Here is a 57,076-nt window from a genome sequence, read left to right on the forward strand (position 1 = left end):
CGCCGACCATGTGGACGCCGACCACGGCACCGTCCTTGACCTGGACGAGCTTGATCTCACCCGCGGTCTTCAGGATCTTGCTCTTGCCGTTGCCCGCCAGGTTGTACTTGAGAGCGACGACCTTGTCCGCGCCGTAGATCTCCTTGGCCTTGGCCTCGGTGAGACCGACGGAGGCGACCTCCGGGTGGCAGTACGTCACCCGCGGGACACCGTCGTAGTCGATCGGAACGGTCCGCAGACCGGCCAGACGCTCCGCCACCAGGATGCCCTCGGCGAAGCCGACGTGCGCGAGCTGGAGCGTCGGGACCAGGTCACCGACGGCGGAGATGGTGGGAACGTTGGTACGCATGTACTCGTCGACGAGGACGTAGCCGCGGTCCATGGCGACCCCGGCCTCCTCGTAGCCCAGGCCCTGGGAGACCGGGCCGCGGCCGACGGCGACGAGCAGGACCTCGGCCTCGAACACCTTGCCGTCCGCGAGGGTGACCTTCACGCCGTCCTGGGTGTACTCGGCCTTCTCGAAGAAGGTGCCCAGGTTGAACTTGATGCCGCGCTTGCGGAACGCGCGCTCCAGCAGCTTGGAGGAGTTCTCGTCCTCCACCGGGACCAGGTGCTTCAGGCCCTCGATGACCGTGACGTCGGCGCCGAAGGACTTCCAGGCGGAGGCGAACTCGACACCGATGACGCCGCCGCCCAGGATGATCGCGGACTTCGGCACGCGGTCCAGGACCAGGGCGTGGTCGGAGGAGATGATGCGGTCGCCGTCGATCTGGAGACCCGGCAGGGACTTCGGCACGGAACCGGTCGCCAGGAGGACGTGGCGACCCTGGATCCGCTGACCGTTGACGTCGACGGAGGTCGGGGAGGACAGCCGGCCCTCACCCTCGATGTAGGTCACCTTGCGGGAGGCGATGAGTCCCTGCAGGCCCTTGTAGAGGCCGGAGATCACGTCGTCCTTGTACTTGTGGACGGCCGGGACGTCGATGCCCTCGAAGGTGGCCTTGACGCCGAACTGCTCGCTCTCGCGGGCCTGGTCGGCGATCTCGCCCGCGTGGAGCAGGGCCTTGGTGGGGATGCAACCCCGGTGCAGGCAGGTACCGCCGACCTTGTCCTTCTCGATCAGGGCGACGTCCAGGCCCAGCTGCGCCCCGCGCAGGGCCGCGGCGTAACCACCGCTACCACCGCCGAGGATCACTAGGTCGAAAACGGTGCTGGCGTCGTTCGCCACGTCACGTCCTCCATGCATGTGCGCCGTACGCCGGTCGTCGCTGACCGGCAGGCGGCTGGTGTCCGGCCGCTCGTTCTTCGGCCCTTGGGTGGGGCCCTGTCCTGCCGACGCCCATCTTCGCACTTGTCGGGAGCGGACGAGACGCGGGGCCGGGGTGTGAGACGTACCACCCGGTTGCCGCAACCGGACAAAACGGCCCCGAGTGCGGGACGCACCCGGGGCCGTCGAGGGACGAACCTCAGCCGAGGTCGCCCGCGGCCGTGAGCTCCGCGAGCCGGACCAGCGTGCGCACCGCCGAGCCCGTACCGCCCTTGGGCGTGTAGCCGAAGGGACCCTGCTCGTTGAAGGCCGGGCCGGCGATGTCCAGGTGGGCCCAGGTGATGCCCTCGCCGACGAACTCGCGCAGGAACAGGCCGGCGACCAGCCCGCCGCCCATGCGCTCGCCCATGTTGGCGATGTCGGCGACCGGCGAGTCCATGCCCTTGCGCAGGTGCTCGGGCAGCGGCATCGGCCAGGCCTCCTCGCCGACCTCCTCGGCGGCCTCGTGCACCGCGGTGCGGAAGGCGTCGTCGTTCGCCATGATCCCGAAGGTCCGGCTGCCCAGCGCCAGCATCATCGCGCCGGTCAGGGTCGCGACGTCCACGATCGCGTCGGGCTTCTCCTGCGAGGCCGCCCACAGCGCGTCCGCGAGCACCAGCCGGCCCTCGGCGTCGGTGTTGAGGACCTCCACCGTCTTGCCGCTGAACATGCGCAGCACGTCACCGGGGCGGGTGGCGGAACCGGAGGGCATGTTCTCGGCCAGCGCCAGCCAGCCGGTGACGTTGACCTCCAGGCCCAGACGGGCGGCCGCGACGACGGCGGCGAACACCGCGGCGGCGCCGCTCATGTCGCACTTCATCGTCTCGTTGTGGCCGGCCGGCTTGAGCGAGATGCCGCCCGAGTCGTAGGTGATGCCCTTGCCGACCAGCGCCAGGTGCTTCTTCGCCTTCGGGCTGGTGTACGACACCTTCACCAGTCGCGGCGCCGACGCCGAGCCGGAGCCGACGCCCAGGATGCCGCCGTAGCCGCCCTTGGCGAGCGCCTTCTCGTCGAGCACCTGGACCTTCAGGCCGTGCGCCTTGGCCGCGTCCTGGGCGACGGCGGCGAACGCGGCCGGGTTGAGGTCGTTCGGCGGGGTGTTGATCAGGTCGCGGGCGCGGTTGAGCTCCTCGGAGACGGCCGTGGCGCGCTCGATCGCCGCCTTGTAGGCGCGGTCGCGGGGCTTGCCGCCGAGCAGCACGACGTCGGCGACGGGCGCCTTGCCGTTGCGCGACTTCGCGGCGCCGTTCGTCTGCGCGGTCTCCTTGTACGTGTCGAAGGAGTACGCGCCGAGCAGTGCGCCCTCACCGACCGCACCGGCGTCGGCGGCCTCCGCCAGCGGCAGCGCGAAGGCGGCCTTCTTCGTCCCGGCGAGGGCACGGGCGGCGACGCCGGCGGCCCGGCGCAGCGCCTCGGCGTCGTACCCGGCGTCCTTCTCGGGCTCCGCGCCGAGGCCCACGGCCAGCACGAGCGGGGCCTTGAAACCCGACGGCGCGGGCAGCTTGGTCACCTCGCCCTCGGCACCGGAGGCACCGAGGGTCTCCAGGACGTCGGCGAGCTTGCCGTCGTACGCCTTGTCGACGGCCTCGGCGCCCGGTGCGACGACCGGGCCCTGGGCGCCCTTGGCGACACCGACGACGATCGCGTCGGCCCGCAGGCCGGGCGCCGCGGCGGTGCTGAGAGTGAGAGCAGTCACGGTGGTGAAATCTCGCTTCCCTGTGAAAGGTGGTGTGGCCGAACAAGGGTGGGTCGACCGGGCCCGACGACCGACCCTAGATCCCTCCTGCGGTGCGGTCTTCACCCGGGCAGGCAAACACCCGGCACGAGCCTACGCGCGTTGTTTCGCCGACCGGATGCCGCGGGGTTCACCTGGCGGCGGCGTCGCCGTCACCTTCCGATCCTCACACCGTCGGCCCGCGGACGCGGCGGGGGGCAACTCCCTTGGGTGCATGAGGAGTCGGCGATGATCGTCGGGTGTACGTTCCCGCGCATCGCCCCGCAGTCCGCACGACGAGACGTCCGGCCCTCGGCCGCGGACCCGCCCGCCCGTTCCTTCTCGTCGCCCTGCTCCTGCTGCTCGCCGGCTGCTCCGGCGACCGGGGCGAGGGCGGCGGCCCCAGGAAGGACGCCACGCCGCCGGCGGCGCGGCGCTGGCAGCCGCGGCCGGGAACCAGCTGGCAGTGGCAGCTCAGCGGCCGGCTCGACACCTCGGTGCGGGCGGCGGTCTACGACATCGACGGCTTCGACCACCCGAAGGCGACCGTCGCGGCACTGCACCGCCAGGGCCGCAGGGTCGTCTGCTACGTCTCCACGGGCGCCTGGGAGGACTTCCGCCCGGACGCGGGGAGGTTCCCGAAGTCGGTGCTCGGCAGGGGCAACGGCTGGAAGGGCGAGCGCTGGCTCGACATCCGCCGTACCGACGTGCTGAGGCCTTTGATGGCGGCCCGCCTCGACATGTGCCGGGAGAAGGGCTTCGACGCGGTGGAGCCGGACAACATGGACGGATACCGAAACCGCACCGGATTCCCGCTGACGGCCGCGGACCAGCTCCGCTACAACCGTCTCGTCGCCGAGCTGGCCCACGACCGTGGCATGGCGGTCGGACTGAAGAACGATCTGGACCAGATCCCGCAGCTGGCCGGGGACTTCGACTTCGCGGTCAACGAGCAGTGCGCCCAGTACGGCGAGTGCGCCGAGCTCGAGCCCTTCGTCGCGGCCGGCAAGGCGGTGTTCCACGTCGAGTACGAGCTGCCGGCCGGCCGCTTCTGCGCGCAGTCCCGCCGTCTGGGGCTCAGCTCACTGCTCAAGAGGTACGAGCTGGGGGCGTGGCGCCGGGCGTGCTGAAGCCGGCCGCCGGCCCGGCGGGCGTCCGGGAGACGAGCCCGAGGCCGGTGACCGCCGTGCCAGCCACCCGGTCGGCCAGCGACCGCCGGCCGGGGAAGAGCACCGGCAGGGCGTTGAACAGGAAGACCAGCACGGCCAGCGCCCACACCAGCACCGACAGCAGGAAGTGGCCCTCGATCAGCAGCACGCAGGCCACGGCGTAGACGGCGACGTCGGCCGCGGTGGTGACGGCGGCCCGCAGCGCGGCCGGGCGTGCGCGCCCGGAGGCCACCGGGCCGCCGGCCGGGACGACCTTCAGGCCGAGCAGGCCCTTGCCGACCGTGCGCCCGGCGAGGGCCAGGCACCCCCACTGGTAGAGGAAGGCGGCCAGCACCAGCAGCCCGAACGCCTCCTCCACGTCCAGCACCACCTTGTTCCACAGGGACACCCCCAGGTGCTCCGAGGCGCCGAGGACGTCGCCGCGCGAGGAGAGCAGGTCCAGGCCGCTGCGCGTGGCGAGTTCGGGCACGTCGGTGACGAGGGCGGAGATCCGGTGGAAGGTCAGCACGGCGAGCGCCGAGGCGGCCGCGACCACCAGCGCGAAATCGATGAACCAGGCCACGGCACGGCGCAGCTTCGGCACAGACGTCCCCCCGATCACATCACTGTCTGTCTGCACTGCCTGTTCGACCGTCGGTCTGTCCGACCCGACTGTCCGTCTGCTCGGCGGCTCAGACTAGCGACGCGACGGGGACGGCCGAAGAAGACGGCACGGATCGTTTCAGCCCAGTGACACAAGGACCAGGGCGGTGGTGGCCGCCGCCTCCGCGAGGCCGCCGAAGACATCGCCGGTCACGCCGCCGAAGCGGCGCGTGCAGTGGCGCAGGAGGAGCTCGGCGACGACGAGGGCGGCGACCACCGCACCCGCGGCGAGCAGGGCGACGTGCGGGCCGAGGCCCGCCCCCGCCGCGCCGGCCGCCCCCGTGACGACGAGGGCCGCTCCCAGCGCGCCGGGCACCGGGACCACCCCTGCGACGGCCGCCCCCAGTCCCTCCGGCCGGGCGGCCGGCACCCCGCGGCGCGCGGCCAGGGTCAGCGCCAGCCGGGCGGCGCTCGCCGCGACGACGGCGGCGAGCGCGCCGTGGGCCCACGAGTCGCCGTAGGCCTGCGCCAGGGCGGCGACCTGGGCGAGCAGCACGAGGACGAGAGTGATCACTCCGAACGGGCCGATGTCCGACTGCTTCATGATCCGCAGCGCGTCCTCGGCCGGCTTGCCGCTGCCCAGTCCGTCCGCGGTGTCGGCGAGGCCGTCCAGGTGCAGGCCGCGGGTCAGTGCGGCGGGCACGGCGGCGGTGGCGACGGCGGCGAGGAGGGGGCCGGCGCCGAGGAACAGCAGCAACAGGCCCACCGCGGCGGCGCCCACGCCGACGACGAGCCCGGCGAGCGGCGCGCAGAGCATCCCGCCGCGCGCCGCCGCACGGTCCCAGCGGGTCACCCGGACCGGGAGGACGGTCAGCGTCCCGAAGGCGAACCGGAGCCCGTGCAGCGCGGGAATCCACGAGGTCGGCGAGGGCGGAGGGGCAGAGGAGGAAGGAGAGGAAGGAGAGGAAGGAGAAGGCGGCGAGGGGGAGGAGGGCGCGGACACGCGGGCAGAGTACGGGACCGGCGCGCACCCGCCGGCAAGCGGGCGGGGTCCCGGCGGACGCGGCAGACTACCTACATGGGGCAATGGCTGTACCGCAACATCGTCGAGCCCGGGAAACTGCCCCTGCTCCTCGCCCTCGGCGCCTTCGTCGTGACTTTCCTCGTCACCCGCGTCATCACCCGTCTGATCCGGGCCGGGAAGGGGCCCTTCGGCAACGTCAAGGCCGGCGGGCTGCACATCCACCACGTCGTCCCCGGTGTCCTCCTGATCGTCTTCGGCGGCTTCGGCGCGGTGGCCAGCAGCCGGTACGGCTTCGGAGCGGCGGCCTTCGCGGTGGTCTTCGGCGTGGGCGCGGGTCTGGTCCTGGACGAGTTCGCGCTGATCCTGCACCTGGACGACGTCTACTGGACCGAGGCGGGCCGCAAGAGCGTCGAGGTGGTCGTCCTCACCGCCGCCCTGGTCGGTCTGGTGCTCGGCGGCTTCTCCCCGTTCGGCGTCAACGACCTGACTGCGGGTGAGCTGCAGAACCGGGGGACGGTCATCGGCAGCGTGGTCGTGAACTTCGTGTTCTCCCTGGTGTCCCTCAGCAAGGGCAAGTTCCGGCTCGCCGTGTTCGGCGTGATCGTTCCCTTCCTCGCCCTGGTCGGCGCCGTCCGGCTGGCCCGCCCCGACTCCTACTGGGCCAGGCGCTTCTACCGCCGCCGCCCGCGCGCCCGCGCCCGGGCCGGTCTGCGCGCCTACCGCCACGACCGCCGCTGGGCCGGCCCCCGCCGCCTGGTTCAGGACTGGATCGGCGGCAGGCCCGACGCGCGGCCGGCCCGGCTGCCGGGCCCGGGCCCGGGCCCGGGCGGTGACTGAGGGACCCGGCGCCGCGCGCACGGCCACCGTCGACGTGCCGTCGACAGCGCGCACACCAGCGCCACGCCGGTGAGCGCCGCCACATGCTCCGTGCCGGCGAGGTTCTCCTTCAGAGCCACCTCGACCGCCATCGCAGCGCTCACCGCGCCCGCCGTGACGTACGCGCCGTAGCGCCAGCCGAGGTACACCGCGAGCCCCACCACGGCCGCGGACGGGCCGGTGTCCACCACGTGCGCGTCGCTGCGGGGCAGGCCCAGCAGACGTTCGGGGCCGAGGGCGACGCCCACGCGCGCGTACAGCGTGCCGGCGAGCGTGGCGACGTAGGCGACGGCGAGGGTGCGCCGCCGGCCCAGGCAGATCTCGGCGACGCCGAACACGAACAGGATCTGCGCCAGCGCCCCGTACACCGGCAGGTCCAGGGCCGGCACGAACAGCGAGAGCGGGGTGCGCAGCAGGGACAGCCACAGCGGGTCCTCGGCCCGTACGGCGCCGGCGCGGTGCACGAGACCGTGGCCCCAGGGCTGGTTCTGCACGTACTGCAGCAGCGCCGTCAGGCACACCGCCGTGAGCGTCATCGGGATCGCCCGCAGACGGCGCCGGAGCAGCGGCTCGCGCACGGCGTCGTACACGGGCCCCCACTCGGCGCGGGCCCAGCGGGCGAGTGTCCTCACCAGGCTCTCCCCGTCGTCCTCATCGGTGCGTCTCCAGGTGCCTGCGGTGCAGCCACTTGGGAAGCCCCGGCGCTTCCAGGAACCCCTCGGCGCGCGCCGCCGCGAGGCCGATGCGCGGCAGGTCCGCGCTCTTCTCGAAGAGCAGGAACCGCGGTTCCCAGATGGGGCGGTACTTGGCGTTGGCGCGGTACAGGGACTCGATCTGCCACCAGCGGGAGAAGAAGCTGAGCAGCGACCGCCACAGCCTCAGCACCGGTCCGGCGCCGAGGCGCGCGCCGCGTTCGAAGACCGACCGGAACACGGCGAAGTTCAGTGAGACCTGGGTGATCCGGATCTCCCCGGCGCGGCGCAGCAGTTCGAGCACCATGAACTCCACGAGCCCGTTCTCGGCGTGCCGGTCGCGGCGCATGAGGTCCAGGGAGAGACCGCGCGGCCCCCACGGCACGAAGGAGAGCAGGGCCTTGAGCTCGCCGCGGGCGTCGTGGCACTCCAGCATCACGCACCGGCCGTCCCGGGGGTCCCCGAGCCGGCCCAGCGCCATGCTGAACCCGCGCTCGGTGGCCCCGTCCCGCCAGTCGTCCGCCCGTTCCACCAGGTAGGCCATCTCGTCCGCGGGAATGTCCTCGTGCCGCCGGATGCGCACGGTGTACCCGGCTCGCAACACCCGGTTGCGGGCCTGCCGCACGGTGCGCATGGCCCGTCCCTCCAGGGTGAACTCGGCGACCTCCACCACGGCCTCGTCGCCGAGCTCCAGGGCGTCCAGCCCGTGCCGGGCGTAGACCGTGCCCGCCTCCTCGCCCGCGCCCATCACGGCCGGGATCCAGCCGTGCGCCCGCGCCTGGTCCAGCCACGGCTCGATGGCGCCGGGCCAGGCCTCGGGATCGCCGATGGGGTCACCGGAGGCGAGGCTGACGCCGCCCACCACCCGGTAGGCGACGGCGGCCTTGCCGGTCGGAGACCAGATGACGCTCTTCTCCCGGCGCAGCGCGAAGTAGCCGAGCGAGTCCCGCTCGCCGTGCCGCTCCAGCAGCTCCCGCAGCCGCTTCTCGTCGTCCTCGGTGAGCGGGTCGACGGCGCGCCGGGAGCGGAAGGCGGCGTAGAGGACGGCGAGGAGAAGAGCCGTGGACAGTGCGTTGATGGCGACGTTCGCCCAGTTGGGGGTGGCGATGCCGGGGACGTGGGTCTTCGGGGCGGCGACCGAGACGAGCCGCAGCGTGCCGTAGTGCCAGCGATGGAGGTACGTCGAACGGGCCGCGTCCGGGGCCTGGTTGGTGACGGTCACCAGCAGTGCGGCCAGTAGCGAGGCCACGAGCGCGCCGCCCACCGCGACGGCGGCGGCGAGGCGGGGGTTGGCGCGGTCGCCCTTGGCGTAGAACTCGCGGCGTCCGAGCAGCAGCGCGGCGACGAAGGAGGCGGTCAGCGCCAGGGAGCACCAGTTCTGGACGGAGTCGCGGACCTCGGGGAACGCCGTCTGGGCGAACGCGAACAGCACCAGGAACGGCCCGCTCAGCCCGAGGTTCAGGATCCAGGCGGCCCGCTTGCGGCGGCGCATGGTGATGGCCAGGAACGCGGTGAACACACCGGACGCGAAGCCGGCGGTGAGCAGGTACGGCGTGAAGAGGTTCTCCTGGTTGTGCCGCCGCACGTCCTGGCCGAGGGACACCCAGACCGCGCTGAGGAAGTTGACGAACGCGACGGCCCGCAGGTACCAGACGGCGAACGCGGCGGCCCGCTGCGAGCTCACGCCGCCAGGACGTACAGGTGCGAGTCGGGCATCTCCCATGAAGATGGATCATATGGGCGTCCTGTCGCCGAACGTCCCTTTTCGCCTCGCACACACCAAGAGTGCACCGGCGCATCATCACAGGCGCATCGGCACAGGGGCATCGGCACATCAGCATGACCGCACCGGCCCGCCCGCGGCTGCCCGCTCGAGGCAGCCCCGCCGAAGGCGGCTCGGCCGGAAGGGGCCCGGCCGGAGGGGGCGGGCTGCCGACGGCCGGGCTGCCGGGCGGGTGCGCTCGCCTCAGTCCGCCGACTGGTGGTCGCCGGATCCGGATTCGGACCCGGATTCGGGCTCGTCCGGCTTCTCCGGGGCCTCGGGGAGTTCCGCCGCCAGTGCCGCCGCGGCCTGGACCAGGGGAAGCGCCAGCAGTGCGCCCGTGCCCTCGCCGACGGTCACCCCGTGGTCGAGCAGCGGCTCCAGCGCCATCCGGTCCAGGGCCTTCGCCTGGCCGGGCTCCCCGCTGCTGTTCCCCGCCAGCCACCAGTCCGGCGCGCGGAACGCCACCCGCTGTCCCACCAGGGCGCACGCGGCCGAGACCACGCCGTCCAGGATCACGGGCAGCTTGCGCACCGCGCACTGCAGCAGGAAGCCGGTCATCGCGGTCAGGTCGGCCCCGCCCACCGTCGCCAGCAGCTGCAACTGGTCCCCGAGCACGGGCCGGGCCCGCCGCAGCGCGTCCCGGATCGCGGCGCACTTGCGCATCCACGCCAGGTCGTCGATCGCCTCACCGCCGCGCCCGGTCACCACGGACGCGTCCGTTCCGCACAGCGCGGCGATCAGCACCGCCGCCGCGGTGGTGCCGCCCACACTGACGTCGCCGAGCACCACCAGGTCCGTGCCGGAGTCGGCCTCCTCGTCGGCCACCGCGACCCCGGCCCGGAAGGCGGCCTCCGCCTCCTCGAGGGTCAGCGCGTCCTCGACGTCGATGCGTCCGCTGCCGCGCCGCACCCGGTGCCGTACGACGTCCTCGGGCAGCGCCTCCGGCGCGCAGTCCAGGGCCATGTCCACCACCCGCACCGGGACCCCGAGCCGCCGGGCCAGCACCGACACCGGCCGGCCGCCCTCCAGGAGCGCCCGCACCAGCTGCTCGGCGCCACCGGCGGGCCGCGCCGAGACGCCGAGCTTCGCGACGCCGTGGTCACCGGCGAAAACGATCACCCGCGGCCGTTCCACCGGCCGTACCGGCACCGCGCCCTGCGCCGCGGCCAGCCACTCACCCAGGTCGTCGAGGCGGCCCAGCGAACCGGGCGGCACGATCCGACGCTCCCGGCGCGCCTCGGCATCACGGCGCACACCGCCGTCCGGACGCTCGATCAGATCGGTGAAGTCGTCGAGATTCAGCGAGCTCATTCGCCGAACAGTACCGGCCCCGGTCGAACACGACCGACCCACATCGCCACCACACCCGTACGGCGTCTTTCCGGCCAAGATCTTGATCACATACGTTCCCTTTGCGGTGAATTGCCGACAGTGGTCGCCGGTCGGCCGCTCACCGCCGTACGCCCTCTCGCCCCACCGGGAGCCGCCATGCCGTCCCTGTCGTACGCCTCGCGGGTCTACGACCCGCGCCGGGTCGCGTACGCCGCCGAACTCGCCCAGGGCACCGACCGGTTCCACGAGCCGCGCCGCGAGGACTGCCCGTGGTGCGGCTCGGCCCGGCTGCGCACCCGGCTGCGCGCGCCGGACCTGATGCAGCACAAACCCGGCAGGTTCGCGGTCGACCAGTGCGCGGACTGCGGGCACCTCTTCCAGAACCCCCGGCTCACCTCGGCGGGGCTGGCCTTCTACCACCGGGACCACGACGAGACCGACCGGGGCGGCCTGCCCGATCCGGTGCTCGCCGTCCGCCACGGCCACCGCCGGCACCGCTTCGACGCACGCCTGATGCGGAACGTGGGCGAACCGGAGAGCTGGCTGGACGTCGGCACGGGCCACGCCCACTTCCCGGCGGCGGCCCGGGAGGTGTTCCCGTACACCTCCTTCGACGGACTCGACCCGACGCCACGCGTGGTGCAGGCCCGCGCGGCCGGGCGGATCGAGGAGGCCCACGTCGGCCATCTGGCCGACCCGCACATCGCGAACCGCCTGCGCGGCCGTTACGACGTGGTCAGCGTGTTCCACCACCTGGCACACGCCCCCGACCCGCGCGCGGAACTGCGGGGCGCCCTCGGCGCGCTGCGGCCCGGCGGTCACCTCCTCGTCGAACTCCCCGACCCGCGCAGCCTGTTCGCCCTGCTGCTGGGCAAGTGGTGGCTGCCCCACGGCCAGCCGCGTCACCTGCACCTGCTGCCTCTGCGCAACCTCCGCGCGGAACTGGAGTCCGCCGGCTGCACGATCCTCGTCACCGACCGCCGCACCCCGCACACCCCCAACGACCTGTCGGCGGCCCTGGCCCTGGCCCTCACCCACGCCCTGCCCGCCGCCGACGCACCCTGGCGCACCACCCCGCCCGGCCGCCTCCGGCGCGCCCTGCGCGCGGTCCTCGCCACCCCGGTCGGCCCGCTGGTGGACGCGGTGGCGGCCGTGGACGTCGTGCTGTCCCCGCTGCTGCGCCGCGTCCCCGGCCTCTCCAACGCCTACCGCGTCGTCGCCCGCCGGGACACCGCCTGAGACGGGCCGCTACGGCGGGGACGCCGCCGCCGGGCGCCGCTCAGCCGCGCAGCACCATCGCCTGGCCCGCCACCACCAGCAGGACCTGCTCGCACTCGGCGGCGAAGGCCGTGTTCAGACGGCCGAGTTCGTCGCGGTAGCGGCGGCCCGAGGCGGTGGCCGGGACGATGCCGGAACCGACCTCGTTGGAGACCGCGACCACCGTGCGGCGACTCGCCCGGACGGCGGCCGTCAGGGCGGCCACCCGGTCCCGCAGGGCCCGTTCGCCGCCGCCCGCCCACTCGGCGTCGTCCCAGGCGCCCACGGAGTCCATCACGTCCGTCAGCCACAGCGACAGGCAGTCGATGAGCAGCGGCGGACCGGTCTCCCGCAGGAGCGGCACCAGGTCGCAGGTCTCGACGGTGCGCCAGGAGCCCGGCCGCCGCTCCCGGTGCGTGGCGACCCGGGCCGCCCATTCGGCGTCGCCGCTCCGGGTGCCGCCCGTGGCGACGTAGAGCACGCCGGGGAAGGCCTCCAGTCGCCGTTCGGCCTCCACCGACTTGCCCGACCGCGCCCCGCCCAGCACGAGTGTGCGCCGGGGCACGTCCGGTGCGCCCTGGTACGCCCCGACCGTCAGCGTGGTGCCGTCCGGCACCGCCCGCGCCCCGGCCGCCGCGAGCCGGCGCCGCAGCTCCGCCCCCGGCGGCACGTCGTGGTCCAGGTGGACGCCGACGACGTCCGTGGCCGGGCCCACCGCGCCCACCGAGCGCAGCTTGGCGAGGGCGTCCGGCCGGCCCACGACATCCGCGAGGACCATGTCGTACGTCTGGGCCGTGCCCTCCTCCAGACCGGCCGGCGCGCCGCCCGGCGGCAGGTACAGCAGCCGCTGCCCGTCCGGACCGGTCACCGCGTACCCCGTGCCCGGGGCGTCCAGCGCCACCGCCCGCACCCGATGCCCCGTCAGCAGCGCCAGCTCCCGCCCGTCCGGCACCCGGCCCGGCTGCGGCAGCCCGGCCGGCACCTCCACGGCCGGCCCGTCGTGCGGGTGCGACAGCAGGACCTGGCGCACACCGCCGAGCGATGTGCCCGCCCGCGCGGCCGCGAACGCCGCGCCGGGGGTCAGGTCCAGCAGCATCGTCCCGTCCACGAGCAGCGCGGTCGCCGCGCGCGCCTGCGCGCCGAGGGACGACGCGCAGACCGCGCAGGGGCATTGGGGGCGGGGAAGTCCGACGGGGGCACCGGTGCCGAGCAGAGTCACGTCCACGGACCCGATTTTCCTGGGTCGCCGCAGGTCTTGCGCATCCGGCTAGGCTGCGGGCAGGAGCCGGACCATGATCCGGCTTCCGCTGTGCAGTGTGCTCACATCAGGGAGGCGTACATGGCGGCATGGACGTGGCGGTTCGAGACGGCCGACGGGACGGAGGTCCAGCCCGCGGTGCAGCCCGAGGAGTTCACCACGCAGGGCGACGCCGAGTCCTGGATCGGGGAGAACTGGAAGGCCCTGCTCGACGGGGGCGCGGACCAGGTGCGGCTGTTCGAGGACTCCGCGGAGATCTACGGCCCGATGAGCCTGCACGCCGACGGCCCCGAGGCCTAGGTCACGGCAACGCGGCCGGGCAGCGGTGTCAGGGTGCGCGAGAGCGGCGTGATCCGAACGGGGAGGTCCTGGGGCCGGTCCGACAGCCCGGGGGCACGTCCGGCACTTGCCTCGTCCGCCCGGTGAGCGGCCCCGTGGAAGGGGGCGGTCACGGTGACCGCCCCCTTTCCGCACGGTTCACTGCTCGCCCAGCGTCACCTCCACCGTCGTCTCGGCGCCGTTGCGCGAGTACGTCACCTTCGTCTTCTGCCCCGGCTTGTCGGACGCCAGCGCCTCGGACAGCGAGGTGATCGTCGTGATGCCGGTGCCGCCGAGCCGGATGATCACGTCCCCGGGCCGGATGCCCGCCCGGTCCGCCGCGCCGCCCGCCTTCACGTCCACCACGGCGACCCCCGCGGGCTGGTAGCCGGCGTTGACGACGGTGCGCCCGGTGATGCCCAGCGCCGCCCGGCCGGAGTCGACGACCCTGCCGTACTTCACGATCTGGCCGGCGATCGTCTTCACCATCGACGCCGGGATGGCGAAGCCGATGCCGGGCGCCGCGCTGCCCCCGAGCTGGGGATCGACCGCGGCGAGCGTCGGAATGCCGATGACCTGACTGCTCAGGTTCACCAGCGCGCCGCCGCTGTTGCCCGGATTGATAGAGGCCGAGGTCTGCACCATGTTGGCGATCGTGGCCCCGGTGCCGCCCTCGCTCTGCCCCTCGCTGACGGTCCGCCCGGTCGCCGACACGATCCCCTCGGTCACGCTCGAGGACAGCCCGAGCGGCGAACCCATGGCGAGGACGATCTGCCCGACCGCGACCTTCTGCGAATCACCGAAGGCGGCCGCCTTCAGCCCGCGGGGAACCTTGTCCAGCTTGACCACGGCGAGATCCTGGGCCGGGTAGGAGGAGACGAGGGTCGCGGTGAGCACCTCCTCGCTGCCCGCCGTGGTGACGTGGAACCTCTTCGCGCTCCCGACGACGTGCGCGTTGGTGACGACGTGCCCCTTGTCGTCGTACACGACCCCCGACCCCAGACTGTGGCCGGCCTGGATCTGCACCACCGACGGCAGTACGTTCCTGATCACCCGCTCGTAGTCGCTCTGCAGGTCGGTCGCGGCCGCGGGCTCGTCCACCCGGCGCCCGGAGGGGTCCTTCGTCCCGGAGGCCGCCGCCTCCTTTGGCGTCGAGGAGCCGTTGCATCCGGACAGCAGCGCGGCACAGCAGATCAGAGCGGCGAGCGGAGCGACCATCCGGAGAGCCGGCCGGAGGGTCCGGGCACGAGCACGGGAAACGTCCATGTCCCGAGTCTCACGGCGGGGTGGGTACCCGGCTTGCCGGGTTCACCCGAACGAGCGGCCCGGGAGAGCCCGGGAGAGAACAGCGGCCTCAGCCGCGTACCCCGCACAGGTGCAGCAGCGCCGCGACCGCGCGGTACGGGTCGGTGCGCCCGGCCCGCTCCTCGGCGGCCAGCAGCATCTCCACGTCGGCCGGGAGCCGAGCGCCGTCCGCCGCCGTGTCCGTGAAGACCCGCACCCCGTACCAGGCGTGCAGCGGAGCCCCGATCCCGGCGAGGGTGGCCGTCAGATCGGCGAGCCGGTCCGCCCGCACGTCCAGGCCCAGCCGGTTGCGGTACGCGGTCGTGTCGAACGCGGTCAGCGCCCCCGGCCAGTCACCGGACAGTCCCGGCCGCAGCGCCAGCGCGTCGCCGTTGCGCACCAGCAGCGAGAGCAGGCCGCCCGGCGCGAGCATCCGCGCCAGCCCCGCCAGCAGCGGATCGGGCTCCTCGACGTACATCAGCACGCCATGGCACAGCACCACGTCGAAGCTGCCCGGCAGGAAGTGCACCCCGGTGTCCTGACCGTCGCCCTCGACGATCCGCATCCGCGCCCGGATGCCCTCCGGCTCCGCGGCCAGCGCCGCACGCGCCACGGAGATCATCCTCTGGTCGCGTTCCAGGCCGGTCACCTGGTGCCCGGCCCGTGCCAGCCGCAGCGCCTGCGTGCCCTGGCCCATCCCCACGTCGAGCACCCTCAGCCGCTGCCCGACCGGGAACCGCCCGGCTATCTGCTCGTCGAGCTGCCGGGCAACCAGCTCCTGCCGGACGACGTCACGCAGCCCGCCCAGCTTGTCCAGCCAGGCATCGGCCGCACCTCCGGAGAAAGGTTCCGCGCTCAGGGCCGCTCTCCGCGCTTGACCTGCGGCTTCGGCAGCCGGAGCCGGCGCATCTGCAGGGAGCGCATCAGGGCGTAGGCGACCGCGCCCCGCTTGTTCTCGTTCGGGAAGCGCTCGGCGATCCGCTTCTTCAGCCGGAAACCGCTGACGACCGAGTCGAGCACGATCAGCACGATCACCACGAGCCACAACAGCAGAGCGATGTTCTGCAGGTAGCCCACGTGCACCATGCTCAGCACCAGGATGACCACGGCCATCGGCAGGAAGAACTCGGCGATGTTGAACCGCGAGTCGATGAAGTCGCGGGCGAGCTTGCGCACCGGACCCTTGTCACGGGCCGGGAGGTAACGCTCGTCGCCGCTGGCCAGCGCCTGGCGCTGCCGCTCCAGCTGGACACGGCGCTCCTCGCGCTGCCGCTTGGCGGCCTCCTTGCGCGTGGTCGGCGTGTTGGCGACGCTGCGGCGCTGGGACTGGGCCTCACTGCGCTTGGGCGTGGGGCGGCCCTTGGGAGCCTGGGGGTCACGGGGCTGCTTGGAGAAGTTCACCGGCGCCTTGTCGGCGGTCGGGGCCTTCTCTTCCTTGGCACGGCTACGGAACACAAAACCCAAGGGTAAGGGCATGACCCGCATGGACCCCAGCCCCGCGGGGAACGATCCGGCAACACCGGTCGTCTGTAGGGGGACAGAGCGGACGCTGCGGACGCGGCCGTCCGGCGGTGCCCGGGGGTCACCTACTCCCTACGCCGGAGCGGAAACGTACGCAGTCGTCCTTGGGGATGACCGCATCCGTTCCCGAACAGTGCGGTAATGGATGCAGGGCCCGTACTGTGGGTTCTGTCGCAGAGCTGTGAGCTGGAGTCCGTCAGAAGGGGGCGCGCGAAGCCCATGAGCGGTGTCATGAAGCGTATGGGGATGATCTTCCGCGCGAAGGCGAACAAGGCCCTTGACCGGGCCGAGGACCCGCGCGAGACCCTCGACTACTCGTACCAGAAGCAGCTGGAGCTGCTGCAGAAGGTGCGGCGCGGTGTCGCCGACGTGGCGACCAGCCGCAAGCGCCTGGAGCTTCAGCTGAACCAGCTGCAGCAGCAGTCCACCAAGCTGGAGGACCAGGGCCGCAAGGCGCTCGCGCTGGGCCGAGAGGACCTGGCCCGCGAGGCGCTCTCCCGCCGGGCCGCGCTCCAGCAGCAGGTGACGGACCTCGAGACGCAGCACGCGACCCTCCAGGGCGAGGAGGAGAAGCTCACCCTGGCGGCCCAGCGCCTGCAGGCCAAGGTCGACGCCTTCCGCACCAGGAAGGAGACGATCAAGGCGACCTACACCGCGGCCCAGGCGCAGACCCGGATCGGCGAGGCGTTCTCCGGCATCTCCGAGGAGATGGGCGACGTCGGCCTGGCCATCCAGCGCGCCGAGGACAAGACCGCCCAGCTCCAGGCCCGCGCCGGCGCGATCGACGAACTGCTCGCCTCCGGTGCCCTGGACGACCCCACCGGCATGGCCAAGGACGACATCGCCGCCGAGCTGGACCGGATCTCCGGTGGTACGGATGTAGAGCTGGAGCTGCAGCGCATGAAGGCGGAGCTGGCCGGCGGCTCGTCCGCGGACCGGCAGGCGATCGAGGGCGGCCAGGGTCAGGCGCAGCCCCAGCAGCAGCCGCAGGACACCCCCCGCTTCGACAAGCAGTAACCCACGTCACCGAATGCCGGGGCTCACGCCGCCGAGGAGGGCGACATGATCGTACGGATCATGGGGGAGGGACAGGTGAGGCTGGCCGACGGCCACCTCGCCGAGCTCGACAAGCTGGACGAGGAGCTCCTGGCCGAGATGGAGCACGGCGACGGCCCCGGCTTCCGCCGCACCCTGCACAGCCTGCTCTCCAGGGTCCGTGAACTGGGCGAGCCCGTGCCGGACGACTCCCTGGAACCGTCCGAACTGATCCTGCCGTCCCCGGACGCCACCCTGCAGGAGGTACGGGACCTGCTCAGCGACGACGGCCTGATCCCCGGCTGACCACCCTGCCGGGGCGGCAGCCCCCGGGTCGCCCGCACCGGCACCGGCCCGGCTCCCACGTGGCGGGATCCGCCGTTCCCGCCCAAGCCCCCACATGGACCACATAACCTAACCTCTCAGGCGTGACCACCTCACTCGACCGCGCCCGCTGCAGACTGAAGGCGCACCCTTTCGCGCTGGACGCGGCCCTCGCGGTCGGCGTCCTCGTGTGCATGGTGGTCGGGTCCTTCGTGGGCCCGCGCGGGCAGAGCGGTGTCAGCTGGGCCGTCCGCACGCCGGCCCTGCTCAGCCTGGTCCTGATCACGCTCGGCGCCGCCGCGCTCGTCCTGCGCCGCCGCGCGCCGCGCACGGTCCTCGCCGTCACCGGCACCGTCTCCCTCGTCGAGTGCGTCACCGCCGACCCGCGCGCCCCCGTCGCCATGTCGGCCGTCGTCGCCCTCTACACCGTCGCCGCCACCACCGACCGGCCCACCACCTGGCGCCTGGGCCTGACCACCATGACCGTGCTGACCGGTGCCGCCATGCTCGGCGGAACGGTGCCCTGGTACGCCCAGGAGAACCTCGCCATCTTCGCCTGGACCGGCATGGCCGCCGCCGGTGGCGACGCCGTGCGCAGCCGCCGCGCCTTCGTGCGCGCCATGAGGGAGCGCGCCGAACGCGCCGAGCGCACTCGCGAGGAGGAGGCCCGGCGCCGCGTCGCCGAGGAGCGGCTGCGCATCGCCCGCGACCTGCACGACGTGGTCGCCCACCACATCGCCCTGGTCAACGTGCAGGCCGGAGTCGCCGCCCACGTCATGGACAAACGCCCCGACCAGGCCAAGGAGGCGCTCGCCCACGTCCGCGAGGCCGGCCGGTCCGCGCTGAACGAACTGCGCGCCACCGTCGGACTGCTCCGGCAGTCCGACGACCCGGAGGCCCCCACCGAACCCGCCCCCGGCCTGCACCGCCTGGACGAACTGGTCGGCACCTTCCGCAGCGCCGGGCTGCACGTCGAGGTCGCCCGCGCCGACCACGGCACGACCCTGCCCGCCGCCGTCGACCTGGCCGCGTTCCGCATCGTCCAGGAGGCCCTCACCAACGTGCAGAAACACGCCGGCAGCGAGGCCCGGGCCGAGGTCAGCGTCGTACGGGTCGGGCCGAACGTCGAGATCACCGTCCTGGACGACGGTGCCGGCGCGGACGAGGGCCCCACCACCGGCGGCGGCCACGGACTGCTCGGCATGCGGGAGCGGGTCACCGCACTCCGCGGCACCCTCACCACCGGCCCCCGCTACGGCGGTGGCTTCCGCGTCCATGCGATCCTGCCGGTCCAGACCCGCACCAGCACCCGCGCCCCGGGGGACGCCGCATGACGATCCGTGTCCTGCTCGCCGACGACCAGGCCCTGCTGCGCAGCGCCTTCCGCGTGCTCGTCGACTCCGAGCCCGACATGGAGGTGGTCGGCGAGGCCTCCGAGGGCACCGAGGCCGTGCGCCTGGCGAGGGAGCAGCGGGCCGACGTCGTGCTGATGGACATCCGCATGCCGGGCACGGACGGCCTCGCCGCCACCCGTCTGATCAGCACCGACCCCGCCCTCGCCCAGGTCCGCGTGGTCATCCTGACCACCTTCGAGGTCGACGACTACGTGGTTCAGGCGCTGCGCGCGGGCGCCTCCGGCTTCCTCGGCAAGGGCAGCGAGCCCGAGGAACTGCTGAGCGCCATCCGGATCGCCGCCGGGGGAGAGGCACTGCTGTCCCCGGCCGCCACCAAGGGCCTGATCGCCCGCTTCCTCGCGCAGGGCGACGCCGCGGACGACGGCCGCGACCCGGCCCGCTCCGAGCGGCTGGACGCGCTGACCGCGCGCGAGCGCGAGGTCCTCGTCCAGGTCGCCGGCGGACACTCCAACGACGAGATCGCCGAACGTCTCAAGGTCAGCCCGCTGACCGTGAAGACCCACGTCAACCGCGCCATGGCCAAGCTCGGCGCCCGCGACCGGGCGCAACTCGTCGTCATCGCCTACGAGTCGGGGCTGGTGCGTCCCAGGGCGGACTGAGGCCCGGCCGGCGCCGGTACGTCCACGGGTGGAGGGCGCTCTACCCGGGTGTACTGCGCCCGGAGTAGGCGCGCGGTAAGGAAATGGACCAGGGGGCTACGGAACGGCCCGGGCCGATACCGGAGGGTGTAGAGGTGGGCGCACCTGCGCGCCCGTGCCGCCTTCTGCCGCTCGCACACGTTCACAGAAGAGAGACCCCTGACCCATGTCCTGGCTGTCCAGGTTCAGCCTCGCGCAACGGGCCCTGATCGGACTGATGTCGATCGTCGCGCTCGTCTTCGGGGCGATCGCCATCCCCCAGCTCAAACAGCAGCTGCTCCCCAGCATCGAGCTGCCCATCGTGTCCGTGCTGGCGCCCTACCAGGGCGCGTCCCCGGACGTGGTGGAGAAGCAGGTCGTCGAGCCGCTGGAGGACAACCTCAAGGCCGTCGACGGCATCACCGGTGTGACCTCCACGGCGAGCGAGGGCAACGCCGTGATCACGGCGTCCTTCGACTACGGCAACGACACCCAGCAGCTCGTCGCCGACGTCCAGCAGGCCGTCAACCGGGCCCGCGCGGGGCTTCCTGACGACGTCGACCCGCAGGTGATCGCCGGTTCGACGGACGACATCCCGACCGTGGTCCTGGCCGTCACCTCCGGCAAGGACCAGCAGGCGCTCGCCGACCAGCTCGACAGGACGGTCGTACCGGCCCTGAAGAACATCGACGGCGTCAGCCAGGTCACCGTCGACGGCGTACGGGACCTCCAGGTCACCGTCACCCCCGACGACGCCGAGCTCGCGCGGGCCGGCCTCACCTCCGCCGCCCTGACGCAGGCCCTGCAGGCGGGCGGCGCCACCGTCCCGGCCGGCTCCTTCGACGAGGGCGGCGCCAACCGCACCGTCCAGGTCGGCGGCGGCTTCACCTCGCTGAAGCAGATCGAGGACCTGATGGTCACCGGGGAGGGCGCCGCCGCGAAGAAGCCGGTCCGCCTCGGCGACGTGGCCACGGTGAAGCAGGAGCCGGCCAAGGCCGACTCCATCACCCGTACCGACGGCCGGCCGAGCCTCGCGGTCGCCGTCACCATGGACCACGACGGCAGCGCGGTCGCGATCTCGAACGCGGTCAAGGACAAGCTGCCCGACCTGCGCAAGGACCTCGGCGCCGACGCGAGGATCACCACGGTCAGCGACCAGGGCCCGGCGGTCGCCAAGTCCATCGACGGGCTGACAACCGAGGGCGCGCTCGGCCTGGTCTTCGCGGTCCTGGTCATCCTGGTCTTCCTGGCCTCGGTCCGCTCCACGCTGGTCACGGCGGTGTCCATCCCGCTGTCCGTGGTGCTCGCCCTGATCGTGCTGTGGACCCGCGACCTGTCGCTGAACATGCTGACGCTGGGCGCGCTGACCATCGCCATCGGCCGCGTCGTCGACGACTCGATCGTGGTCCTGGAGAACATCAAGCGTCACCTCGGCTACGGCGAGGAGCGGCGCGAGGCCATCCTGAACGCGGTGCGCGAGGTGGCCGGCGCGGTGACCTCCTCCACGCTCACCACGGTCGCCGTGTTCCTGCCGATCGGCCTGGTCGGCGGCATGGTGGGCGAGCTGTTCGGCCCGTTCAGCATCACGGTCACCGCGGCCCTGCTGGCCTCCCTGCTGGTGGCGCTGACGGTCGTCCCGGTGCTGTCGTACTGGTTCCTGCGCGCGCCCAAGGGCACGCCCGCCGAGGCCGACGAGGCCCGCCGCCGGGCCGAGGAGAAGGAGGCGGGCAGCCGTCTCCAGCGCTTCTACGTCCCGGTCCTGCGCTTCGCCACCCGCCGCCGCCTCACCAGTGTGCTGATCGCGGTGGTCGTGCTGGTCGGTACCTTCGGCATGGCGCCGCTGCTGAAGACGAACTTCTTCGACTCCGGCGACCAGAAGGTCCTCAGCGTCAAGCAGGAGCTCAAGCCCGGCACCAGCCTGGCCGCGACCGACGCCCAGGCGAAGAAGGTCGAGAAGCTGCTCGCCGGGACCAAGGGCGTCAAGGACTACCAGGTGACCGTCGGCTCCTCCGGCTTCATGGCGGCCTTCGGCGGCTCCACGGACACCAACCAGGCCTCGTACCAGGTCATGCTGGAGGACTCGGCGTCCGCCGACGACGTCCGCAAGGACATCGAGGACGGCCTGCACAGGCTGTCCGGCATCGGCACCACCACGGTCAACGCCGGTGGCGGCTTCGGCGACCAGGACCTGAAGGTGGTCGTCAAGGCGTCCGACGCGGACGCCCTGCGCCGGGCCTCGGAGCAGGTCCGCAGGACGGTGGCCGGGCTGGACGACGTCACCGACGTCACCAGCGACCTGTCGCAGAGCGTGCCGCGCGTCTCGGTGCGGGCCAACTCCAAGGCGGCCCGGGCCGGCTTCACCGACCAGACCCTCGGCATGGCCGTCGCCCAGGCGGTCAAGGGCACCACGGCGGCCAAGGCGACCCTGGACGACACCGAGCGCAACGTCGTCATCAGGTCGGCCGAGCCGGCCCGGACCCTGGACCAGCTGAAGAAGCTGCGGCTCGGCCCGGTGAAGCTCGGTGACATCGCGACCGTGAAGCTGGTCGACGGCCCGGTCTCGATGACCCGCATCGACGGTCGGCGCGCGGCGACCGTCACCGCCAAGCCGGCCGGCGACAACACCGGCGCGGTGAGCACCGAGCTCCAGTCGAAGGTCAAGGCGCTCAAGCTCCCGGCGGGCGCGACGGCCGAGATCGGCGGCGTCACCTCCGACCAGAACGACGCGTTCAAGAACCTGGGCCTGGCGATGCTGGCGGCGATCGCGATCGTCTTCATGCTGCTGGTCGCGACGTTCCGCTCGCTGGCGCAGCCGCTGATCCTGCTGGTGTCCATCCCGTTCGCGGCCACCGGCGCGCTCGGCCTGCTGGTCGTCACCGGCACCCCGATGGGCGTGCCCGCGATGATCGGCATGCTGATGCTGATCGGCATCGTGGTGACCAACGCGATCGTGCTGATCGACCTGATCAACCAGTACCGCAAGCGGGGGTACGGAGTCGTGGAGGCGGTCGTCGAGGGCGGCCGTCACCGGCTGCGTCCCATCCTGATGACGGCGCTGGCGACCATCTTCGCGCTGCTCCCGATGGCCCTGGGAGTCACCGGCGAGGGCGGCTTCATCGCCCAGCCGTTGGCGGTGGTCGTGATCGGCGGCCTGGTCACCTCCACCCTGCTGACCCTGCTGCTGGTCCCGACGCTCTACGCCATGCTGGAGCTCCGCAAGGAGCGCCGGGCGAAGAAGCGGGCGGCCAGGCGGGAGACGAACGTGGAGGAGCTGGAGCCCGCGGGGGTCTGACCGACGACGACGGCGCCCCGAGCCACATCGCAGGTGGGCTCGGGGCGCCGTCGCACAGTCACAGAAGGGGCGGGTGGGTGGTGGACCCACCCGAACGCAGGCTACGGCAGGGCGAGCATCCGCTCCAGCGCCAGCTTCGCGAACGCCTCCGTCTCCTTGTCCACCTCGATGCGGTTGACCAGGTTGCCCTCGGCCAGGGACTCCAGGGCCCAGACCAGGTGGGGCAGGTCGATGCGGTTCATGGTGGAGCAGAAGCAGACCGTCTTGTCCAGGAAGACGATCTCCTTGCCCTCCGGCGCGAAACGGTTCGCCAGCCGGCGCACCAGGTTCAGCTCCGTGCCGATGGCCCACTTGGAGCCGGCCGGGGCCGCCTCCAGCGCCTTGATGATGTACTCCGTGGAGCCGACGTAGTCCGCGGCGGCGACCACCTCGTGCCTGCACTCGGGGTGCACCAGGACGTTGACGCCCGGGATCCGCTCGCGGACGTCGTTCACCGAGTCCAGGCTGAAGCGGCCGTGCACCGAGCAGTGCCCCCGCCACAGGATCATCTTCGCCGCGCGCAGCTCCTCGGCGGTCAGCCCGCCGTTCGGCCGGTGCGGGTTGTAGACGACGCAGTCGTCCAGCGACATGCCCATGTCCCGTACCGCCGTGTTGCGGCCCAGGTGCTGGTCGGGCAGGAACAGGACCTTCTCGCCCTGCTCGAAGGCCCACTCCAGGGCGCGCTTGGCGTTCGACGACGTGCAGATGGTGCCGCCGTGCTTGCCGGTGAACGCCTTGATGTCGGCCGAGGAGTTCATGTACGACACCGGCACGACCTGCTCGGCGACGCCGGCCTCGGTCAGCACGTCCCAGCACTCGGCGACCTGCTCGGCCGTCGCCATGTCGGCCATGGAGCAGCCGGCCGCGAGGTCCGGCAGGACCACCTTCTGCTCGTCGGACGTCAGGATGTCCGCGGACTCCGCCATGAAGTGCACACCGCAGAACACGATGTACTCGGCCTGCGGCCGGGCGGCCGCGTCCCGGGCCAGCTTGAAGGAGTCGCCCGTGACGTCGGCGAACTGGATGACCTCGTCGCGCTGGTAGTGGTGGCCCAGCACGAAGACCTTGTCCCCGAGCTTCTCCTTGGCCGCGCGGGCGCGCGCCACGAGGTCCGGGTCGGACGGGGCGGGCAGGTCGCCGGGACACTCCACACCGCGCTCGCTCTTCGGGTCGGCCTCGCGGCCGAGCAGCAGCAGGGCGAGGGGCGTCGGCTGTACGTCGAGCTCCTGGGTTTGGGCGGTGGTCACGACACGCACCCTTTCTACTTTTCGTCGAACTGACGCTATCTATCATAACCGCTTCACGTCACTTTGACGATGTCCATTGCGTCGATGTGACGTGAATCCCGGCGCCGAAGGTCACCCGGCGTTGTCGCGTTCGTCGCTCGCGTCCACAGGTCGCTGTCGGCCGTTCGGAGCATGTGCGAGCATGAAGAGGACGAGCATGGACAAGAGAAAAAGCATGTGCTCGGCCCGGAATGAATCCGCGGCCTTGCCGGTTGCACTCGTCGGCAAGCAGTCTCCGTACAACCCGGGAGAGATGTAGATGTCCGTATCGGACGAGACCACCACCGTCACCGACGGCATCATCCTGACCGACGCCGCCGCGTCCAAGGTCAAGGCCCTGCTCGACCAGGAAGGCCGCGACGACCTCGCCCTGCGCGTCGCCGTTCAGCCCGGCGGCTGCTCCGGCCTGCGCTACCAGCTGTTCTTCGACGAGCGCTCCCTCGACGGCGACGTGGAGAAGGACTTCGGCGGCGTCAAGGTCGTCACCGACCGGATGAGCGCCCCGTACCTGGGCGGCGCCACCATCGACTTCGTGGACACGATCGAGAAGCAGGGCTTCACGATCGACAACCCGAACGCGACCGGTTCCTGCGCCTGCGGCGACTCCTTCAGCTGAGCCGGCCACGGCCGGTCCGTCCCGGACGGCACGGCCATGTGACGGAGAAGGCGGCGGCCCCCTTTCGTGGGGGCCGCCGCCTTCCGTCTGCGCCGGGCGTCCGTCTGCTCACCTGACCGGCCGGCCGGAGGCCCGCGGTGCCCCGGGCAGCCGGGCTCCCGGCTTCTCCCGCGGGATCGGGCCGCCGTCCGACCCGACCACCTCGCGGTCACCGAGCGGCCGGTCCAGGTGGATCGTCCGCTGGTACTCCTTGGCGATCAGGATGCAGACCTTGTCCGGCCACCGGGTCTCGGTCACCGTGACGGTCACCCGGTCGGAGCTCTCCTCGGCCGACGCCTTGTAGTCGGCGCACACCCCGCCCTCGAAACGCACCGTCAGGTCGTCGCCGGCGGTGCTGTAGCCCGACACACGCACGTCCTGGGTCGTCGGGGCGGCGGCCGAACCGCTGGGCCGCGGCTCGGGCCGCCCGGACGGCGTGTCGGGCGAGGACAGGTACTTCGGGTCGACGGCCGGGTACGTCACCGTGAAACCGTCCTGCCCGGCCGTCGGCCGCACCTGGAACAGCCACGACGGCACCAGCGTCTGCCGCCCCTGCGAGGAGTGCGACGCCAGACCGAACACCGCCCGGTCGACGGTGAAGGCGTCCTGCCCGGTGGTCTTCCCGGAGGTCCCGCACGGCGCCTCCAGACGGTCCTTCAGCGGCACGGGACTGGCGCAGCCGCCGATGCCCATGCGGTGGTCGGTGCGCGGGGCCGCGTTCATCAGCTCCAGCGTCCTGCGCGCGCTCAGCACGGGATACGTCTCGCCCTTGTCCGGCGCCTTCAGCTGTCCGCTGCCGCCGACCACCTCGCCCTGCGGGCCGACGGTCAGCCCCGTCGTCCAGCCGTACGTCGGCAGCCCGCCGAACCCCGGATCGGCGTTGACGACCCGCTGGGCGCCCATGACCTGGCCCGCGTCCACCTTCGCGTCGTCCTGCCCCAGCGCCTTGAGCACCGGCGCCGCCGCCTTCTCGGCCGCCGCCACGCTCACCGGGTGGACGGTGGGGGCGGCCGGCTCGTGCGTGCACCGCAGTACGCCCTTGCAGTCGTCGGTGCCCGGCGCGTACCGGCTGAACGTCCAGGTCCCCGGCGCCTGCCGGTTCACCCGCAGCATCGGACCGGCCCCGTCCTTCCCGGTCCCCACCCGCCACGCCTGTGCGTCGGCCACCGGAGTGCCCTCGACGCCGAGCGCCTTGGCCAGGCGGGCCACCTCGTCCCGGGTGACCTCGCCCCGCGGCGCGTACACCGGCGCCGAGGCGGGTCCGTCGGGCAGCCGTCCGGCGCTGCGGTACGTGGCGCCGTAGGGGTTGGGCTCGCCGGGGGCGATCCCGTTGGTACCACCGGTGCCGCCGGTATCACCCGTACGGCCGGAGGCGTAGTCGTCGAGGACGAGGGGCGGGGGAGTGCCGTGGCCGCGGGGGGCCGCCGAACCCGTACCTTCGCCGGAGCCGTCGTACGCGCTCGTGGCGAAATACGCTCCGCCACCGCCCACCAGCAGCACGGCCGCGGCGACCGACGCGGCCACCAGCGGCGACCGGCCCCGGCCGAACCGGCCGCCGCTGCCGCCGTCGTCGCCCTGGCCCCCGTCACCGCCCTCACCGCGGTCGTCGCTGCCGCCGCCGTCGCCACCGTCGCCGCCGGCGGCGCTCACCCGCACCTCGGGCTCCGGAGCCTGCCGCCGCCCGGTCGCCTCCTTCGCGGCACCCGCGGCCTCGGCCTCGGCGGCGGCCGCGTCGTCGTGGTCGGGTCGCTCGGTGTTCACCGCATCGCTCCTTCGGCCGCACACATGTCCCTGTGATCCTGACCCGGCCCTGACAAAGTGATCGGCCGGGAGGGTCGTATCCCGCATCCCCTGTACGGGGGACAGCGATGGGACGCAGCGGGGGAGCGCACGGTTCCCCTCGGTTTTCTCCGGTGCCCTCGGTTCCCTCCGCGCGCCGGCTTCAGTCCCCGTAGTCCGACATCGCCTCCAGCAGGCGGGCGGAGGAGGCCGGCACATCCACCCCGTGGATACGGGACGGCGGCACCGGCCGCCGCGAGCCCCGGTCGGGAACCGCCCAGTGGGGGGCCATCCGGGCGCAGTCACCGCGCAGCGACGCCAGATCGCCCTCGGAGTCGGCCGCGACAGGGGCAGCATGGAGGTTGTGGTTCGTCATGGCCGCACCGTAAGCACGGACGGGCCCGTCGAGACAGATCTACCATCGGGTAGTTTTGTCCGCTTCAGCGTCACCCGCCGATTGGGTAGCGTGAACTGTCAATCCCCCTCCTCGCTCCCAGGAGAGTCCACGCCGTGCGCATCGCAGTCACCGGCTCCATCGCCACCGACCACCTCATGACCTTCCCCGGCCGCTTCGCCGACCAGCTCGTCGCGGACCAGCTGCACACGGTCTCGCTCTCCTTCCTGGTCGACCAGCTGGACGTACGGCGCGGTGGGGTGGGCGCCAACATCGCCTTCGGCATGGGCCAGCTCGGCACCCGGCCGATCCTGGTGGGCGCCGCCGGCGCCGACTTCGGCGAGTACCGCGCCTGGCTGGACCGGCACGGCGTCGACACCGCCTCCGTCCGCATCGCCGAGACGCTGCACACCGCCCGCTTCGTGTGCACCACCGACGCCGACCACAACCAGATCGGCTCCTTCTACACCGGCGCGATGAGCGAGGCCCGGCTCATCGAGCTGAAGACGGTCGCCGACCGCGTCGGCGGCCTGGACCTGGTGCTCATCGGCGCCGACGACCCGGAGGCGATGCTCCGGCACACCGAGGAGTGCCGTACGCGGTCCATCCCGTTCGCCGCCGACTTCTCCCAGCAGATCGCCCGGATGGACGGTGACGAGATCCGGATACTGCTGGACGGCGCGACGTACCTGTTCTCCAACGAGTACGAGAAGGGCCTCATCGAGACCAAGACCGGCTGGAGCGACGCCGAGATCCTCGGCCGGGTCGGCCACCGGGTGACCACCCTCGGCTCACGCGGCGTGCGCATCGAACGCGCCGGCGAGGACCCGATCGAGGTCGGCTGCCCGGACGAGGAGCGCAAGGCCGACCCGACCGGCGTGGGCGACGCCTTCCGCGCCGGCTTCCTCTCCGGCCTGGCCTGGGGCGTCTCCCTCGAGCGCGCCGCCCAGGTCGGCTGCATGCTGGCCACCCTGGTCATCGAGACCGTCGGCACCCAGGAGTACCAGCTGCGCCGCGCCCACTTCATGGAGCGCTTCACCAAGGCGTACGGGGACGACGCCGCGCAGGAGGTCCGCGCGCACGTCTGATCGTTCGTTGGACCACGGGGCGCGCCCCCTCGGCTCTCCCGCGGCCGGTGCGTGAGGATGCGCGTCCCGGGGTGGCCCTTGCCCGGACAGTGAGCCCTTCACCGGGCCGGGGAGCAAGGGCGCCCCGGCCGCCTGCGCGGGACGCCTCAGGAGATCCGGCGGACGACGTACGCCGTACCGGTCTCCGCCGGCTCCTCGCCGACGTACTCCTGCTCCCGCATCGCGCACCAGGCCGGGATGTCCAGGCGGGCCGCCTCGTCGTCCGACAGCACGCGGACCGTGCCGCCGACGGGCACGTCCCCGATGACCTTCGCCAGCTCGATCACCGGGATCGGGCAGCGCTTGCCCAGCGCGTCCAGGAGCAGTTCCTCGGTGCGCGCGGCCGTCCGCGGAGCCGGGGCGCCCAGCTTCTCCCGCACTCCGGCCACCGCGCCCGGCAGCACCGCCAGGAACCGCTCCACGTCCTCCTCCGCCGTCCCGGGCGGCAGCGACACCCGCACATTGCCCTCGCTCAGCACCCCCATCGCCTTCAGCACATGACTCGGGGTCAGCGTGCTGCTCGTGCAGGAGGAGCCGGACGAGACCGAGAAGCCCTCGCGGTCCAGCTCGTGCAGCAGTGTCTCCCCGTCGACATAGAGACAGGAGAAGGTGACGATCCCCGGCAGCCGGTGGACCGGATCACCGACCACCTCCACGTCCGGCACCAGCCGCGGCACCCGGGCCCGGATCCGCTCCGTCAGCTCCCGCAGCCGCACGGCCTCCGCCGCCGCCTCGGCCCGCACCGCCCGCAGCGAGGCGGCGGCGGCCACGATCGCCGGGATGTTCTCGAACCCGGCCGCCCGGCCCGACTCCCTCTCGTCCACCGGCCCCCGGACCGCGAACCGCACCCCCTTGCGCACCACGAGCAGCCCGGCCCCCGACGGACCGCCCCACTTGTGGGCGCTCGCCGCCAACAGCGACCAGTCCCCGTCCACCGGGCCCCAGCCCAGCGACTGCGCCGCGTCCACCAGCAGCGGCACACCCGCCGCCCGGCACACCTCGGCCACCTCGGCCACCGGCTGCTCGGTGCCCACCTCGTGGTTGGCCGACTGCAGACAGGCCAGGGCCGTGTCCGGGCGCAGCGCCTGCCCGAACGACGCCGCGGCCACCCTGCCCGCCCGGTCGACCGGGACCTGGGTGACCGTCCCGCCCTCCGCCTCGTGCGCCTCGGCCGAGTGGAGCACCGAGGAGTGTTCGACCGCTGACACGATCAGGTGGCGTCCGGCGCGCCTGCGGCCCGCCAGCGCCCCCGCGATGCCGGTGTGCACGGCACGGGTGCCGGAGGAGGTGAAGCTCAGCTCGTCGGGCCGGCACCCCACCGCCTCCGCGGCCGCCTCCCGCGCCGCGTCCAGCAGCAACCGCGCCCGCCTGCCCTCCTTGTAAAGACGTGCGGGATCGGCCCACCCCTCGCTGAGGGAGGCCTGGAGGGCCTGCTGGGCCACGGGGTGAAGGGGAGCCGCGGAAGCGGCGTCGAAGTAAGCCACGCCTCAACGCTAAGCGCCCGCAGGTGCGGGGGACAGTTCTGATGTGCGGCTTCGCCGCGTGCGCGGGGGAGGCCACGGCACACCCGTACCCGTCACAGGGCACACCGGCACCCGTCATAAAAGGTGCAATCCCGAGCTACTGGGCGCCTCGACTCCCACTCACATACCAGGCGAGCAGGGGGCTTCCCACCCCTTCGGGGTGACCCGCGGCGCGTATGCCACCCTCCCCGTGAACCGCCGGAAGGCGTCCAGTAGGGTTTGGTCCGCATAAACATCCAAACCCCTGCCCGACGCAGGGCGGCGACCGACCAGCGAGAAGGCCGCAGCCGAACAGCGCGGGCGAGACTCTCGGGAAGGCGCTACGTGAGTCCCAACGGCTCCGACCGCTCGCCGCGGCGCCCGATGCGGCGGAAGCTGCTGCAGGCACTGACTGCGGGCCTGGTCCTGGCGACCGCAACCGGTTGCACATACAAGGACTTCCCCCGACTGGGTATGCCCACCCCGGCCTCGGAAGAGGCTCCGCGGATCCTCTCCCTGTGGCAGGGCTCCTGGGCGGCCGCGTTGGTCGTCGGCTGCCTGGTGTGGGGTCTGATCCTGTGGAGCGCCATGTTCCACCGGCGCAGCCGTACCAAGGTCGAGGTACCTCCGCAGACCCGGTACAACATGCCCATCGAGGCCCTGTACACGGTGGTCCCGCTCCTCATCGTCTCGGTGCTCTTCTACTTCACGGCCCGCGACGAGTCGAAGCTCCTCGACGAGTCCAAGAAGCCTGACATCACGGTCAACGTGGTCGGCTTCCAGTGGAGCTGGGCCTTCAACTACGTCCAGCCGGTCGCCGGTTCCACGGGTGACGCGAAGACGGACAAGAACCTGGCGGCCATTCCGGACCGGTTCAAGAACGACTTCCCGGCGAACGCCGGCGGCGTCTACGACTTCGGCACGCCGGGCACGCGGAACCCGCAGAACGGCAACCCGGGTCCGACCCTGTGGCTGCCCAAGGGCAAGACCGTCCGCTTCATCCTCACCTCGCGCGACGTCATCCACTCCTTCTGGGTGCTGCCGTTCCTGATGAAGCAGGACGTCATCCCGGGCCACACCAACTCCTTCCAGGTGACCCCCAACATGGAGGGCACCTTCCGGGGCAAGTGCGCCGAGCTCTGCGGCCAGGACCACTCCCGGATGCTGTTCAACGTGAAGGTCGTCTCTCCCGACCGCTACGAGCAGCACCTCAAGGACCTCGCTAAGAAGGGGCAGACCGGTTACGTTCCCGCCGGCATCGCGCAGACGAGCCACGAGAAGAACCGGGAGACGAACAACCTGTGAGCATCCTCAACGAACCTCAGGGTGCCGCGGCGGCTGAGGGCTCTTACGAGAGCGAGCTGCCGGTCCGGCGCAAGCAACCCGGTAACGTCGTGGTGAAGTGGATGACGACCACTGACCACAAGACCATCGGCACGCTGTATCTGGCGACGTCGTTCGCGTTCTTCTGCATCGGCGGCGTGATGGCGCTCTTCATGCGCGCCGAGCTGGCCCGTCCGGGCCTGCAGATCATGTCGAACGAGCAGTTCAACCAGGCGTTCACGATGCACGGCACGATCATGCTCCTGATGTTCGCGACGCCGCTGTTCGCGGGCTTCACGAACTGGATCATGCCGCTGCAGATCGGCGCTCCGGACGTGGCCTTCCCGCGGCTGAACATGTTCGCCTACTGGCTGTACCTGTTCGGCTCGCTCGTCGCGGTGGCCGGCTTCCTCACCCCGCAGGGTGCGGCCGACTTCGGCTGGTTCGCCTACGCCCCGCTGTCCGACGCGGTGCACTCGCCGGGTGTCGGCGGCGACATGTGGATCATGGGTCTGGCCTTCTCCGGCTTCGGCACGATCCTCGGCTCGGTCAACTTCATCACCACGATCATCTGCATGCGCGCGCCGGGCATGACCATGTTCCGGATGCCGATCTTCACCTGGAACGTGCTGCTGACCGCGGTGCTGGTCCTGCTCGCCTTCCCGGTGCTGGCCGCGGCCCTGTTCGCGCTGGAGGCCGACCGCAAGTTCGGCGCCCACGTCTTCGACGCCACCAACGGCGGAGCCCTGTTGTGGCAACACCTCTTCTGGTTCTTCGGCCATCCCGAGGTGTACATCATCGCGCTGCCGTTCTTCGGCATCATCAGTGAGGTCATCCCGGTCTTCTCCCGCAAGCCGATGTTCGGCTACATGGGTCTGATCGGCGCGACCATCGCCATCGCGGGTCTGTCCGTGACCGTGTGGGCCCACCACATGTACGTCACCGGTGGTGTGCTGCTGCCGTTCTTCTCCTTCATGACCTTCCTGATCGCGGTCCCGACCGGTGTGAAGTTCTTCAACTGGATCGGCACCATGTGGAAGGGCTCGCTGTCCTTCGAGACGCCGATGCTGTGGGCGACCGGCTTCCTGATCACCTTCACCTTCGGTGGTCTGACCGGCGTCATCCTGGCCTCGCCGCCGCTGGACTTCCACATCTCCGACAGCTACTTCGTGGTGGCGCACTTCCACTACGTCGTCTTCGGCACCGTCGTCTTCGCGATGTTCTCCGGCTTCCACTTCTGGTGGCCGAAGTTCACCGGCAAGATGCTCGACGAGCGTCTGGGCAAGATGACCTTCTGGATGCTGTTCATCGGCTTCCACGGCACCTTCCTCATCCAGCACTGGCTGGGCGTGGAAGGCATGCCGCGCCGGTACGCCGACTACCTGGCGGCCGACGGCTTCACCGCCCTGAACACGATCTCGACGATCTTCTCCTTCCTGCTCGGCCTGTCGATCCTGCCGTTCTTCTACAACGTCTGGAAGACGGCCAAGTACGGCAAGCCGGTCGGCGTCGACGACCCCTGGGGGTACGGCCGTTCGCTGGAGTGGGCGACCTCCTGCCCGCCGCCGCGGCACAACTTCCTCACCCTGCCGCGGATCCGCAGCGAATCCCCGGCGTTCGACCTGCACCACCCGGAGATCGCCGCGCTCGACCAGCTCGAGAACGCAGGGCACGGGGCCTCCGCGAACGCAGCCCTCGCTGGCGGCAAGGAGGCCGGCAAGTGAAGATCCAGGGCAAGATGTTCATGTGGCTGAGCATCTTCTTCCTCATCATGGCGATCGTCTATGGTGTGTGGTCGAAGGAGCCGGCCGGTACCACAGCCCTCTTCCTGGCCTTCGGCCTGAGCATCATGGTCGGCTTCTACCTCGGCTTCACGGCCAGGCGGGTCGACGCGGGCGCCCAGGACAACAAGGAGGCGGACGTCGCGGACGACGCCGGCGAGCTGGGCTTCTTCAGCCCGCACAGCTGGCAGCCGCTCGCCCTCGGCGCCGGTGGCGCACTGGCCTTCCTGGGCGTCGCCCTCGGCTGGTGGCTGCTGTACTTCGGCTTGCCGCTCATCCTCATCGGCCTCTGGGGCTGGGTCTTCGAGTACTACCGCGGTGAGAACCGCACCCAGTAACACACGCTGAACCAACCGGGGAACCCGGACCCTCCTGACGGAGGGTCCGGGTTCCTTCTTTTGCCCGAACGACGCCCTCGTACATTCCCCCGTACGGACTACCCACCGTGCCGGAGTTGACGGAGCTACTTAGCGTGAGGTCATGAGCACCACCACTCCGCGCACCCGCGCCGTCTTCAGCTTCACCCTTCTGGTGGCCGCCCTCGGCTCGGGCGTCACCGCCTGTTCCTCGGGCGGCAACCCACTGGCCGCCGATCCCTACGACGCGGCGGACCAGATCTCCTTCAGCGCCCCCACGGACCCCGGGAAGAAGGCCGACCCGGACAAGCCTCTGGTGGTCACGGCAGAGGGCTCCGACGGGCGCATCACGGACGTCACGGCGGTGGACAGCAAGGGCCGCCACGTCTCAGGGGAACTGGCCGCCGACGGCAGCCGCTGGCACAGCACCTCACCGCTGGCCGCGGACGCCCACTACACGGTCTCGGTGAGCACGGAGGACGACGACGGCGCACCCGGCCGCAAGGTCCTCACCTTCGACACCAGCAAGCCCACCTCCCAGAAGCGCCTGAACGTCACTTTCGGGCCGCAGGCGGGCACCTACGGCGTCGGTCAGCCCATCACCGCCGACCTGGACCAGCCCGTCCACGACAAGGCCCAGCGCGTCATCGTCGAGCGGGGCCTCCAGGTGAACTCCACGCCCTCCGTGCAGGGCTCCTGGTACTGGGTGGACGACAAGCACCTGCACTACCGGCCCAAGGACTACTGGCCGGCCCACACCACCATCGAGGTGCACAGCAACCTGGAGAACATCCGCATCAGCGACCGGATGTACGGGGGCGCCACCAAACCCCTGACCCTCACCATCGGCGACCGCATCGTCGCCGTCACGGACGCCGCCGCGCACCAGCTGACGTACTACAAGAACGACGAGAAGGTCAAGCAGATGCCGGTCACCACCGGCAAGCCGGGCTTCGACACCCGCAACGGCATCAAGGTCGTGCTGGCAAAGCAGTCCAGCGTGCGGATGAAGAGCTCCACCGTCGGCATCGCCGCGGGCTCCAGCGACTCCTACGACCTGACCGTCTACTGGGCCACCCGGGTGACCTGGAGCGGCGAATACGTCCACGCCGCCCCCTGGTCCGTGGGCTCACAGGGCGTCGCGAACGTCAGCCACGGCTGCACCGGTATGAGCAACGCCAACGCCCAGTGGTTCTTCAACAACGTCCACGAGGGTGACATCGTCCAGGTCGTCAACTCCAAGGGCGACCCGATGGAAGTCTTCAACAACGGCTTCGGCGACTGGAACATGCCCTGGACGAAGTGGGTCCTGGGCAGCGCGCTCAGCTCCGGCAACGGGGGCACGAGCCCCCAGACGGACACGACGAGGCTGCGCCCGCAGACCCTGTGAGGCACGTGAGCGAAGCGGAGCGCGGCGAACGGCGCGCCCTGCCACGGACGGCCCGCAGGCTCAGCAGCACGGGCCGTCCGACTCCCCTGGGGCCTTCCTGACCCGAACGAGAGGCCCTAGGCCGCCAGGGCCTTCCTGCGCAGCAGAGAGGCCAGCGCGGCGGCGAACTCCACCGGCTCCACCGGCAGGGTCACGGCCGCGTCCGCGCGGCTCCACGTCGCCAGCCACGCGTCCTGAGGCCGCCCGATGAGCAGCAGCACCGGAGGGCAGTGGAAGATCTCGTCCTTGATCTGCCGGCACACCCCCATGCCACCCATGGGCACGGCCTCGCCGTCCAGGACGCAGACGTCGATCCCGCCCCGGTCGAGCTCCCGGAGTACGGCCGCGGGGGTGGCGCACTCCACGAACTCCACGACCGGCGCGTCCTGTGCCGGCCTCCGGCCGGTGGCCAACCGCACCTGCTCCCTGGTGTTGGCGTCGTCGCTGTAGACCAGCACCGTGGCGGTCGCCTGCATTGTTCCTCCACGCATCTTGAGAAGGCTCAGCATTGGTCGGGAACTTCCGGGTACCGATGGCGCGGATGCTACTCCCTTCAACTCCTGGTCAACACCGCCTGGAACACCTCTTCGATGGGCCATACGGGCTGGGCACACCCCACAGACACTCCGAACGGCACCCCCCGGAGTGAGGGCGGGATAAGCGACCGACATAATGTCGGTCGTGGCGACAGCAACGACAGTAGAAACCGGGCACGCGCACCCGTCGGTCAACCGGCCGAACCTCACCAGCGTCGGAACCATCATCTGGCTGAGTTCCGAGCTGATGTTCTTCGCGGCCCTCTTCGCGATGTACTTCACCCTGCGATCGGTGACGGGACCCGATCACTGGAAGACGATGGCGGACCATCTCAACGTCCCCTTCTCTTCGGCGAACACCACGATCCTGGTGCTCTCCTCGCTCACCTGCCAGCTCGGCGTGTTCGCCGCCGAGCGCGGTGACGTGAAGAAGCTCAGGGGCTGGTTCATCGTCACCTTCATCATGGGTGCGATCTTCATCGGCGGTCAGATCTACGAGTACACGAGCCTGGTGAAGGAGGACGGGATCTCCCTGTCCTCCGACCCGTACGGCTCGGTGTTCTACCTGACCACCGGCTTCCACGGCCTGCACGTGACGGGCGGTCTCATCGCCTTCCTGCTGGTCCTCGGCCGCACCTACGCGGCCCGGAGGTTCACCCACGAGCAGGCGACCGCGGCCATCGTCGTGTCCTACTACTGGCACTTCGTCGATGTCGTCTGGATCGGCCTCTTCGCCACGATCTACCTGATCAAGTAGCCGACGAACCGATCCAAGTCCGCAAGCATCGACGCAGAAGATCCTGACACCGGGGTAATCCGTGAAAAAGCTCTCCGCACGACGACGCCATCCGCTGGCGGCGGTCGTCGTCCTACTTCTCGCGCTGGCGGCCACGGGGGGGCTGTACACCGCGTTCGCGCCCGCGAGCAAGGCGAAGGCCGACGACTCCGCCCAGTCCCTCACCATCGAGGAGGGCAAGAAGCTCTACGAGGTCGGCTGCGCCAGCTGCCACGGCACCGGTGGTCAGGGCACCACTGACGGTCCCTCCCTGGTGGGCGTGGGCGCCGCGGCAGTCGACTTCCAGGTCGGTACGGGCCGCATGCCGGCCCAGCAGCCGGGCGCGCAGATCCCGCGCAAGAAGGTCATCTACAGCCAGGCCGAGATCGACCAGCTGGCGGCCTACATCGCCTCCCTGGGCGCCGGCCCGAACGTGCCGACGAAGAACCAGTACAGCCCGGAGGGCGCGGACATCGCCAAGGGCGGCGAGCTGTTCCGCACCAACTGCGCGCAGTGCCACAACTTCACCGGTAAGGGTGGTGCCCTCACGCACGGCAAGTTCGCCCCGGACCTCGAGGGCGTCGCGCCGAAGCACATCTACGAGGCCATGCAGACCGGCCCGCAGAACATGCCCTCCTTCCCCGACACCACGCTGTCGTCGAAGAACAAGAAGGACATCATCGCGTACCTGAACGCGGTCAACAGCGACGAGACGCAGAACCCCGGCGGTCTGGAGCTGGGCGGCCTCGGGCCGGTCAGTGAGGGTCTGTTCGCGTGGATCTTCGGGCTCGGCGCGCTGATCGCCGTCGCCGTGTGGGTCGCCGCCCGGACCGCAAAGGCCAAGAAGTCATGAGTAGCCAAGACATTCCAGAAGAGAACCTGCCCGCAGAGCAGGACGCGGCGCACGGCGCCGTAGGCGTGGCGGACGAGAAGAACCCGTTCGCCGACCCGGGCCTGCCGCCCCACGAGCACCGGATCCAGGACATCGACGAGCGGGCCGCCAAGCGGTCCGAGCGCGCCGTCGCCCTGCTGTTCACGGTGTCGATGCTGGCCACCATCGGCTTCATCGCCTCCTACGTGGCGATCCCGAACGACAAGTCGATCTACGTCTTCCCGATCGGGCACCTCAGCGCGATGAACTTCGCGCTGGGCCTGACCCTCGGCGTGGCGCTGTTCTGCATCGGCGCGGGCGCGGTCCACTGGGCCCGCACCCTGATGTCCGACGCGGAGATCGCCGACGAGCGTCACCCGATCGAGGCGTCCCCCGAGGTCCGCGCCAAGGTCCACGCCGACTTCAAGCAGGGCGCCAAGGAGTCCGCGATCGGCCGCCGTCCGCTGATCCGCAACACCATGCTGGGTGCGCTGACGCTGGTGCCGCTGTCCGGCCTGTTCCTGCTGCGCGACCTGGGCCCGCTGCCCAAGGAGACGCTCCGCCACACGCTGTGGGCCAAGGGCAAGCGCCTGGTCAACATGAACACCAACCTGCCGCTGCGTCCCGAGGATGTCGCCGTCGGTTCGCTCACCTTCGCCAAGCCCGACGGCCTGGAGGAGACGAACGAGGACTTCCAGACCGAGATCGCCAAGGCGGCCCTGATGATCGTCCGGCTGCAGCCGGACAACATCAAGGACAAGCGCGAGCTGGAGTGGTCGCACCAGGGCATCGTGGCGTACTCCAAGATCTGCACCCACGTCGGCTGCCCGATCTCCCTGTACGAGCAGCAGACGCACCACGTGCTGTGCCCGTGCCACCAGTCCACCTTCGACCTCTCCGACGGTGCCCGAGTGATCTTCGGCCCCGCCGGTCACGCCCTGCCGCAGCTGCGCATCGGCGTGGACAGCGAGGGTTACCTCCAGGCGCTCGGCGACTTCGAGGAGCCCGTCGGTCCTGCATTCTGGGAGCGCGGATGAGTACTACAGCGAGCAACACGACCCGCTCGCGCGGGAAGGAACCGGCCGGCGAGAAGGTCGCCGACTGGGTCGACGGCCGGCTGGGCATCTACAGCCTGGCCAAGGCGAACATGCGCAAGATCTTCCCCGACCACTGGTCGTTCATGTTGGGTGAGGTCTGCCTCTACAGCTTCCTGATCATCATCCTCACGGGTGTGTATCTGACGCTGTTCTTCCACCCGTCGATGAACGAGGTGGTGTACCACGGCAGCTACGTCCCGCTCCAGGGACAGCTGATGAGCGAGGCGTTCAACTCGACCCTGCACATCTCCTTCGAGGTGCGCGGTGGTCTGCTCATCCGGCAGATCCACCACTGGGCCGCGCTGATCTTCCTGGCCGGCATGTTCGTGCACATGATGCGTGTGTTCTTCACCGGCGCGTTCCGCAAGCCGCGTGAGATCAACTGGATGTTCGGCTTCCTGCTGTTCGTCCTGGGCATGTTCACCGGCTTCACCGGCTACTCGCTCCCGGACGACCTGCTCTCCGGCACCGGTGTCCGCTTCATGGAGGGCGCGATCCTGTCCGTGCCGATCATCGGCACGTACATCTCGTACTTCCTCTTCGGCGGCGAGTTCCCCGGTCACGACTTCGTGGCCCGGTTCTACTCGATCCACATCCTGCTGCTGCCGGGCATCATGCTCGGCCTGGTGGTCGGCCACCTGATCCTGGTCTTCTACCACAAGCACACGCAGTTCGCGGGTCCCGGAAAGACCAACAACAACGTCGTCGGCATGCCGTTGCTGCCGGTCTACATGGCCAAGGCCGGAGGCTTCTTCTTCCTGGTCTTCGGTGCCATCACGGCCGTCGCGGCGATCGCGCAGATCAACCCGATCTGGGCGATCGGCCCCTACCGTCCGGACCAGGTGTCCACCGGCGCCCAGCCGGACTGGTACATGGGCTTCTCCGAGGGCCTGATCCGTACGATGCCGGGCTGGGAGATCAACTTCGCGGGCCACACGCTCGTGCTGGGTGTGTTCATCCCTCTGATGATCTTCCCGCTGGTGCTGGTCGCGATCGCGGTCTACCCGTTCCTCGAGGCCTGGGTCACCGGGGACCGGCGCGAGCACCACATCCTGGACCGCCCGCGCAACGTCCCGACCCGTACCGCCTTCGGTGCCGCCTGGATCGCCTGGTACTTCGTACTGCTGGTCGGCGGTGGAAACGACCTGTGGGCCACCCACTTCCACCTGTCGATCAACGCCATCACCTGGTTCGTCCGTATCGGGTTCTTCGTGGTGCCGGTGCTCACGTTCGTCGTCACCAAGAGGATCTGCCTCGGCCTGCAGCGCCGGGACAAGGACAAGGTGCTGCACGGCCGTGAGTCGGGCATCATCAAGCGCCTGCCGCACGGTGAGTTCATCGAGGTGCACGAGCCGCTCAGCCAGGAGCAGCTGTACACGCTCACGGCCCACCACCAGTACGAGCCGGTCGAGATCGGCCCGACGGTCGACGAGAACGGCGTCGAGCGCAAGGTCGGGGGCACGCAGAAGCTGCGCGCCAAGCTCAGCAGCGCGTACTACGGCGAGGACGGCCAGATCTCGAAGCCGACCGTCGAGGAGTACAAGGAGATCACGAGCGGCCACGGCCACCACTGATCACTGATTCGAGCGTCGCCACGCCACGGTCGAAGGGCCCCGTCCGAACCCCGGACGGGGCCCTTCGCCGTGCCCGTGGGCTGGATAGGGTGGAGGCGTTCGAGACCTGAAGTCCCGCAGTCCGGGACACCCGACCCACACCCAGGAGCGGCATATGAGCGCTGTGAACCCCGCTGGAGGCGACACCGCGGCGGGCCGTTCCTGGCCCCGGGTGCTGAACGGACTGCTGGAGGGCCGGAACCTGGCCGCCGACGACACCGCCTGGGCCATGGACCGGATCATGGCCGGTGAGGCGACGGACGCGCAGATCGCCGGCTTCGCGGTGGCACTGCGGGCCAAGGGCGCGACCGTCGAGGAGATCACCGGGCTCGTCCGCACGATGTACGAGCACGCGAACGTGATCGAGGTGCCGGGCGCCACCGTCGACATCGTCGGCACGGGTGGCGACGGCGCGAAGACGGTGAACATCTCCACCATGTCGTCGATCGTCGTCGCCGGCACCGGCGCGAAGGTCGTCAAGCACGGCAACCGGGCCGCGTCCTCCGCCTCCGGGGCGTCGGACGTGCTGGAGAAGCTGGGCGTCAACCTCGATCTGAGCCCGCAACGGGTGGTGGAAGTCGCCGAGGAGGCCGGGATCACCTTCTGCTTTGCGGTGAAGTTCCACCCGGCACTGCGCCATGTGGGCGCCGCCCGCGGGCAGTTGGGGATCCGCACGGTGTTCAACCTGCTCGGTCCGCTGACCAACCCGGCGAAGGTGAGGGCGCAGGCGGTCGGTGTCGCCGTGGCGCACGAGGCGCCGATCGTGGCGGGCGTCTTCGCCGAGCGCGGCAACTCCTCCCTGGTCTTCCGGGGCGACGACGGCCTCGACGAGCTGACCACCACCGCGACCTCGCGGGTGTGGGTGGTCCGGGACGGCAAGGTCACCGAGGAGGCCTTCGACCCGCGGGAGGTGGGCATCGACCTGGTGCCGGTGGAGGCACTGCGCGGCGCCGACGCCTCGTACAACGCGGAGGTCGCCCGGCGCCTGCTGGATGGCGAGCAGGGCCCCGTACGGGACGCCGTCCTGCTGAACTCGGCGGCGGCCCTGGTGGCCCTCGAACCGGGTCCGGGGACGCTGGTGGAGCAGATCGGCGCCGGCATGGAGCAGGCGGCGGAGTCGATCGACTCCGGTGCGGCCAGGCGCACGCTGGAGCGCTGGGTGGCGGCCAGCAACGCCTGAATCCCATGGGGCGAGAGGCGGAGCGCGGTCCACGATCCGGACCGCGCTTGCGCGCCGAAGATCGTATGGCAAGATACTGAACCAGGTCATGAGTGACAGCCATGTGGCCCCGGCCGGCTGTCCGGCAACCCTCCGTCCGTGGCGGGGTGCCCCGGGTGAGGACCAGGCCGTAGGCAGCGAGGTCTACGGCAAGCGCGGACCCCTCGCGAAACCAGGGGTCCTGGTCGTACGAGGGAGCCTTCCGTGAGCAAGCGAATGCGCTAGGGCCGCAGAGCCCCGCCTCCGCATCCCCTTTTCACCTTCACCCACGCTCGAGCCGTGTCCGCTCGCGTGGTGATTCCGCCTGCTTTCACGGGAGTTCACCCATGTCCGTCTCCACCATCGCCGCCGACCAGTCCGTCTGTGCCCCGCTGCCCGTTCTGGGCCGAGATGTCACCGTGCCGCTCGTGACCGGTGGCGAGGTCGCCTACGCCGCCCTCGACTACGCGGCCAGCGCTCCCGCGCTGCAGCGCGTCTGGGACGACGTGGCGGCGTACGCGCCGTACTACGGCAGCGTCCACCGGGGCGCCGGCTACCTCTCGCAGCTGTCCACGGACCTGTTCGAGAACGCGCGCCGGACGGTCGCCGAGTTCCTCGGCTGCCGGGCGGGGGACCAGGTGGTGTTCACCCGGTCCACCACCGACTCCCTGAACCTGCTGGCCCGCGCGATCCCCGCCGACTGCCGGGTGTTCGTCTTCGAGACCGAGCACCACGCCTCGCTGCTGCCCTGGCGGGACGCGCAGGTGACGTACCTCGACGCCCCGCGCACCCCGGAGCAGGCCGTGGCGATCCTGGAGCGGGCCCTCGCGGACCGTGAGCCGCACGGCCCGGCCCTGGTCTGCGTCACCGGCGCCTCCAACGTCACCGGCGAGCTGTGGCCCGTACGGGAGCTGGCCGCCGCCGCCCACGCCCACGGTGCCCGGATCGTCCTGGACGCCGCCCAGCTCGCCCCGCACCACCCGGTGTCGGTCACGGACCTCGACGTCGACTGGGTCGCCTTCTCCGGCCACAAGCTCTACGCTCCGTTCGGCTCCGGGGTACTGGCGGGCCGTGCCGACTGGCTGCGCCGGGCCGAGCCGTACCTGGCGGGCGGCGGCGCGAGCCGCCGGGTCACGCGGCGCACCGACGGGGGAGTGGACGTGGAGTGGCACGACAGCGCCGCCCGCCACGAGGCCGGCTCCCCGAACGTCATCGGCGCCTACTCGATCGCCTCGGCCTGCAAGGCGCTGACCGAGGCCGGCTTCGACACGCTGGTGGCCCGCGAGCGGTACCTGATCCGCAAGGTGAGGGAGGGGCTGGCCGGCGTCCCCGAGGTGAAGATCCTCTCCCTGTTCGGGGACGACGCCCCGCGCGTCGGCGTGATCTCCTTCGTCGTGGAGGGCTGGAACAGCTCCCACTTCGCCGCCGCGCTGTCCGCGGAGTACGGCATCGGCGTGCGCGACGGGCTGTTCTGTGCTCACCCGCTGGTTCGCACCCTGCTCGGCAGCGACGCGCAGACCCAGGGCGAGTGCGGCGCCCCCGAGGCCGCACCCGGCGAGAAGTCCCTCAACGCCATCCGGGTCAGCTTCGGCGCGGGCACGCCCGACGAGCACGTGGAGCGGTTCGTGACGGCGGTGCGGGAACTGGTGCGGGACGGCGCGAAGTGGCAGTACCGCACGGAGGACGGCCGCTGCGTACCGGCGGTGTGACCCCGGGGGAATCCCTTGGGAGGCGGTGTTCGAGCGATCGGGTCAGGAGTCCAGCCCGATGGCGAACGCCGCCTCCAGGTCGTGCTGCGAATACGTGCGGAAGGCGACGTGCGTGTCCGTGGCCTCCACCCCGGGGATCTTGCTGATCCGCCCGGGGATGATCTCCGCCAGGTCCTCGTGCTGCCGCACCCGGACCATGGCGATCAGGTCGTACGTCCCCGTGACGGAGAAGACCTCGCTCACGCTCTCCAGCGAGGCGATCCGCTCGGCGATCTCGGGGATCCGGTCCACGCTGGTCTTGATGAGGACGATCGCGGTGATCACGGCTGGTTCTCTCCCTCGGGGGCCGGAGCAGGGGTGACCTTCACTCTAGTCTCCCGGCCGAACCGGACCCACGCGTAGGCGAAGCCGAGCGCGAAGCCGACGACGTGGGCCAGGTAGGCCACCCCCGGCCCCTGGCCCGCCTGCCCGGCGGCCAGCCACTGCAGGGCCGCCCAGAACGGCAGCACGACCCAGGCGGGCAGGCGCAGCGGCAGGAAGAACAGGAACGGGAAGAGACTGGTCACCCGCGCCCGCGGGAACAGGTAGAGAAACGCGCCGAGGACCGCCGAGATCGCGCCCGAGGCCCCCACCAGCGTCTGCCCGGAGCCGGCGTGGGCGCCTGCGTAGCCCAGCAGGGCCAGGTAGCCGCAGCCGACGTAGAACAGCGTGAACTGGACCCGGCCCATCCGTTCCTCGGTCATCGCTCCGAAGACATGGAGGAAGAGCATGTTGCCGAGCAGATGGACCCAGCTGCCGTGCACGAACAGGGCCGTCGCGGGGGTCAGGGCGGCCCTCGGGTCCCCGGAGAACAGATCGGCGGGAACCACCCCCCAGCGCCGGAAGTAGGACCGCTGGGCGACCAGCAGCGCGTCCCCGGTGCCGTAGGAGGGGATGAGGCCCGAGGCGGGGCTGATCACGAAGACGAGGCAGCACAGGACGATCAGGGCGCGCGTCACCGGCGCCGGCATGGTCCGTACCGCCCTGAGGGCCCTGACCGTCCGGGCGGCCACCGCGTTCCTGTACCTGATCATGTGCACAGAGCATGGCGTAACGGGACGCAACAACGCAGACCGCCTCGCCGCCGTGGACACCCGGGCGGCGAGTGGCCCCCAGGCCGTAGGGTTACGAGCCGGCGCGCCGGGGAAGCCGGCGCGTCACGGAAACTAGAAGGAAGGCGAACAGTTCACGATGACCGTTCCCCTGCCGACCGCCACGACACGGTGGCGCTGCACCCTCTGCGGCAACCTCACCCGCTTCGACGTGACGCGCTCGTCGAAGGTCGTCGAGTACGTCCACCTGGACCTGGCCGGAGAGCCCACGGTCGAGGAGCGCGAGGTGGTCAGTGAGACCATCGAGTCGGTGCGCTGCCGCTGGTGCAACGCCGTGGACAAGGTGGAACTCGTGGACAGGCCGGGCGCCGGCTCCTGAGCGGAGCGGGCCCGTACAGGTGATCCCTCACGGGGGATCCCGCAAGCATTGGGGTGACGGATGGTGGAGACACGAGGCGGGGAGCCGGCCGACGGCGCCGCTGAGGTGCTCGACCGTCCGCTGCCCGACGGCGTGCGCCGGCGGGTCGTGCAGATCGTGGCCGACGCCTTCGGCCGGCTGACGGTCGCCGAGCTGCCCGTGCAGCTGCGGCAGTACGCCCGCTTCGCCCCCAATCGCCGGGCCAAGTTCGCGGGCAACGCCATGGCGGCGGCGCTGGAGACCGACACACTGTTCCGGCAGCGCGTCGGGGAGAAGTTCAGAGAGGACCAGCCGGAACTGTCCGGCGCCCTCGACTCCGGCTCGCCGCCCCCGGCCGCGGACCCGCTCGACGTGGCGGCCGCGGCCTACGTACTGCGCCCGGCGGGCTGGGTGAAGCTGGTGACCGCCGCCGGCGAGGAGGCCCAGCGGGCGCACGCCGAGCGCGCCGACGAGGAGAGCCGGGCCGAGCTGGAGCGGCTGCGCGCGGAACTCGCCGCGGCCCGTGAGCAGACCCGCGGGGAGACCGAACGGCTGCGCGTCGAACTGGACTCGGCCAGGAAGGAGTCCGAGTCGCTGCACCGCAAGCTGCGTGCCGCGCTCAGCGACGTCAAGCGTGGCGAGGCCGCGCTGCGCAAGGCGCGCGGCGAGATCGAGGCGGTGCGCGCCGAGACACAGGCGCAGGTGTCGGCCGCCGAGAGCGAGACCCGGCGGCTCAAGGCGCGCCTGGGCGAGGCGGAGGCCGCCCTGGAGGCCACCCGCAGGGCGGCCCGCGAGGGACGCAGCGTCGAGGACATGCGGGTGCGGCTGCTGCTGGACACCCTGCTGGACGCGGCCCAGGGGCTGCGCCGCGAACTGGCGCTGCCGCCGGTGTCCGTACGGCCCGCGGAGACCGTGGACGCGGTGGAGCCGGGCCGGATGACCCCCAAGGACATCGCCGCCCGCGCCCTGTCCGAGCACGACCCCGCGATCCTCGACCAGTTGCTGGCGCTGCCGCAGGCCCACCTGGTCGTGGACGGCTACAACGTCACCAAGACCGGCTATCCCCAGATGCCCCTGGAGAAGCAGCGGCTGAGGCTGCTCGGGCAGCTCTCGCAGCTCGCCGCGCAGACCGGCGCCGAGGTCACCTGCGTCTTCGACGGGGCCGAGCTGGCCGCGCCGGTGCTGCTGGCGCCGCCGCGCGGAGTGCGGGTGCTGTTCTCCAAGCCGGGCGTCACCGCGGACGAGTTGATCCGCCAGCTGGTGCGCGCCGAGCCGCCCGGCCGGCCGGTCATCGTCGCCTCCACCGATCGTGAGGTGGCCGACGGGGTCGCCCGGGCGGGAGCGCGTCCGGTGGCGTCGCTGGTTCTGCTGAAGCGCCTCTCGCGCGGCTGAAACCGGACATAAAGCATTCTACGTATCAATCGCAACGTACTGGCCTAATGCCCGAATTGGCGGGACCGTCACGCAACGTTGCGTCAACCCCGCCTCACACCTGGTGAGTTGTGTGCAAAGAATGCATGGTGTGACGGGATTTTTTGCTGTGAGGATTTGAATTCATCACGACTAGGTCACTAGGGTCTGGCTCGAACCTCCAAGCGGGTGATCACTCAGAAGAAGGAGCTCGCTTCCGTGGCGTCCCACCGTCGACCCAAACAGCCGAGCCGCGCACGTGTGACCGTGCTCACCACCGCCGCAGCCGCAGCCGTCGCCATCAGTGCGCAGGCGGCCAACGCGGCGCCCAGCGCGAAGCCCAGCAAGGACGAGGTCAAGTCCAAGGTCGACAAGCTCTACCAGGAGGCGGAGCAGGCCACCGAGAAGTACAACGGGGCCAAGGAGAAGCAGGAGAAGCTCCAGAAGGAGATCTCCACCATCCAGGACAACGTCGCCCGAGGCCAGCAGGACCTCAACAAGCTGCGTGACAGCCTGGGTTCGCTCGCGGCCGGCCAGTACCGCTCCGGCGGCATAGACCCGTCCGTTCAGCTCTTCCTCTCCTCCAACCCGGACGACTACCTCGACAAGGCCTCCACGCTCGACCAGTTGAGCGGCCAGCAGGTCGACGCGCTGAAGAAGATCCAGGACAAGCAGCGCGAACTCGCCCAGGAGCGCGCCGAGGCCACCGAGAAGCTCAAGGACCTCGCCTCCACCCGCACCGAGCTGGGCAAGAAGAAGAAGGAAGTCCAGGGCAAGCTCGCCGAGGCGCAGAAGCTGCTCAACTCCCTCACGGCGAAGGAGAAGGCGGCCCTCGCCGCCGCCGACCAGGAGCGCGCCACCCGCGCCAGCGAGCGCGCCGCGATGGGCAAGAGCGCCCCCGCCTCCGGCCGGGCCGGAGCGGCCTTCTCCGCCGCCCAGAGCAGGATGGGCTCCCCGTACGTCTACGGCGCCTCCGGCCCGTCCTCCTTCGACTGCTCGGGCCTGACCTCCTGGGCGTACGCCCAGGCCGGCGTCTCCATACCGCGCACCTCCGAGGCCCAGGCCAACATCGGCACGCGCATCTACTCGCAGAGCCAGCTGCAGGTCGGCGACCTGGTCTTCTTCTACGGCGACCTGCACCACGTCGGTCTCTACGCGGGCAACGGCCAGGTGCTGCACGCCCCGCACACCGGAGCCGTCGTGCGCTACGAGGCGATCGGCAACATGCCCTTCCAGTTCGGCGTGCGCGTCTGACGGCCTCTTCGATCACGTGGAAGCGCCGCCCGAAAGGGCGAATCGCATCAACCCCCGCTGACCCCGCGCCCCGCCCCTGACCTGTGTCGGAGGCGGGGCGCCGCGTTGTGCACCCCTCGACGTCTTTGGCCGGTGCGTGTCCGCGCGGCTACTGTCTGCCACGTTTCCCCCAACCGCCGGGACGCACCGCGTCCCGGCACCCGGGGAGGCAGTCCGTGTTGGCCAGTGGAGGGAGTTCGGCTTCCCGTGGGGTCCCATCGCCGCCTTGCACCGTCCGGGTTCGACCGGGGCGCCGGTGCCGCCTGCGCCGCCTTCACCGTGGTCTCCGCCGCGGCCGCCGTCCTCGGCACCCTCCCGGCCGCCCCGGCTCTCGCCGCCCCGCATGGCGGCACCCCTGCCGAGGTCGACCGCCTCTACCAGGAGGCCGAGAACGCGACCGAGGCCTACGACAAGGCCGGTGAGCGCGCCGGCCTGCTGCGCCGGCAGGTCCGTGACTCCCAGGACCGCATCGCCCGGCAGCAGCAGCGGGTCAACACCCTCCGGGAATCGCTCGGTTCCCTCGCCGGTGCCCAGTACCGCTCCAGCGGCCTCGACCCGACCGTCGCGCTGCTGTTCTCACACGACCCGGCCGACTACCTCGACAAGGCCGCCACGCTCGACCGGATCGGCGCGCACCAGGCCCGTGAACTGCGGGACCTGCGACAGACCCTGCGGGAACTCGCCCAGGAGCGCGCCGAGGCCACCCGCGCCCTCACCGAACTGGAGAAGGCCCGCACAGCCGTCGTCAGCCACAAGCGAACCGTCGAGCAGAAGCTGGCCCGTGCCCGGACACTGCTCAACTCCCTTTCCCCGACCGAGCGCGAGGCCTACGACCGTGCCTCCCGCTCCGGCCGCGACGACCTCCTGCCCGGCCTCTCCGGCCTCGACGACGGCCCGGCCGCCTCCGCCCGCGCGGCCGCCGCCGTGGCCGCCGTCCGCTCCGCGCTCGGCCGCCCCTACATCTGGGGCGCCGACGGTCCCTCCGGGTTCGACTGTTCGGGCCTGATGCAGTGGGCGTACGCGCAGGCGGGGGTGCACCTGCCGCGCACCTCGCAGGAGCAGCGCCACGCCGGACGGCAGATCCCGCTGTCCGAGGCCCGGCCCGGCGACCTCGTCGTCTACCGGTCCGACGCGAGCCATGTCGCGATGTACGTCGGCCACGGCCGGGTCATCCACGCCCCCCACCCGGGCGCACCCGTGCGCTACGACCCGGTCGGCATGATGCCGATCTCGTCGGTCACCAGGGTCTGACGTGCGAACGGCGTCCTGACGGCGGCCTGAAGCCGCCGTACGATCGGGAAATGGCTGGTCGAACGCGGGTGTCGAGATCCTCGATGGTGGCGGTGTGCCTGCTGCTGGCGTCGCTGACGGCCTGCGGCGGCCAGTCCGCCGCCGGCACGGCCAGGGATCAGGTGCAGCGGCTGCTCGACCGGCGGGCGGCCGCCGTCCTGCACCACGACCCGGCCGCCTTCGCCGCCACCGGCACCCGGGCGCCGTACCCCAACCTGCAGGCCGTCCCCTTCGCGGCCTGGTCCTACCGTGTGACCGAGGTGCGCCGCAGCGGCGATCGGGCCACCGCCGACGCCGTGCTGCGCTACCGGGTGACCGGCTACGACAGGGCCCCCGTCACCGCCGGCCGCACGCTGACCCTGTCCACGACAGCCGACGGGAAGTGGTACGTCGTCTCCGACCGGCCCGCCCGGAAGTCCGGCCAGCAGCTGTGGGACCAGGGCCCGGTGTCGGTGGTCCGGGGACACAGCGGCATCGTCCTCGGGGTCGGCCAGAGCGACGGCACCCTGCACGGCTACGCCGACCTGGCCGACCACGCGGTGCCCGCGGTCTCGGACGCCTGGGGCACCGACTGGAGCCGCCACGTCGTCGTCCTGGTCCCCAAGTCCGTCGGCGGCATGGCCGCGCTGCTCGGCTCGCCCGCCTCCAACTACCGGGGGATCGCCGCCGTCACCACCGGCGAGGCGGGAGGCACCGGGCAGGCCCCGGCGGACCGGATCATCGTCAACCCCGACGCGTACGGCATGCTCGGCACGCTCGGCCGGCAGGTCGTCCTCACCCACGAGACCACCCACGTCGCCACCCGCGCCCACACCAACCCGGCCACCCCGCTGTGGCTCTCCGAGGGCTACGCCGACTGGGTCGGCTACCGGCGCTCCGGGCGCACCCCGGCACAGGCCGCGCCGGAACTCCAGCACGCCGTGTCCGAGGGGAAGGTGCCGACCGCCCTCCCGGCCGACCGCGACTTCGGGTTCGCGGGGAACGCCACCCACCTCGCCCAGGCCTATGAGGGAGGCTGGCTGGCCTGCCGGATGATCGCCGCCCACTGGGGCGAGGGCAGGCTGGACGACTTCTACCGGGCCGTCGGCGAACACGACCGGCGCGCGGGCGCGGTCGAGGACGCCCTGAGGACGGTGCTGGGCACGACCCTGGAGGCGTTCACCGAGCAGTGGCGCGCGTATCTGCGCGGGCAACTGAGGTGACGCCGTCGGTGGCGTGTCCGCGAGCCCGGGGACCGTGGTGCCACAGCGCCCGGCCCGCCGTCGCGCAGGCGGCCACCAGCGGGCCGTCGCGGCGGAACAGCAGGGTCACGCCGAGCGGTCCGCCCGCCACGAGAAGGGCAGTGCGGCGGGGGAGAGGATCGCGAGCGCCGCGCCGGGCGGGTACTGCCAGGCGGCGTCGCCGGCCGGGAAGGTGCCCTGCCGCAGCACCTCGCCAGTCCCGGTAGACCACCGACACGTCCACGGTCACGTCCGGGCCGGGGAAGTCGAGCACCCCGAGGACGAAGAGCAGCAGCGCCGGCCGGGTCGGGCCCCAGGTGGCCAGGAGTCCCGCCAGGCGCCGTCCCGTGCCCGCCTCGTCCGCCGCACTCCCTGTCCGTCCGCCGTCCGTGCGCCCGCCCGGTCCGAGCCCCTGGCGGAACCCACATGATCTCCCGGCGGGTCCGCGCGGGCCGGCCAGGCACGGCCGACCGGGGCGTCGGGACCGGATTGGATAGGGTCGGCGGCGATGCACAAGACCCTCATCGTGACCAACGACTTCCCGCCCCGCCCGGGGGGCATCCAGGCGTTCCTGCACAACATGGCGCTGCGGCTGGACCCGGCGCGGCTGGTCGTCTACGCCTCCACCTGGAAGCGGACCCGGGAGGGCGTCGAGGCGACGGCCGCGTTCGACGCCGAGCAGCCCTTCACCGTCGTACGCGACCGTACGACGATGCTGCTGCCCACTCCGGCGGCGACCCGCCGCGCGACCGGGCTGCTGCGAGAGCACGGGTGCACGTCGGTGTGGTTCGGGGCGGCGGCGCCGCTCGGGCTGATGGCGCCCGCGCTGCGCAGGGCGGGCGGCGAACGGCTGGTGGCCACCACGCACGGGCACGAGGCCGGATGGGCGCAGCTGCCCGCCGCCCGCCGGCTGCTGCGCCGCATCGGGGAGTCGACGGACACGATCACCTACCTCGGTGAGTACACCCGCTCCCGGATCGCCACCGCGCTGACCCCCGAGGCAGCCGCCCGGATGGTGCAGCTGCCCCCGGGCGTGGACGAGAAGACCTTCCACCCGGCATCGGGCGGCGACGAGGTGCGGGCCCGGCTCGGGCTCACCGACCGGCCGGTGGTCGTGTGCGTCTCACGGCTGGTCAGGCGCAAGGGCCAGGACACCCTGGTCCGGGCCATGCCCCGGATCCTGGCCGCCGAGCCGGAGACGGTGCTGCTGATCGTCGGCGGCGGGCCGTACGAGAAGGACCTGCGCAGGCTGGCCCGCGAGACGGGGGTGGCGGGTTCGGTGCGCTTCACGGGCCCCGTGCCCTGGGCCGAGCTGCCCGCGCACTACGGCGCCGGCGACGTCTTCGCCATGCCCTGCCGCACCCGGCGCGGCGGGCTCGACGTCGAGGGCCTGGGCATCGTCTACCTGGAGGCGTCCGCGACCGGGCTGCCCGTCGTCGCCGGGGACTCCGGGGGCGCGCCCGACGCGGTGCTCGACGGCGAGACCGGCTGGGTCGTGCGCGGCGGCTCCCCCGAGCAGGCCGCCGACCGGATCGTCACCCTCCTCGGGGACGCCGGGCTGCGCCGCCGCATGGGGGAGCGGGGCCGGCGGTGGGTCGAGGAGAAGTGGCGCTGGGACCTGCTGGCGGAACGGCTCGAGGAGCTGCTGTAGCGGCCAGGGGAGGCTGTGCGGCGGCCGCCGGCGGGGAGCCGGTGGCCCGAGGAGCTGTGAGGCAGCGGGCCGCCTCGCAGCCCTACTTCGCGTAGATCGCCTCGATCTCGTCGGCGTAGTCCTTCGCCACCACGTTGCGCTTGAGCTTCAGCGACGGGGTGAGGTGGCCCGAGTCCTCCGTGAACTGGGTGGGCAGCACGCGGAACTTGCGCACCGACTCCGCCTTCGACACCGCCGCGTTGCCGTCGTCGACCGCCGCCTGGATCGCCGCGAGCAGGTCCGGGTCCTCGCGCAGCGTCGCCGGGGTGGAACCCGCCGGCTTGCCGTGCTCGGCGGCCCAGCGGCCGAGGAACTCCTCGTCGAGGGTGACCAGCGCGCCCACGAACGGCCGCCCGTCGCCCACCACCATGCACTCCGCGACCAGCGCGTGCGCCCGGATGCGGTCCTCGATCACGGCCGGGGCGACGTTCTTGCCGCCCGCGGTGACGATGATCTCCTTCTTCCGGCCGGTGATCCTGAGGTAGCCGTCCTCGTCGAGGGTGCCGATGTCCCCGGTGTGGAACCAGCCGTCGGCCAGCGCCTCCTGTGTGGCGCTCGGGTTGTTCCAGTACTCCTTGAACAGGTGCTCGCCGTGCAGCAGCACCTCGCCGTCGTCGGCGATACGGACCACCGAGCCGGGCAGCGGCTGCCCGACCGTGCCGATCTTCTGCCGGTCCCAGGGGTTGAACGCGGTCGCCGCGCAGGACTCGGTCAGGCCGTAGCCCTCCAGCACCGTGAAGCCGATGCCGCGGAAGAAGTGGCCGAGCCGCTCGCCGAGCGGGGCGCCGCCGGAGATGGCGTACTCGCCGCGCCCGCCGAGCACCGCGCGCAGCTTGCTGTAGACCAGTTTGTCGAAGGTCTTGTGCTTGATCCGCAGGCCGAGCGACGGGCCCGACGGGGTGTCCAGCGCCTTGCTGTACGCGATCGCCGTGTCGGCGGCCTTGTCGAAGATCTTCCCCTTGCCGTCCGCCTGCGCCTTGGCGCGCGCCGAGTTGTACACCTTCTCGAACACGCGCGGGACGCCCAGTATCAGCGTCGGGCGGAACGCGGCCAGCTCGTCGGTGAGGTTCTTGATGTCCGGGACGCAGCCCAGCTTGATCGGGGCCATCATCGGGGCCACCTGGACCAACCGCCCGAAGACGTGCGCGAGCGGCAGGAACAGCAGCACCGAGCACTCACCGGTGCGGAACAGCGGCCGCAGCCGCTCCACCACGTTCCCGCACTCGGCGAAGAAGCTGCGGTGGGAGAGTACACAGCCCTTGGGACGGCCGGTGGTTCCGCTGGTGTACACGATGGTCGCCGGGTCGTCGGCCTTCGCCAGCGAGCTGCGCTCCTCGACCATGGCGTCGCTGATGCCATGCCCGGCGCGACCCAGCTCCTCGACGGCGCCGGCGTCGATCTGCCAGACGTTCTTCACGGCGGGCAGGGTCTGGCGCACCGACTCGACGGCCGCGGCGTGCGCGCCCGTCTCCACGATGCAGGCGGTCGCGCCCGAGTCGCTGAGGATCCACTGCACCTGCTCCGGCGAGCTGGTCTCGTACACCGGCACGGTGATCGCGCCCGCGCTCCAGATCGCGAAGTCCAGCAGCGTCCACTCGTAACGCGTGCGGGACATCAGGCCCACCCGGTCGCCGGGCTGGATGCCGGAGGCGATCAGCCCCTTGGCGGCGGCGTGCACCTCGGTGAGGAAGTCCCGCGCGGTGACGTCCTGCCAGGCGCCGCCCACCTTGCGCGCGATCACGGCGACGTCGGGATACTGCGCGGCGTTTCTGCGGACGATGTCGGTCAAGTTCCCGTCCGCAGGGACCTCGTACAAAGCCGGAAGGCTGAACTCGCGCAAGACTGCTGCTCCTCATAGGGCGCCGGCGCCACGACGTTGTGTGATGCGACGGTGCGGTCCAAGGCTCGAATCTGCTGCCCAGGGCTTCGCCAGGAGCCGTTTCGGGCTCATGGTTGAAATCCAGAGCACGACTGGACTGCCCGGAGGTTACCCGCCGGTATGGCTTTTTCGACAGGGGGTCCCGGCGAGATGTTCGCTGCGTCACACGATGGGTGTTTCTTCGCGCACAGTAGTAGAACCACTGAACAACTGGCCAGTAACACGGGCTCCGGCCGTCACTGTTCACAAGTGCGCCGCTCCGCCTACGCTTGATCACCATGCCACCCACACCAGACCCTGACGGCAGGACGCGCATCCATGTGGTCAGCGACGTGCACGGCAACGCCCGCGACCTGGCCCGGGCCGGTGAGGGTGCCGACGCCCTGGTCTGCCTCGGCGACCTGATCCTCTTCATCGACTACGCCGACCACTCGCGCGGCATCTTCCCGGACCTCTTCGGCTCGGAGAACGCCGGCCGCATCGTCGAACTGCGCACCGCCCGCCGTTTCGCCGAGGCACGCGAACTGGGCGCCCGGCTGTGGGCGGGCATAGACGGCGACCGCGCCAAGGTGATCGAACGGGCGGTGCGCAGGCAGTACGCGGAACTCTTCGCCGCCTTCCCCACTCCGACGTACGCCACCTACGGCAATGTCGACATGCCGCCGTTGTGGAAGGAGTACGCCCGCGAGGGCACCACCGTCCTCGACGGGGAGCGGGTGGAGATCGCCGGCCGGGTCTTCGGCTTCGTCGGCGGCGGCCTGCGCACCCCGATGCGCACGCCCTACGAGATCGGAGACGAGGAGTACGCGGCGAAGATCGAGGCCGTCGGCGAGGTCGACGTGCTGTGCACCCACATCCCCCCTGACGTGCCCGAACTCGTCTACGACACCGTGGCCCGCCGCTTCGAGCGCGGCAGCCGCGCGCTGCTGGACGCCATCCGCCGCACCCGCCCCCGCTACGCGCTCTTCGGCCACGTCCACCAGCCGCTGGTGCGGCGCATGCGGATCGGCTCCACCGAATGCGTGAACGTAGGACACTTCGCGGGCACGGGCAGGCCCTGGGTCCTCGAATGGTGACCGCGTCGACCGGGTGATCGCTTCGCGCCACCTTCCCGTCATGTCCGCAGGTGGGGGTGGAGTCCGCCGCCCGCCCGCGCGGTAGCCTTCACGCTGCACACACGTGCGCACACGACCCGACTTCCGGCCCGCATCTGGAGGAGCCACGGCGATGGCGGAACACACCAGCTCGAGCATCACGATCGAGGCGGCACCGGCCGACGTCATGGGGGTGATCGCCGACTTCGCGCGCTACCCCGACTGGACCGGTGAGGTGAAGGAGGCCGAGGTCCTCAAGGCCGACGAGTACGGCCGCGCCGAGCAGGTCCGCCTCGTCATGGACGCGGGCGCCATCAAGGACGACCAGACCCTCGCCTACACCTGGACCGGCGACAACGAGGTCTCCTGGACGCTGGTCAAGTCCCAGATGCTGCGCTCCCTGGACGGCTCCTACCTCCTCAAGCCGGCCGGCGCGGGCGCGACCGAGGTGACCTACCGCCTCACCGTCGACGTCAAGATCCCCATGCTGGGCATGATCAAGCGCAAGGCGGAGAAGGTCATCATCGACCGGGCCCTGGCAGGCCTGAAGAAGCGGGTGGAGTCGGGCGAGAAGTAGCGGGGCGGCACGCCGCTCCCCACCCGGCCTCAAGGGCCCACTGCCTGCCGGGCAAGGGCCGCTCCAGGTCGCGTCTCCTCACGCGCCGGCCGCGAGAGAGCCGAAGGGGCGCGCCGGTCCCGAGACGGCGAACGCGCGAAGGCGCGGAGCGTTGAGCACGTTCGTCGTCTCGGGATCGGCTCGGGCGCCCCGTAGGCGAGCGAGCCGTCAAACACAGCTAGCGTTCACCCCTATGCGCACCCTCCTGATCACCGGCCCGGGCGGTTCCGGCCGTACCACGGTCGCCGCGGCCACCGCGCTGACCGCCGCCCGCGAGGGCACCCGCACCCTCGTCCTCAGCGCCGACCGCACCGACACCCTGGGTGCGGCGCTCGGCGTGGCGACGGGGGCGGAGCCGGTGCGGGTCGCGCCGGACCTCACCGCGTGGCGCCCGGACGCCGCCGCCGGCTTCCGCGCCGACCTCGCCGCCTTCCAGGACCGCGCGGCGAACGTCCTGGACCTCCTCGGGGCCGCCCGGCTCGACGCCGAGGAGGTCACCCCGCTGCCGGGTGCCGAGGAGCTGGCCCTGCTGCGGGCACTGCGCGACGCGGCCCTCTCGGAGCGCTTCGAGCTGCTGGTCGTCGACCTGCCGCCCGCCCCGCAGGCCCTCGCGCTGCTCGCCCTCCCCGCGGAGCTGCGCCGCTATCTGCGCCGGCTGCTCCCGGCCGAGCGGCAGGCGGCCCGCGCGCTGCGCCCGGTCCTCGGCCGGCTGGCCGGTGTGCCCATGCCGGCCGAGTGGCTGTACGAGACCGCCGCCCGCTGGGACGTGGAGCTGGCCGCCGTCGAGGCGGTCGTCGCCGACCCGGGCACCGCCGTACGCCTGGTCGCCGAGCCCGGCCCGGCCGGCCTCGACGCCGTGCGCGGCGCCACGCTCGGCCTGGCCGTGTGCGGTCTGCCCGTGGAGTCGCTGGTCGCCGCCCGGGTCCTGCCCGACGCCCCCGCGGACTCCTGGCTGGCGGGCCCGGTGGCCCAGCAGCGCAAGACCCTGGAGGAGTGGCGGGAGACCCACGCCGTCCATCCGGTCGTCCACCTGGGCCGGGATCCGCGCGGCCGGGACGACCTCGCCGCCCTCTCCGTGCCCGCTGCCACCGCGGCGCCCGGCCCCCTCCGGTGGCCGGTCACCGACCGGCTCGCCGAGGACGGCGTGCTGGTGTGGCACATCCCGCTGCCCGGCGCCGTACGCGACGAGCTGGACCTCGTCCGGCGCGGGGACGAACTCCTGCTCACCGCCGGCCCCTTCCGCCGGATCGTCCCGCTGCCCTCGGCCCTGTGCCGGTGCACGGTCGACGGCGCCGCGCTGCGCGACGGTGAGCTGCGGATCCGGTTCGCCCCGGACCCCACGCTGTGGCCCCGCGAGAGATGAAGGCGGTCCGCCCGTTCGGGTAACGTCGGAAGGACGAACCGTAGTCAGGAGTCCGCCATGAGCGAAGAGCGCCCACCGTCCGACGCCGCTCGGGACGACGTCGCTCAGGAGCAGACCGTCGACGAGGTGCCGCACACCGGCGACGCCGACGCGTGGGCCACGGCCTGCGCCGAGGACCTCGCGGCGGAGAAGGCCCGGCGCAGTGCGCAGTACGGACCGCCGCCGGGTTCGGCCGCCGAGGAGCTGCGCAGGTTCGTCGACACCGTCGCCGACAAGCTCTCCTCGTTGCAGGCGCCGCTGCTCGGCGCGGTCGCCGGACCCGCCGCCCAGCAGGTGGTGCGGCAGGTCGTGCAGCAGGCCAAGGCGGCCGTGGAGCCCGTCATAGAGCGCAACCCGGACGTCTTCGACCACCTCGCCGCGGCCGGCGGCGAACTCCTCGCCGCCTACCGCTCGGCCGTGCAGGCCCAGGAACGCCGCTGGACGTCCGGCTCGAGCGACCTCGCGGACGATCTGAAGGACGGCTTGCGCAAACCCGGTGATCGGGGCGAGGGCACCGGCAGCGGGGAACGCATCGACTTGGACTGACGGTCCCACCGTCGGCGCCTCGCCTGACCGGCGGGTGGACGACGCGGATCCGACGGCAGGGCCTCGGGTACGGTTGGCCGTAGCGGGGCTCGACCGAAACTGAGGGATTCATGGGACTCACCATCGGCGTCGACATCGGCGGCACGAAGATCGCGGCCGGCGTGGTCGACGAGGAAGGCAACATCCTCTCGACCTTCAAGGTGCCGACCCCCACCACGCCCGAGGCCATCGTGGACGCCATCGCCTCGGCGGTGGAGGGCGCACGCGCGGGGCACGAGATCGTCGGCGTGGGCATCGGTGCCGCCGGGTACGTCAACCGGCAGCGCGCCACGGTCTACTTCGCGCCCAACATCGACTGGCGCCAGGAGCCGCTGAAGGAGAAGGTCGAGGCCCGCGTCGGCCTCCCGGTCGTCGTGGAGAACGACGCGAACGCCGCGGCCTGGGGCGAGTACAAGTTCGGCGCCGGCAAGGGCCACCGCAACGTCATCTGCATCACGCTCGGCACCGGCCTGGGCGGCGGCATCATCATCGGCAACAAGCTGCGCCGCGGCCACTTCGGCGTGGCCGCCGAGTTCGGGCACATCCGGATGGTCCCGGACGGCCTGCTGTGCGGCTGCGGCTCGCAGGGCTGCTGGGAGCAGTACGCCTCCGGCCGCGCGCTGGTGCGGTACGCCAAGCAGCGTGCCAACGCCACCCCCGAGACCGCCCAGGTGCTGCTGGCCCTCGGAAACGGCACCCCCGACGGCATCGAGGGCAAGCACATCTCGATGGCCGCCCGGCAGGGCTGTCCCGTCGCCGTCGACTCCTACCGCGAGCTGGCCCGCTGGGTCGGCGCCGGCCTGGCCGACCTGGCCTCCCTCTTCGACCCGTCCGCCTTCATCGTCGGCGGCGGCCTGT

The 57,076-nt window shown here is 71.6% G+C and carries 51 protein-coding genes, 1 pseudogene and 1 riboswitch (1 of these 53 cut by a window edge); of the genes and pseudogenes, 32 read left to right on the plus strand and 20 right to left on the minus strand.

The window, feature by feature from the left end; translation table 11 throughout:
• Both lpdA and BZY54_RS32500 read right to left on the minus strand, forming a co-directional pair.
• On the minus strand, positions 1-1,228 hold a 1,228-nt coding region (gene lpdA, locus BZY54_RS32495), incomplete at its 3' end, for a dihydrolipoyl dehydrogenase (protein WP_086728908.1).
• A gap of 238 nt (positions 1,229-1,466) precedes the next feature.
• Entirely contained in the window at positions 1,467-3,002 is a 1,536-nt protein-coding gene (locus tag BZY54_RS32500; RefSeq protein WP_086728909.1) for a leucyl aminopeptidase, read from the minus strand.
• 278 nt (positions 3,003-3,280) lie between these two features.
• Here BZY54_RS32500 and BZY54_RS32505 point away from each other — a divergent pair, with 278 nt between their 5' ends.
• Positions 3,281-4,150, plus strand: a complete 870-nt coding sequence (locus tag BZY54_RS32505) for an endo alpha-1,4 polygalactosaminidase (RefSeq protein WP_086728910.1) — start codon at positions 3,281-3,283, stop codon at positions 4,148-4,150.
• Here BZY54_RS32505 and BZY54_RS32510 read toward each other — a convergent pair.
• A complete protein-coding gene (locus tag BZY54_RS32510; RefSeq protein ID WP_244217458.1) occupies positions 4,110-4,772 on the minus strand; it encodes an RDD family protein in 663 nt (220 codons plus the stop codon). The genes BZY54_RS32505 and BZY54_RS32510 overlap by 41 nt on opposite strands.
• Before the next feature lie 138 nt (positions 4,773-4,910).
• The gene (locus tag BZY54_RS32515) at positions 4,911-5,684 is read right to left on the minus strand and encodes an adenosylcobinamide-GDP ribazoletransferase (protein WP_086728959.1); all 774 of its coding nucleotides are present in this window, start codon (positions 5,682-5,684) and stop codon (positions 4,911-4,913) included.
• Between the two features lie 165 nt (positions 5,685-5,849).
• On the opposite strand from BZY54_RS32515, the gene BZY54_RS32520 reads away from it, so the two are divergent.
• Complete coding sequence (locus tag BZY54_RS32520; RefSeq protein ID WP_086728911.1) at positions 5,850-6,632, plus strand: hypothetical protein; 783 nt, start codon at positions 5,850-5,852, stop codon at positions 6,630-6,632.
• Here BZY54_RS32520 and BZY54_RS52410 read toward each other — a convergent pair.
• The 3 genes from BZY54_RS52410 to cobT form a co-directional block, all read right to left on the minus strand.
• Positions 6,554-7,303: a hypothetical protein gene (locus BZY54_RS52410; RefSeq protein WP_158103956.1), complete on the minus strand. Its 750-nt coding sequence runs from the start codon at positions 7,301-7,303 to the stop codon at positions 6,554-6,556. The genes BZY54_RS32520 and BZY54_RS52410 overlap by 79 nt on opposite strands.
• Before the next feature lie 19 nt (positions 7,304-7,322).
• Positions 7,323-9,086, minus strand: a complete 1,764-nt coding sequence (locus BZY54_RS32530) for a phosphatidylglycerol lysyltransferase domain-containing protein (protein ID WP_086728912.1) — start codon at positions 9,084-9,086, stop codon at positions 7,323-7,325.
• A 243-nt stretch (positions 9,087-9,329) separates the two neighbouring features.
• Complete coding sequence (gene cobT, locus BZY54_RS32535) at positions 9,330-10,439, minus strand: nicotinate-nucleotide--dimethylbenzimidazole phosphoribosyltransferase (protein ID WP_086728913.1); 1,110 nt, start codon at positions 10,437-10,439, stop codon at positions 9,330-9,332.
• A 177-nt stretch (positions 10,440-10,616) separates the two neighbouring features.
• Between cobT and BZY54_RS32540 the strand changes: the two genes are divergently transcribed.
• Complete coding sequence (locus BZY54_RS32540) at positions 10,617-11,699, plus strand: class I SAM-dependent methyltransferase (RefSeq protein WP_086728914.1); 1,083 nt, start codon at positions 10,617-10,619, stop codon at positions 11,697-11,699.
• A 40-nt stretch (positions 11,700-11,739) separates the two neighbouring features.
• On the opposite strand, the gene BZY54_RS32545 is transcribed toward BZY54_RS32540, so the two are convergent.
• Positions 11,740-12,942, minus strand: a complete 1,203-nt coding sequence (locus tag BZY54_RS32545) for a bifunctional adenosylcobinamide kinase/adenosylcobinamide-phosphate guanylyltransferase (protein ID WP_167414108.1) — start codon at positions 12,940-12,942, stop codon at positions 11,740-11,742.
• Between the two features lie 114 nt (positions 12,943-13,056).
• On the opposite strand from BZY54_RS32545, the gene BZY54_RS32550 reads away from it, so the two are divergent.
• Complete coding sequence (locus tag BZY54_RS32550) at positions 13,057-13,275, plus strand: hypothetical protein (RefSeq protein WP_086728915.1); 219 nt, start codon at positions 13,057-13,059, stop codon at positions 13,273-13,275.
• A gap of 177 nt (positions 13,276-13,452) precedes the next feature.
• Here the strand turns inward: BZY54_RS32550 and BZY54_RS32555 are convergent, their stop codons facing one another.
• The 3 genes from BZY54_RS32555 to BZY54_RS32565 form a co-directional block, all read right to left on the minus strand.
• Positions 13,453-14,559 (minus strand): S1C family serine protease, encoded by a 1,107-nt coding sequence (locus BZY54_RS32555; protein WP_086728916.1) that lies wholly within the window; start codon positions 14,557-14,559, stop codon positions 13,453-13,455.
• A gap of 88 nt (positions 14,560-14,647) precedes the next feature.
• Positions 14,648-15,352, minus strand: coding sequence for a methyltransferase domain-containing protein (locus tag BZY54_RS32560; RefSeq protein WP_086728961.1), 705 nt, complete (start codon positions 15,350-15,352; stop codon positions 14,648-14,650).
• 80 nt (positions 15,353-15,432) lie between these two features.
• Positions 15,433-16,032 (minus strand): DUF3043 domain-containing protein, encoded by a 600-nt coding sequence (locus BZY54_RS32565; RefSeq protein WP_086728917.1) that lies wholly within the window; start codon positions 16,030-16,032, stop codon positions 15,433-15,435.
• A gap of 285 nt (positions 16,033-16,317) precedes the next feature.
• Here BZY54_RS32565 and BZY54_RS32570 point away from each other — a divergent pair, with 285 nt between their 5' ends.
• The 5 genes from BZY54_RS32570 (at position 16,318) to BZY54_RS32590 (ending at position 22,781) form a co-directional block, all read left to right on the plus strand.
• Positions 16,318-17,115, plus strand: a complete 798-nt coding sequence (locus BZY54_RS32570; protein ID WP_086728918.1) for a PspA/IM30 family protein — start codon at positions 16,318-16,320, stop codon at positions 17,113-17,115.
• Between the two features lie 45 nt (positions 17,116-17,160).
• Positions 17,161-17,439, plus strand: a complete 279-nt coding sequence (gene pspAA, locus BZY54_RS32575; RefSeq protein ID WP_086728919.1) for a PspA-associated protein PspAA — start codon at positions 17,161-17,163, stop codon at positions 17,437-17,439.
• A 122-nt stretch (positions 17,440-17,561) separates the two neighbouring features.
• On the plus strand, positions 17,562-18,791 hold the full coding sequence (locus BZY54_RS32580; RefSeq protein ID WP_086728920.1) for a sensor histidine kinase: 1,230 nt from the start codon (positions 17,562-17,564) through the stop codon (positions 18,789-18,791).
• Positions 18,788-19,471 (plus strand): response regulator, encoded by a 684-nt coding sequence (locus tag BZY54_RS32585; RefSeq protein WP_086728921.1) that lies wholly within the window; start codon positions 18,788-18,790, stop codon positions 19,469-19,471. Before BZY54_RS32580 ends, BZY54_RS32585 begins: the two co-directional genes overlap by 4 nt.
• Before the next feature lie 205 nt (positions 19,472-19,676).
• Positions 19,677-22,781, plus strand: a complete 3,105-nt coding sequence (locus BZY54_RS32590) for an efflux RND transporter permease subunit (RefSeq protein WP_086728922.1) — start codon at positions 19,677-19,679, stop codon at positions 22,779-22,781.
• Positions 22,782-22,882: 101 nt separating this feature from the next.
• On the opposite strand, the gene nadA is transcribed toward BZY54_RS32590, so the two are convergent.
• On the minus strand, positions 22,883-24,067 hold the full coding sequence (nadA, locus tag BZY54_RS32595) for a quinolinate synthase NadA (RefSeq protein ID WP_086728962.1): 1,185 nt from the start codon (positions 24,065-24,067) through the stop codon (positions 22,883-22,885).
• Positions 24,068-24,365: 298 nt separating this feature from the next.
• On the opposite strand from nadA, the gene BZY54_RS32605 reads away from it, so the two are divergent.
• Entirely contained in the window at positions 24,366-24,722 is a 357-nt protein-coding gene (locus BZY54_RS32605; protein ID WP_006135694.1) for a HesB/IscA family protein, read from the plus strand.
• Positions 24,723-24,830: 108 nt separating this feature from the next.
• On the opposite strand, the gene BZY54_RS32610 is transcribed toward BZY54_RS32605, so the two are convergent.
• Both BZY54_RS32610 and BZY54_RS32615 read right to left on the minus strand, forming a co-directional pair.
• Positions 24,831-26,522 (minus strand): hypothetical protein, encoded by a 1,692-nt coding sequence (locus tag BZY54_RS32610; protein WP_086728923.1) that lies wholly within the window; start codon positions 26,520-26,522, stop codon positions 24,831-24,833.
• A gap of 181 nt (positions 26,523-26,703) precedes the next feature.
• A complete protein-coding gene (locus tag BZY54_RS32615; protein ID WP_086728924.1) occupies positions 26,704-26,916 on the minus strand; it encodes a hypothetical protein in 213 nt (70 codons plus the stop codon).
• 134 nt (positions 26,917-27,050) lie between these two features.
• Here BZY54_RS32615 and BZY54_RS32620 point away from each other — a divergent pair, with 134 nt between their 5' ends.
• The gene (locus BZY54_RS32620; protein ID WP_086728925.1) at positions 27,051-28,022 is read left to right on the plus strand and encodes a carbohydrate kinase family protein; all 972 of its coding nucleotides are present in this window, start codon (positions 27,051-27,053) and stop codon (positions 28,020-28,022) included.
• A 146-nt stretch (positions 28,023-28,168) separates the two neighbouring features.
• Here the strand turns inward: BZY54_RS32620 and BZY54_RS32625 are convergent, their stop codons facing one another.
• Positions 28,169-29,545, minus strand: coding sequence for a cysteine desulfurase/sulfurtransferase TusA family protein (locus tag BZY54_RS32625; RefSeq protein WP_086728926.1), 1,377 nt, complete (start codon positions 29,543-29,545; stop codon positions 28,169-28,171).
• Positions 29,546-29,908: 363 nt separating this feature from the next.
• Between BZY54_RS32625 and ctaC the strand changes: the two genes are divergently transcribed.
• The 4 genes from ctaC (at position 29,909) to BZY54_RS32645 (ending at position 34,413) form a co-directional block, all read left to right on the plus strand.
• Entirely contained in the window at positions 29,909-30,868 is a 960-nt protein-coding gene (ctaC, locus tag BZY54_RS32630) for an aa3-type cytochrome oxidase subunit II (RefSeq protein WP_086728927.1), read from the plus strand.
• Entirely contained in the window at positions 30,865-32,610 is a 1,746-nt protein-coding gene (ctaD, locus tag BZY54_RS32635) for an aa3-type cytochrome oxidase subunit I (protein WP_086728928.1), read from the plus strand. Before ctaC ends, ctaD begins: the two co-directional genes overlap by 4 nt.
• Positions 32,607-33,005 (plus strand): cytochrome c oxidase subunit 4, encoded by a 399-nt coding sequence (locus BZY54_RS32640; RefSeq protein ID WP_086728929.1) that lies wholly within the window; start codon positions 32,607-32,609, stop codon positions 33,003-33,005. Before ctaD ends, BZY54_RS32640 begins: the two co-directional genes overlap by 4 nt.
• Before the next feature lie 142 nt (positions 33,006-33,147).
• Complete coding sequence (locus tag BZY54_RS32645; protein WP_086728930.1) at positions 33,148-34,413, plus strand: L,D-transpeptidase; 1,266 nt, start codon at positions 33,148-33,150, stop codon at positions 34,411-34,413.
• A 116-nt stretch (positions 34,414-34,529) separates the two neighbouring features.
• On the opposite strand, the gene BZY54_RS32650 is transcribed toward BZY54_RS32645, so the two are convergent.
• Complete coding sequence (locus BZY54_RS32650) at positions 34,530-34,928, minus strand: response regulator (protein WP_086728931.1); 399 nt, start codon at positions 34,926-34,928, stop codon at positions 34,530-34,532.
• Positions 34,929-35,124: 196 nt separating this feature from the next.
• Between BZY54_RS32650 and ctaE the strand changes: the two genes are divergently transcribed.
• From ctaE to BZY54_RS32680, 6 genes are all read left to right on the plus strand, one after another.
• Entirely contained in the window at positions 35,125-35,745 is a 621-nt protein-coding gene (gene ctaE, locus BZY54_RS32655; protein ID WP_086728932.1) for an aa3-type cytochrome oxidase subunit III, read from the plus strand.
• Between the two features lie 61 nt (positions 35,746-35,806).
• Positions 35,807-36,616, plus strand: coding sequence for a cytochrome bc1 complex diheme cytochrome c subunit (qcrC, locus tag BZY54_RS32660; protein ID WP_086728933.1), 810 nt, complete (start codon positions 35,807-35,809; stop codon positions 36,614-36,616).
• Positions 36,613-37,671: a cytochrome bc1 complex Rieske iron-sulfur subunit gene (gene qcrA, locus BZY54_RS32665; RefSeq protein WP_086728934.1), complete on the plus strand. Its 1,059-nt coding sequence runs from the start codon at positions 36,613-36,615 to the stop codon at positions 37,669-37,671. Before qcrC ends, qcrA begins: the two co-directional genes overlap by 4 nt.
• Complete coding sequence (gene qcrB, locus BZY54_RS32670; protein ID WP_086728935.1) at positions 37,668-39,305, plus strand: cytochrome bc1 complex cytochrome b subunit; 1,638 nt, start codon at positions 37,668-37,670, stop codon at positions 39,303-39,305. The genes qcrA and qcrB overlap by 4 nt, the downstream gene beginning before the upstream one ends.
• A 154-nt stretch (positions 39,306-39,459) precedes the next feature.
• Positions 39,460-40,524: an anthranilate phosphoribosyltransferase gene (gene trpD / locus BZY54_RS32675; RefSeq protein WP_086728936.1), complete on the plus strand. Its 1,065-nt coding sequence runs from the start codon at positions 39,460-39,462 to the stop codon at positions 40,522-40,524.
• A gap of 84 nt (positions 40,525-40,608) precedes the next feature.
• A riboswitch (SAM riboswitch) is annotated at positions 40,609-40,725 on the plus strand.
• Between the two features lie 164 nt (positions 40,726-40,889).
• Positions 40,890-42,251, plus strand: coding sequence for an aminotransferase class V-fold PLP-dependent enzyme (locus BZY54_RS32680; RefSeq protein WP_086728937.1), 1,362 nt, complete (start codon positions 40,890-40,892; stop codon positions 42,249-42,251).
• A gap of 42 nt (positions 42,252-42,293) precedes the next feature.
• Here BZY54_RS32680 and BZY54_RS32685 read toward each other — a convergent pair whose 3' ends face one another.
• The gene (locus BZY54_RS32685) at positions 42,294-42,575 is read right to left on the minus strand and encodes an Lrp/AsnC family transcriptional regulator (RefSeq protein ID WP_009188173.1); all 282 of its coding nucleotides are present in this window, start codon (positions 42,573-42,575) and stop codon (positions 42,294-42,296) included.
• Positions 42,572-43,324, minus strand: a complete 753-nt coding sequence (locus BZY54_RS32690; protein ID WP_086728938.1) for a rhomboid family intramembrane serine protease — start codon at positions 43,322-43,324, stop codon at positions 42,572-42,574. The genes BZY54_RS32685 and BZY54_RS32690 overlap by 4 nt, the downstream gene beginning before the upstream one ends.
• 157 nt (positions 43,325-43,481) lie before the next feature.
• Between BZY54_RS32690 and BZY54_RS32695 the strand changes: the two genes are divergently transcribed.
• The 5 genes from BZY54_RS32695 to BZY54_RS32715 all read left to right on the plus strand — a co-directional run bounded on the left by BZY54_RS32695 (position 43,482) and on the right by BZY54_RS32715 (position 48,934).
• A complete protein-coding gene (locus tag BZY54_RS32695) occupies positions 43,482-43,721 on the plus strand; it encodes a hypothetical protein (protein WP_018567422.1) in 240 nt (79 codons plus the stop codon).
• A 60-nt stretch (positions 43,722-43,781) separates the two neighbouring features.
• Positions 43,782-45,131, plus strand: a complete 1,350-nt coding sequence (locus BZY54_RS32700; RefSeq protein ID WP_086728939.1) for an NYN domain-containing protein — start codon at positions 43,782-43,784, stop codon at positions 45,129-45,131.
• A gap of 237 nt (positions 45,132-45,368) precedes the next feature.
• On the plus strand, positions 45,369-46,403 hold the full coding sequence (locus BZY54_RS32705) for a C40 family peptidase (RefSeq protein WP_086728963.1): 1,035 nt from the start codon (positions 45,369-45,371) through the stop codon (positions 46,401-46,403).
• Positions 46,404-46,649: 246 nt separating this feature from the next.
• Positions 46,650-47,693, plus strand: a complete 1,044-nt coding sequence (locus tag BZY54_RS32710; protein ID WP_086728940.1) for a C40 family peptidase — start codon at positions 46,650-46,652, stop codon at positions 47,691-47,693.
• Between the two features lie 50 nt (positions 47,694-47,743).
• Complete coding sequence (locus tag BZY54_RS32715; protein ID WP_244217460.1) at positions 47,744-48,934, plus strand: hypothetical protein; 1,191 nt, start codon at positions 47,744-47,746, stop codon at positions 48,932-48,934.
• A gap of 132 nt (positions 48,935-49,066) precedes the next feature.
• Here BZY54_RS32715 and BZY54_RS32720 read toward each other — a convergent pair.
• Positions 49,067-49,289, minus strand: a pseudogene (locus BZY54_RS32720) (hypothetical protein); the annotation flags it as partial.
• Between the two features lie 171 nt (positions 49,290-49,460).
• On the opposite strand from BZY54_RS32720, the gene BZY54_RS32725 reads away from it, so the two are divergent.
• Entirely contained in the window at positions 49,461-50,603 is a 1,143-nt protein-coding gene (locus tag BZY54_RS32725; RefSeq protein WP_086728942.1) for a glycosyltransferase family 4 protein, read from the plus strand.
• Positions 50,604-50,685: 82 nt separating this feature from the next.
• On the opposite strand, the gene BZY54_RS32730 is transcribed toward BZY54_RS32725, so the two are convergent.
• Positions 50,686-52,482 (minus strand): AMP-dependent synthetase/ligase, encoded by a 1,797-nt coding sequence (locus tag BZY54_RS32730; protein ID WP_086728943.1) that lies wholly within the window; start codon positions 52,480-52,482, stop codon positions 50,686-50,688.
• A gap of 317 nt (positions 52,483-52,799) precedes the next feature.
• On the opposite strand from BZY54_RS32730, the gene BZY54_RS32735 reads away from it, so the two are divergent.
• From BZY54_RS32735 to BZY54_RS32755, 5 genes are all read left to right on the plus strand, one after another.
• On the plus strand, positions 52,800-53,597 hold the full coding sequence (locus tag BZY54_RS32735; RefSeq protein ID WP_086728944.1) for a metallophosphoesterase family protein: 798 nt from the start codon (positions 52,800-52,802) through the stop codon (positions 53,595-53,597).
• 151 nt (positions 53,598-53,748) lie between these two features.
• Positions 53,749-54,192, plus strand: coding sequence for an SRPBCC family protein (locus tag BZY54_RS32740; RefSeq protein WP_086728945.1), 444 nt, complete (start codon positions 53,749-53,751; stop codon positions 54,190-54,192).
• A gap of 232 nt (positions 54,193-54,424) precedes the next feature.
• The gene (locus BZY54_RS32745; RefSeq protein ID WP_086728946.1) at positions 54,425-55,594 is read left to right on the plus strand and encodes an ArsA family ATPase; all 1,170 of its coding nucleotides are present in this window, start codon (positions 54,425-54,427) and stop codon (positions 55,592-55,594) included.
• Between the two features lie 57 nt (positions 55,595-55,651).
• Positions 55,652-56,179: a DUF5304 domain-containing protein gene (locus tag BZY54_RS32750; protein ID WP_086728947.1), complete on the plus strand. Its 528-nt coding sequence runs from the start codon at positions 55,652-55,654 to the stop codon at positions 56,177-56,179.
• Positions 56,180-56,289: 110 nt separating this feature from the next.
• Positions 56,290-57,076, plus strand: partial view of an ROK family glucokinase gene (locus tag BZY54_RS32755; protein ID WP_086728948.1) — the 5' portion only. The gene runs 167 nt beyond the window's last position; 787 of the gene's 954 nt are visible here — the first part of the coding sequence; it begins with the start codon at positions 56,290-56,292; its stop codon lies off the right edge, out of view.

Origin of the sequence: Streptomyces carpinensis, assembly GCF_002154505.1 — a bacterium.
GTDB lineage: Bacteria > Actinomycetota > Actinomycetes > Streptomycetales > Streptomycetaceae > Streptomyces > Streptomyces carpinensis.

What these genes read in the sequence shown, in the direction of transcription:
- BZY54_RS32695 (WP_018567422.1), top strand. Translation starts at nt 43,482, where the DNA reads ATGACCGTTCCCCTGCCGACCGCCACGACACGGTGGCGCTGCACCCTC.
- BZY54_RS32645 (WP_086728930.1), top strand. Translation starts at nt 33,148, where the DNA reads ATGAGCACCACCACTCCGCGCACCCGCGCCGTCTTCAGCTTCACCCTT.
- BZY54_RS32605 (WP_006135694.1), top strand. Translation starts at nt 24,366, where the DNA reads ATGTCCGTATCGGACGAGACCACCACCGTCACCGACGGCATCATCCTG.
- BZY54_RS32590 (WP_086728922.1), top strand. Translation starts at nt 19,677, where the DNA reads ATGTCCTGGCTGTCCAGGTTCAGCCTCGCGCAACGGGCCCTGATCGGA.
- BZY54_RS32555 (WP_086728916.1), bottom strand. Translation starts at nt 14,559, where the DNA reads ATGGACGTTTCCCGTGCTCGTGCCCGGACCCTCCGGCCGGCTCTCCGG.
- BZY54_RS32570 (WP_086728918.1), top strand. Translation starts at nt 16,318, where the DNA reads ATGAGCGGTGTCATGAAGCGTATGGGGATGATCTTCCGCGCGAAGGCG.
- qcrA (WP_086728934.1), top strand. Translation starts at nt 36,613, where the DNA reads ATGAGTAGCCAAGACATTCCAGAAGAGAACCTGCCCGCAGAGCAGGAC.
- BZY54_RS32745 (WP_086728946.1), top strand. Translation starts at nt 54,425, where the DNA reads ATGCGCACCCTCCTGATCACCGGCCCGGGCGGTTCCGGCCGTACCACG.
- BZY54_RS32615 (WP_086728924.1), bottom strand. Translation starts at nt 26,916, where the DNA reads ATGACGAACCACAACCTCCATGCTGCCCCTGTCGCGGCCGACTCCGAG.
- BZY54_RS32690 (WP_086728938.1), bottom strand. Translation starts at nt 43,324, where the DNA reads ATGATCAGGTACAGGAACGCGGTGGCCGCCCGGACGGTCAGGGCCCTC.
- pspAA (WP_086728919.1), top strand. Translation starts at nt 17,161, where the DNA reads ATGATCGTACGGATCATGGGGGAGGGACAGGTGAGGCTGGCCGACGGC.
- BZY54_RS32700 (WP_086728939.1), top strand. Translation starts at nt 43,782, where the DNA reads ATGGTGGAGACACGAGGCGGGGAGCCGGCCGACGGCGCCGCTGAGGTG.
- BZY54_RS32650 (WP_086728931.1), bottom strand. Translation starts at nt 34,928, where the DNA reads ATGCAGGCGACCGCCACGGTGCTGGTCTACAGCGACGACGCCAACACC.
- BZY54_RS32520 (WP_086728911.1), top strand. Translation starts at nt 5,850, where the DNA reads ATGGGGCAATGGCTGTACCGCAACATCGTCGAGCCCGGGAAACTGCCC.
- BZY54_RS32740 (WP_086728945.1), top strand. Translation starts at nt 53,749, where the DNA reads ATGGCGGAACACACCAGCTCGAGCATCACGATCGAGGCGGCACCGGCC.
- qcrB (WP_086728935.1), top strand. Translation starts at nt 37,668, where the DNA reads ATGAGTACTACAGCGAGCAACACGACCCGCTCGCGCGGGAAGGAACCG.
- trpD (WP_086728936.1), top strand. Translation starts at nt 39,460, where the DNA reads ATGAGCGCTGTGAACCCCGCTGGAGGCGACACCGCGGCGGGCCGTTCC.
- BZY54_RS32530 (WP_086728912.1), bottom strand. Translation starts at nt 9,086, where the DNA reads ATGGGAGATGCCCGACTCGCACCTGTACGTCCTGGCGGCGTGAGCTCG.
- BZY54_RS32585 (WP_086728921.1), top strand. Translation starts at nt 18,788, where the DNA reads ATGACGATCCGTGTCCTGCTCGCCGACGACCAGGCCCTGCTGCGCAGC.
- BZY54_RS32550 (WP_086728915.1), top strand. Translation starts at nt 13,057, where the DNA reads ATGGCGGCATGGACGTGGCGGTTCGAGACGGCCGACGGGACGGAGGTC.
- cobT (WP_086728913.1), bottom strand. Translation starts at nt 10,439, where the DNA reads ATGAGCTCGCTGAATCTCGACGACTTCACCGATCTGATCGAGCGTCCG.
- BZY54_RS32540 (WP_086728914.1), top strand. Translation starts at nt 10,617, where the DNA reads ATGCCGTCCCTGTCGTACGCCTCGCGGGTCTACGACCCGCGCCGGGTC.
- BZY54_RS32750 (WP_086728947.1), top strand. Translation starts at nt 55,652, where the DNA reads ATGAGCGAAGAGCGCCCACCGTCCGACGCCGCTCGGGACGACGTCGCT.
- BZY54_RS32735 (WP_086728944.1), top strand. Translation starts at nt 52,800, where the DNA reads ATGCCACCCACACCAGACCCTGACGGCAGGACGCGCATCCATGTGGTC.
- BZY54_RS32715 (WP_244217460.1), top strand. Translation starts at nt 47,744, where the DNA reads ATGGCTGGTCGAACGCGGGTGTCGAGATCCTCGATGGTGGCGGTGTGC.
- BZY54_RS32725 (WP_086728942.1), top strand. Translation starts at nt 49,461, where the DNA reads ATGCACAAGACCCTCATCGTGACCAACGACTTCCCGCCCCGCCCGGGG.
- ctaE (WP_086728932.1), top strand. Translation starts at nt 35,125, where the DNA reads ATGTCGGTCGTGGCGACAGCAACGACAGTAGAAACCGGGCACGCGCAC.
- BZY54_RS32680 (WP_086728937.1), top strand. Translation starts at nt 40,890, where the DNA reads ATGTCCGTCTCCACCATCGCCGCCGACCAGTCCGTCTGTGCCCCGCTG.